The 57,671-nt window shown below is 71.3% G+C and carries 50 protein-coding genes and 1 tRNA gene (2 of these 51 running past the window's edge); 32 read left to right on the top strand and 19 right to left on the bottom strand.

Annotated elements, in window-relative coordinates:
* Window positions 1-236, top strand: the end of a protein-coding gene (gene trpA, locus ACFYPG_RS27490) for a tryptophan synthase subunit alpha (RefSeq protein ID WP_091407799.1). Its footprint begins 568 nt before the window's first position; the window shows 236 of its 804 coding nt (coding positions 569-804); the start codon falls outside the window, past its left edge; its stop codon occupies window positions 234-236.
* 21 nt (window positions 237-257) lie between these two features.
* Here the strand turns inward: trpA and ACFYPG_RS27485 are convergent, their stop codons facing one another.
* Window positions 258-806 (bottom strand): NUDIX hydrolase, encoded by a 549-nt coding sequence (locus ACFYPG_RS27485; RefSeq protein ID WP_387354322.1) that lies wholly within the window; start codon window positions 804-806, stop codon window positions 258-260.
* Between the two features lie 102 nt (window positions 807-908).
* On the opposite strand from ACFYPG_RS27485, the gene lgt reads away from it, so the two are divergent.
* Both lgt and ACFYPG_RS27475 read left to right on the top strand, forming a co-directional pair.
* Complete coding sequence (lgt, locus tag ACFYPG_RS27480; protein WP_387354321.1) at window positions 909-2,087, top strand: prolipoprotein diacylglyceryl transferase; 1,179 nt, start codon at window positions 909-911, stop codon at window positions 2,085-2,087.
* Between the two features lie 9 nt (window positions 2,088-2,096).
* Window positions 2,097-3,284, top strand: coding sequence for an NAD(P)/FAD-dependent oxidoreductase (locus ACFYPG_RS27475; RefSeq protein ID WP_355007632.1), 1,188 nt, complete (start codon window positions 2,097-2,099; stop codon window positions 3,282-3,284).
* A gap of 36 nt (window positions 3,285-3,320) precedes the next feature.
* On the opposite strand, the gene ACFYPG_RS27470 is transcribed toward ACFYPG_RS27475, so the two are convergent.
* A complete protein-coding gene (locus ACFYPG_RS27470) occupies window positions 3,321-4,166 on the bottom strand; it encodes a GNAT family N-acetyltransferase (RefSeq protein WP_355007631.1) in 846 nt (281 codons plus the stop codon).
* 144 nt (window positions 4,167-4,310) lie between these two features.
* Here ACFYPG_RS27470 and gltB point away from each other — a divergent pair, with 144 nt between their 5' ends.
* From gltB to ACFYPG_RS27450, 4 genes are all read left to right on the top strand, one after another.
* Window positions 4,311-9,014: a glutamate synthase large subunit gene (gene gltB / locus ACFYPG_RS27465; RefSeq protein ID WP_387354320.1), complete on the top strand. Its 4,704-nt coding sequence runs from the start codon at window positions 4,311-4,313 to the stop codon at window positions 9,012-9,014.
* Window positions 9,007-10,542: a glutamate synthase subunit beta gene (locus tag ACFYPG_RS27460; protein WP_387354319.1), complete on the top strand. Its 1,536-nt coding sequence runs from the start codon at window positions 9,007-9,009 to the stop codon at window positions 10,540-10,542. Before gltB ends, ACFYPG_RS27460 begins: the two co-directional genes overlap by 8 nt.
* Before the next feature lie 174 nt (window positions 10,543-10,716).
* Entirely contained in the window at window positions 10,717-12,114 is a 1,398-nt protein-coding gene (locus ACFYPG_RS27455) for an MFS transporter (RefSeq protein ID WP_387354318.1), read from the top strand.
* Window positions 12,115-12,183: 69 nt separating this feature from the next.
* The gene (locus ACFYPG_RS27450) at window positions 12,184-12,672 is read left to right on the top strand and encodes a hypothetical protein (RefSeq protein ID WP_387354317.1); all 489 of its coding nucleotides are present in this window, start codon (window positions 12,184-12,186) and stop codon (window positions 12,670-12,672) included.
* 180 nt (window positions 12,673-12,852) lie between these two features.
* On the opposite strand, the gene ACFYPG_RS27445 is transcribed toward ACFYPG_RS27450, so the two are convergent.
* Window positions 12,853-14,385, bottom strand: a complete 1,533-nt coding sequence (locus tag ACFYPG_RS27445; RefSeq protein ID WP_387354316.1) for a M1 family metallopeptidase — start codon at window positions 14,383-14,385, stop codon at window positions 12,853-12,855.
* A gap of 144 nt (window positions 14,386-14,529) precedes the next feature.
* On the opposite strand from ACFYPG_RS27445, the gene ACFYPG_RS27440 reads away from it, so the two are divergent.
* From ACFYPG_RS27440 to ACFYPG_RS27430, 3 genes are all read left to right on the top strand, one after another.
* The gene (locus ACFYPG_RS27440; RefSeq protein ID WP_387354315.1) at window positions 14,530-17,223 is read left to right on the top strand and encodes a hypothetical protein; all 2,694 of its coding nucleotides are present in this window, start codon (window positions 14,530-14,532) and stop codon (window positions 17,221-17,223) included.
* 97 nt (window positions 17,224-17,320) lie between these two features.
* On the top strand, window positions 17,321-19,867 hold the full coding sequence (locus ACFYPG_RS27435) for an FtsK/SpoIIIE domain-containing protein (RefSeq protein WP_387354314.1): 2,547 nt from the start codon (window positions 17,321-17,323) through the stop codon (window positions 19,865-19,867).
* A 2-nt stretch (window positions 19,868-19,869) separates the two neighbouring features.
* Window positions 19,870-20,832, top strand: a complete 963-nt coding sequence (locus tag ACFYPG_RS27430; protein WP_387354313.1) for a hypothetical protein — start codon at window positions 19,870-19,872, stop codon at window positions 20,830-20,832.
* 61 nt (window positions 20,833-20,893) lie between these two features.
* Here ACFYPG_RS27430 and ACFYPG_RS27425 read toward each other — a convergent pair whose 3' ends face one another.
* From ACFYPG_RS27425 to ACFYPG_RS27410, 4 genes are all read right to left on the bottom strand, one after another.
* Complete coding sequence (locus ACFYPG_RS27425) at window positions 20,894-21,202, bottom strand: hypothetical protein (protein WP_387354312.1); 309 nt, start codon at window positions 21,200-21,202, stop codon at window positions 20,894-20,896.
* 527 nt (window positions 21,203-21,729) lie between these two features.
* A complete protein-coding gene (locus ACFYPG_RS27420; protein ID WP_387354311.1) occupies window positions 21,730-22,203 on the bottom strand; it encodes a hypothetical protein in 474 nt (157 codons plus the stop codon).
* On the bottom strand, window positions 22,197-22,931 hold the full coding sequence (locus ACFYPG_RS27415; RefSeq protein WP_387354310.1) for a hypothetical protein: 735 nt from the start codon (window positions 22,929-22,931) through the stop codon (window positions 22,197-22,199). The genes ACFYPG_RS27420 and ACFYPG_RS27415 overlap by 7 nt, the downstream gene beginning before the upstream one ends.
* Window positions 22,928-23,083 carry a hypothetical protein gene (locus ACFYPG_RS27410; RefSeq protein WP_387354309.1) on the bottom strand — a complete coding sequence of 52 codons (156 nt, stop codon included), beginning with the start codon at window positions 23,081-23,083 and terminating at the stop codon, window positions 22,928-22,930. Before ACFYPG_RS27410 ends, ACFYPG_RS27415 begins: the two co-directional genes overlap by 4 nt.
* A 317-nt stretch (window positions 23,084-23,400) precedes the next feature.
* Between ACFYPG_RS27410 and ACFYPG_RS27405 the strand changes: the two genes are divergently transcribed.
* The 3 genes from ACFYPG_RS27405 to ACFYPG_RS27395 all read left to right on the top strand — a co-directional run bounded on the left by ACFYPG_RS27405 (window position 23,401) and on the right by ACFYPG_RS27395 (window position 24,958).
* The gene (locus ACFYPG_RS27405) at window positions 23,401-23,646 is read left to right on the top strand and encodes a winged helix-turn-helix domain-containing protein (RefSeq protein ID WP_088949319.1); all 246 of its coding nucleotides are present in this window, start codon (window positions 23,401-23,403) and stop codon (window positions 23,644-23,646) included.
* A 262-nt stretch (window positions 23,647-23,908) separates the two neighbouring features.
* Complete coding sequence (locus tag ACFYPG_RS27400) at window positions 23,909-24,172, top strand: DUF6244 family protein (RefSeq protein ID WP_030489032.1); 264 nt, start codon at window positions 23,909-23,911, stop codon at window positions 24,170-24,172.
* 339 nt (window positions 24,173-24,511) lie between these two features.
* Window positions 24,512-24,958, top strand: a complete 447-nt coding sequence (locus ACFYPG_RS27395) for a hypothetical protein (protein WP_387354308.1) — start codon at window positions 24,512-24,514, stop codon at window positions 24,956-24,958.
* Between the two features lie 163 nt (window positions 24,959-25,121).
* Here the strand turns inward: ACFYPG_RS27395 and ACFYPG_RS27390 are convergent, their stop codons facing one another.
* The 3 genes from ACFYPG_RS27390 to ACFYPG_RS27380 form a co-directional block, all read right to left on the bottom strand.
* Window positions 25,122-25,532: a hypothetical protein gene (locus ACFYPG_RS27390; RefSeq protein WP_387354307.1), complete on the bottom strand. Its 411-nt coding sequence runs from the start codon at window positions 25,530-25,532 to the stop codon at window positions 25,122-25,124.
* Between the two features lie 240 nt (window positions 25,533-25,772).
* The gene (locus tag ACFYPG_RS27385) at window positions 25,773-26,759 is read right to left on the bottom strand and encodes an SEC-C domain-containing protein (RefSeq protein WP_387354306.1); all 987 of its coding nucleotides are present in this window, start codon (window positions 26,757-26,759) and stop codon (window positions 25,773-25,775) included.
* A 97-nt stretch (window positions 26,760-26,856) separates the two neighbouring features.
* Window positions 26,857-28,323, bottom strand: a complete 1,467-nt coding sequence (locus ACFYPG_RS27380) for an MFS transporter (RefSeq protein ID WP_355007618.1) — start codon at window positions 28,321-28,323, stop codon at window positions 26,857-26,859.
* A gap of 222 nt (window positions 28,324-28,545) precedes the next feature.
* Here ACFYPG_RS27380 and ACFYPG_RS27375 point away from each other — a divergent pair, with 222 nt between their 5' ends.
* Window positions 28,546-29,127 (top strand): helix-turn-helix domain-containing protein, encoded by a 582-nt coding sequence (locus ACFYPG_RS27375; RefSeq protein ID WP_366613268.1) that lies wholly within the window; start codon window positions 28,546-28,548, stop codon window positions 29,125-29,127.
* A gap of 69 nt (window positions 29,128-29,196) precedes the next feature.
* Here ACFYPG_RS27375 and ACFYPG_RS27370 read toward each other — a convergent pair whose 3' ends face one another.
* A complete protein-coding gene (locus ACFYPG_RS27370; RefSeq protein WP_387354305.1) occupies window positions 29,197-30,555 on the bottom strand; it encodes a pentapeptide repeat-containing protein in 1,359 nt (452 codons plus the stop codon).
* Window positions 30,556-30,759: 204 nt separating this feature from the next.
* Here ACFYPG_RS27370 and ACFYPG_RS27365 point away from each other — a divergent pair, with 204 nt between their 5' ends.
* Complete coding sequence (locus ACFYPG_RS27365; protein ID WP_355007615.1) at window positions 30,760-31,545, top strand: alpha/beta fold hydrolase; 786 nt, start codon at window positions 30,760-30,762, stop codon at window positions 31,543-31,545.
* A 51-nt stretch (window positions 31,546-31,596) separates the two neighbouring features.
* Here the strand turns inward: ACFYPG_RS27365 and ACFYPG_RS27360 are convergent, their stop codons facing one another.
* On the bottom strand, window positions 31,597-32,469 hold the full coding sequence (locus ACFYPG_RS27360) for an aldo/keto reductase (RefSeq protein ID WP_387354304.1): 873 nt from the start codon (window positions 32,467-32,469) through the stop codon (window positions 31,597-31,599).
* A gap of 242 nt (window positions 32,470-32,711) precedes the next feature.
* On the opposite strand from ACFYPG_RS27360, the gene ACFYPG_RS27355 reads away from it, so the two are divergent.
* From ACFYPG_RS27355 to ACFYPG_RS27340, 4 genes are all read left to right on the top strand, one after another.
* The gene (locus ACFYPG_RS27355; protein ID WP_355007613.1) at window positions 32,712-33,074 is read left to right on the top strand and encodes a YciI family protein; all 363 of its coding nucleotides are present in this window, start codon (window positions 32,712-32,714) and stop codon (window positions 33,072-33,074) included.
* 15 nt (window positions 33,075-33,089) lie between these two features.
* Window positions 33,090-34,589, top strand: coding sequence for an FAD-binding oxidoreductase (locus ACFYPG_RS27350; protein WP_387354303.1), 1,500 nt, complete (start codon window positions 33,090-33,092; stop codon window positions 34,587-34,589).
* Between the two features lie 270 nt (window positions 34,590-34,859).
* Entirely contained in the window at window positions 34,860-36,308 is a 1,449-nt protein-coding gene (pyk, locus tag ACFYPG_RS27345) for a pyruvate kinase (RefSeq protein ID WP_355007611.1), read from the top strand.
* Window positions 36,305-37,189, top strand: a complete 885-nt coding sequence (locus ACFYPG_RS27340) for an acyl-CoA thioesterase II (protein WP_355007610.1) — start codon at window positions 36,305-36,307, stop codon at window positions 37,187-37,189. The genes pyk and ACFYPG_RS27340 overlap by 4 nt, the downstream gene beginning before the upstream one ends.
* Before the next feature lie 82 nt (window positions 37,190-37,271).
* On the opposite strand, the gene ACFYPG_RS27335 is transcribed toward ACFYPG_RS27340, so the two are convergent.
* Entirely contained in the window at window positions 37,272-37,940 is a 669-nt protein-coding gene (locus tag ACFYPG_RS27335; RefSeq protein ID WP_355007609.1) for a YceI family protein, read from the bottom strand.
* Window positions 37,941-38,219: 279 nt separating this feature from the next.
* Between ACFYPG_RS27335 and ACFYPG_RS27330 the strand changes: the two genes are divergently transcribed.
* A complete protein-coding gene (locus tag ACFYPG_RS27330; RefSeq protein WP_355007608.1) occupies window positions 38,220-38,684 on the top strand; it encodes an Rrf2 family transcriptional regulator in 465 nt (154 codons plus the stop codon).
* A 210-nt stretch (window positions 38,685-38,894) separates the two neighbouring features.
* On the top strand, window positions 38,895-39,896 hold the full coding sequence (locus tag ACFYPG_RS27325) for a sulfite exporter TauE/SafE family protein (protein ID WP_387354413.1): 1,002 nt from the start codon (window positions 38,895-38,897) through the stop codon (window positions 39,894-39,896).
* 362 nt (window positions 39,897-40,258) lie between these two features.
* Here the strand turns inward: ACFYPG_RS27325 and ACFYPG_RS27320 are convergent, their stop codons facing one another.
* Entirely contained in the window at window positions 40,259-41,719 is a 1,461-nt protein-coding gene (locus ACFYPG_RS27320; RefSeq protein ID WP_387354302.1) for a pyridoxal-dependent decarboxylase, read from the bottom strand.
* Between the two features lie 292 nt (window positions 41,720-42,011).
* Here ACFYPG_RS27320 and ACFYPG_RS27315 point away from each other — a divergent pair, with 292 nt between their 5' ends.
* A complete protein-coding gene (locus ACFYPG_RS27315) occupies window positions 42,012-44,273 on the top strand; it encodes a cellulose binding domain-containing protein (protein WP_387354301.1) in 2,262 nt (753 codons plus the stop codon).
* A gap of 200 nt (window positions 44,274-44,473) precedes the next feature.
* Here ACFYPG_RS27315 and ACFYPG_RS27310 read toward each other — a convergent pair whose 3' ends face one another.
* Entirely contained in the window at window positions 44,474-45,484 is a 1,011-nt protein-coding gene (locus tag ACFYPG_RS27310; RefSeq protein WP_387354300.1) for an LLM class flavin-dependent oxidoreductase, read from the bottom strand.
* Window positions 45,485-45,556: 72 nt separating this feature from the next.
* The gene (locus tag ACFYPG_RS27305) at window positions 45,557-46,036 is read right to left on the bottom strand and encodes an Lrp/AsnC family transcriptional regulator (protein ID WP_355007604.1); all 480 of its coding nucleotides are present in this window, start codon (window positions 46,034-46,036) and stop codon (window positions 45,557-45,559) included.
* A gap of 111 nt (window positions 46,037-46,147) precedes the next feature.
* On the opposite strand from ACFYPG_RS27305, the gene ACFYPG_RS27300 reads away from it, so the two are divergent.
* On the top strand, window positions 46,148-47,299 hold the full coding sequence (locus ACFYPG_RS27300) for a trans-sulfuration enzyme family protein (RefSeq protein WP_387354412.1): 1,152 nt from the start codon (window positions 46,148-46,150) through the stop codon (window positions 47,297-47,299).
* A gap of 3 nt (window positions 47,300-47,302) precedes the next feature.
* Here ACFYPG_RS27300 and ACFYPG_RS27295 read toward each other — a convergent pair whose 3' ends face one another.
* The 3 genes from ACFYPG_RS27295 to ACFYPG_RS27285 all read right to left on the bottom strand — a co-directional run bounded on the left by ACFYPG_RS27295 (window position 47,303) and on the right by ACFYPG_RS27285 (window position 48,903).
* Window positions 47,303-47,953: an NAD-dependent epimerase/dehydratase family protein gene (locus ACFYPG_RS27295; RefSeq protein ID WP_387354299.1), complete on the bottom strand. Its 651-nt coding sequence runs from the start codon at window positions 47,951-47,953 to the stop codon at window positions 47,303-47,305.
* A 91-nt stretch (window positions 47,954-48,044) separates the two neighbouring features.
* Window positions 48,045-48,794, bottom strand: a complete 750-nt coding sequence (locus ACFYPG_RS27290) for a transcriptional regulator (protein WP_355007602.1) — start codon at window positions 48,792-48,794, stop codon at window positions 48,045-48,047.
* Window positions 48,795-48,826: 32 nt separating this feature from the next.
* Window positions 48,827-48,903: transfer RNA gene (locus tag ACFYPG_RS27285), tRNA-Leu, on the bottom strand.
* A 105-nt stretch (window positions 48,904-49,008) separates the two neighbouring features.
* Between ACFYPG_RS27285 and ACFYPG_RS27280 the strand changes: the two genes are divergently transcribed.
* From ACFYPG_RS27280 to ACFYPG_RS27240, 9 genes are all read left to right on the top strand, one after another.
* Window positions 49,009-49,629 carry an ANTAR domain-containing response regulator gene (locus ACFYPG_RS27280; RefSeq protein WP_091408093.1) on the top strand — a complete coding sequence of 207 codons (621 nt, stop codon included), beginning with the start codon at window positions 49,009-49,011 and terminating at the stop codon, window positions 49,627-49,629.
* A 13-nt stretch (window positions 49,630-49,642) separates the two neighbouring features.
* Window positions 49,643-50,815 carry a hypothetical protein gene (locus ACFYPG_RS27275; RefSeq protein WP_387354298.1) on the top strand — a complete coding sequence of 391 codons (1,173 nt, stop codon included), beginning with the start codon at window positions 49,643-49,645 and terminating at the stop codon, window positions 50,813-50,815.
* A gap of 257 nt (window positions 50,816-51,072) precedes the next feature.
* On the top strand, window positions 51,073-52,233 hold the full coding sequence (locus ACFYPG_RS27270; RefSeq protein WP_355007600.1) for a branched-chain amino acid ABC transporter substrate-binding protein: 1,161 nt from the start codon (window positions 51,073-51,075) through the stop codon (window positions 52,231-52,233).
* Window positions 52,234-52,342: 109 nt separating this feature from the next.
* Window positions 52,343-53,293 carry a branched-chain amino acid ABC transporter permease gene (locus ACFYPG_RS27265; protein ID WP_355007599.1) on the top strand — a complete coding sequence of 317 codons (951 nt, stop codon included), beginning with the start codon at window positions 52,343-52,345 and terminating at the stop codon, window positions 53,291-53,293.
* Window positions 53,290-54,399, top strand: coding sequence for a branched-chain amino acid ABC transporter permease (locus ACFYPG_RS27260; RefSeq protein WP_355007598.1), 1,110 nt, complete (start codon window positions 53,290-53,292; stop codon window positions 54,397-54,399). Before ACFYPG_RS27265 ends, ACFYPG_RS27260 begins: the two co-directional genes overlap by 4 nt.
* Entirely contained in the window at window positions 54,392-55,237 is an 846-nt protein-coding gene (locus ACFYPG_RS27255) for an ABC transporter ATP-binding protein (protein WP_387354297.1), read from the top strand. The genes ACFYPG_RS27260 and ACFYPG_RS27255 overlap by 8 nt, the downstream gene beginning before the upstream one ends.
* Complete coding sequence (locus tag ACFYPG_RS27250) at window positions 55,227-55,937, top strand: ABC transporter ATP-binding protein (RefSeq protein WP_355007597.1); 711 nt, start codon at window positions 55,227-55,229, stop codon at window positions 55,935-55,937. Before ACFYPG_RS27255 ends, ACFYPG_RS27250 begins: the two co-directional genes overlap by 11 nt.
* A gap of 35 nt (window positions 55,938-55,972) precedes the next feature.
* Window positions 55,973-56,884 (top strand): ABC transporter substrate-binding protein, encoded by a 912-nt coding sequence (locus ACFYPG_RS27245; RefSeq protein WP_355007596.1) that lies wholly within the window; start codon window positions 55,973-55,975, stop codon window positions 56,882-56,884.
* Between the two features lie 3 nt (window positions 56,885-56,887).
* Window positions 56,888-57,671 carry the 5' portion of an amino acid ABC transporter permease gene (locus tag ACFYPG_RS27240; RefSeq protein WP_355007595.1) on the top strand. The gene runs 194 nt beyond the window's last position, so only the first 784 of its 978 coding nucleotides appear in the window; it begins with the start codon at window positions 56,888-56,890; the stop codon falls past the right edge of the window.

Genomic DNA, 57,671 nt, shown 5'->3' with positions numbered 1-57,671 from the left:
CCGCCCCGACGCTGGTCTCCCGGGCCCGCGCGGTCACCGACCTGCCGATCGGCGTCGGCCTGGGTGTGGGTACCGGCGCGCAGGCCGGCACCGTCGCTGGTTACGCCGATGGGGTGATCGTGGGCAGCGCGCTGGTCCGGTGTGTGCTTGACGCGCCCACCGAGGCCGACGGGCTGGCCGCGCTTCGCACGCTCAGCGCCGAACTCGCCGAGGGCGTCCGTAACCCCACCCGCTGAGCCCGCGTAGCCCAGCCCGGCTCAACCCGGCCCGGCGCACCGCGTGTCCTGGTCGGCCGTCGGCCGGCCGTCCCCGGCTGGGCGGGCCGCCGGCAGCGACGCGGTGGCGACGGTGCCGGGCGCACAGTCGATGTCGCGGAGTACGCCGAAGCGGCCGGCGGTCGCGTCGGTGACGGCGGCTCGGGTGAGCGGGGTGACCACCTCGGGCAGCGCGTCGGGGGAGTGCCAGGACAGTCGGCAGCCCGGCGGTGGGTCGGCGGCGGGTCGGACCCCGGCCGCGCGGGCCCGGAAGACGTGCACGAGGACGTCCGGCAGCGGGCCGGCGCGTCCGGCGGCGGCCTCGCCCGAAGGGCGGCTCACCTGGTAGATGCCGACCAGGCCGGTCAGCTCGATGTCCCAGCCGGTCTCCGCGCGAATGTCCCGTAGCGCCGCCCGTACCGGGCTCTCGGCCGGGCGCAGCCGCCCACCGGGCAACGCGCGGCGGCGGTCCCCCCGACCCTGCTGGCAGAGCAGCACCCGACCGGTGTCGTCGGTGACGACCGCGGCGACCGCCCAGGTGAGCGCGCTCATGGACAAAGAGCCTACGGTGGCGCAAACCAGAAGTCACCGGGATGCGCCCTCCAGCGGCCCGGGGTGCCGCTGCGGGGGTGTGCAGCGGTAGCGTGTGCACCCGTGACCCTCGCCTCGCTCTCCCCCCAGGCGGCCCTGCCCAGCCCCAGCACCGCGGTCTGGCAGCTCGGGCCGGTGCCGATCCGGGCCTACGCGCTCTGCATCATCGCCGGCATCGTGCTGGCCTGCTGGGTGACGGAGCGCCGGCTGCGGCAGCGCGGCGTCGCGCCCGGCGCGGTGCTCGACATCGCCGTCTGGGCGGTGCCCGCCGGCATCATCGGCGCCCGGATCTACCACGTGATCACCTCACCCGAGAAATATTTCGGGGCCGGTGGCGACCCGATGAAGGCGTTCGCCATCTGGGAGGGCGGTCTCGGCATCTGGGGCGCAGTCGCCGGTGGCGCGGTCGGTGCCTGGATCGCGGCCCGACAGCTCGGCATTCCGTTCGGCGTGGTGGCTGACGCTCTGGCCCCCGGGCTGCCGCTGGCCCAGGCCGTCGGCCGGCTCGGCAACTGGTTCAACAACGAGCTCTTCGGTGGCCGGACGACAGTGCCGTGGGGCCTGGAGATCCACCGAATGGACCCGGACAACCCCGGGCACGCCCTCCGCGACGACGCCGGGCAGCCGATCCTCGAACCGGGCCTCTACCAGCCGACCTTCCTCTACGAGGCGCTGTGGAACCTCGGCGTCGTGGCTCTGGTCCTCGTCCTCGACCGCCGGCTGAAGCTGGGCCGGGGCCGGGCGTTCGCGCTCTACGTGATGGGTTACACCGTCGGCCGGTTCTGGATCGAGCTGATGCGCACCGACGAGGCCAACCAGATCTTCGGCGTCCGGCTCAACGTCTGGACCGCCGCACTGGTCTTCCTCGGCGCCCTGATCTACTTCGTACGGGTGCGTGGCCCTCGGGACTACCTGATCCCACTCGGCCCGGCGGGGACGACGACCCCGCCCCCCACGTCCGACCTGTCCCAGGTCGACCTCTCCGAGCGGGAGACCCCCACGCGGGCCGCCGCGCCGGAGGGCTACCGGGTGGTGAGCGAGGAGCAGTACGCGGCCTGGCAGGACACCGGCGTCGTACCGCCGGCGGACGACGACTCCGGGCCGGATGACGGCGAGCCGTCCGGCGACGCGGTCGCCGACGACGTCGCGCCGAGCGACGGCGAGCCGGCGGACGCGCCGTCCGCCGTTCGCACCGACCGGGCCGACGCCACTGGCGCGCGTCCCGCCGACCGGGACAGCTGAGCGGCACCGATGCGAAGCGCGGTGGTGGTCGGCGCAGGGGTCGGTGGCCTCGCGGTGGCCGGCGCGCTGGCGCGTTCCGGCTGGCAGGTCACAGTGTTGGAACGCGCCGAACGGGTCCGGCCCGAGCCGACCGCTGTGGTGCTCTGGCCCAACGGTGTCCGCGCGCTCCAGGCCCTCGGCCTCGGCGCCGGCCTGGCCGCCATCGCCACCCCGTTGCCCGACGGTGGGGTCCGTCGCCCGGACGGGCACTGGCTCGTGCAGCCCCGGCCCGTTCCGGCCGACCGGATGCCGGTCGTGGTGCACCGGGAGGATCTGCACGACGCGCTGATCGCCGGCCTCGGCGAGCGGGTCGAGTTGCGGACCGGTGTGACGGTTCGCCACGTCCGGGTCGAGCCGGGCGAGCGGCCGGGCGTCAGCGACGGGCGGCACACCATCGAGGCCGATCTGGTGGTGGCCGCCGACGGCACTGACAGCGGCATCCGTCGCCAACTCGCGCCCGAGTCCCGGGTGGTCAGCTCCGGATGCGCCGCCTGGCGGGCGGTCATCCCCTGGTACCAGGCACCTCGGCTCCCCGACGATCAGCCGTTGGCCGGCGAGATTCTCGGCGCGGGTTACCGGTTCGTGGCCGCGTCGCTGGGCGAGCGGGGCTCCTCGGGCGGGTCCACCCGGGGCGGCATCTACTGGGTGGCCACCGCCGCCGGCGCGCCCCGCCCGGAACCACCGGAGACCCAGCTCGCCCTCCTGCGCCGCTGGTACGCGGGTTGGCCCGCGCCGGTCGGCGCGCTGCTCGACGCCACGAACCCGGCCGACCTGGTCCAACAGGAGGTTCGCGAGCTGCGCCCGCTGCCCCGGGCGTACGGCTTTCCGGTCGGGCCCGGTGGGGTGGTGCTGCTCGGCGACGCGGCGCACGCCATGCCGCCGCACCTCGGGCAGGGCGCCTGCCTCGCGTTCGAGGATGCCGCGACGCTCGCGTCGCTGCTGCGGGAGGCTCGGCTGCCCGACGCCGTCCAGACGTACGACCGGGTGCGCCGCCCCCGGGCCGCGACAGTGGTCCGGCAGACCCGGCGGATGTCGGCGGTGCTCCAGACCCGGGGCCGGTTGGCGCTGCGCGCCCGGGACGCCGCACTGGGCACGATCAACTCCCGACTGCTCTCCAGCGCCGCCGCCTCCGCCGCCCAGTGGCGCCCACCGACCTGACCTCGGCCGCGACGCAGGTCGGTGGAGCGGGGCAGCTCAGGGGATGAGGGCGGCGGGTTCGGCGATGCAGGCGGTGCCGATTCGGCGGAAGCCGACCCGCAGGTAGACCCGCGCGATCTCCTCGCTGCCCGCGGAGAGAAAGACCAGCTCGGTGCCGGCGGCGAGGAGTTCCCGGGCCAGGGTGGCGGTGAGCGCGGCGCCCAGCCCGCGTCGTCGGGCGGACGGCAGGGTGGCCACCCCGGCGACCTCCGCGACGTCGTCCACCCGCATCGCCATGCCGCTGGCCAGCGCGCCCTCGGTCGGCGTGCCGGCCAGCGCGGAGATCCGTCGCCCGTCGGCGATCCGGACGCGCTCCTCCTCGAGTGCGGCCAGTTCGAGTTCGGTGACGGCGGCGTCGCGTTCGGCCGGACCCGCCTCGCCGGGAGCGGTGCCGGCGGCGGCGAACGCCACCGCTGCCACGGCACGCCGTGCGGCGACATCGGCGGCAAAACCGGGGGAGTCAGCGGCCAGCACCCGCACCGCCGCGTCGGAGAGCGTCGCCGGGTCGGGCAGCGCGCTCGGGTCGAGCACCATCAGCGGCGCCTCCAGCACGCTGAGCCCCGCCGAGCGGGCCACCGCCAGCAGCTCCGGGGTCGTCTCGTGCACCCACTCGAAGGCCTCCGGCAGGCCCAGCTTCCGCTGGCGCTCGCGGACCGAGACCACGTCGGCCAGCGACGGCGGCTCGGTGGCGTCGATCCGGGGGCGGGCATAGAACGGCCAACCGGCGCCTTCGCGGACGAACAGCACCAACGCGCCATGCTCCTCCGCACCGGCGACGTCGCGGGGCACCGCGTCGTAGAAGCGTTCCAACCGGTCGAAGACGTGCCTGTGTCGCGGATCCACCGCGCGAGACTACACGTCCCAGCCTGTGGACGGTGTGATCAATCTCGGGTGGCCGTGCGACCCCGGCCCTAACGTAGACTCAATAGACCCACGGGCCGACGTCGTCCCCACCATGATCCAACCTGAGTGACGACAGGAGGCCCGGTGGCTCAGCCGTACGCGGACACAGAACAGCCGCACCCGCACAGCCCGCAGGCGTCCCCGACGCCCCACCCCCGTCCGCCCGCCCAGGGTCTCTACGACCCCGCGCAGGAGCACGACGCCTGCGGCGTGGCCTTCGTGGCGGACCTGCACGGCCGGCGTTCACACTCGGTCGTCGCCAACGGGCTCGGCGCGCTCTGTCGGCTGGACCACCGGGGCGCCCGAGGCGCGGAGCCGAACACCGGCGACGGCGCCGGCATCATGATCCAGGTGCCCGACGCGTTCCTGCGCGCGGTGGCCGACGTCGCGCTTCCCCCAGCGGGCGAGTACGCCACCGGGCTGGTCTTCCTTCCCGACGACGATGCCGCCGAGGCGCGTGCCCGCCGGGTCGTCGAGAAGTACGCACTGGTCGAGGGCGCCGATCTGCTCGGTTGGCGGGACGTGCCGATCGACCCGAGTGACCTGGGTGAGACCGCCCTGGCGGCGATGCCCCGGGTCCGGCAGCTCTTCCTGGCGGCGCACCGTCTCACCGACACACCCGACGGGCCGGCCGGCTCCCCGCTGCGCGGCCTCGAGCTGGACCGGGTGGCGTTCTGTCTGCGTAAGCAGGCCGAGCGGGAGACCGCTGAACGTGGCGTTCCGGCGTACTTCCCGTCGTTGTCCAGCCGCACCATGGTCTACAAGGGCATGCTCACGCCCGACCAGTTGCCGGCGTTCTACCCGGACCTGCGCGACGAGCGGGTGGACAGCGCCATCGCGCTGGTGCACTCCCGCTTCTCCACGAACACCTTCCCGTCCTGGCCGCTGGCGCACCCGTACCGGTTCATCGCCCACAACGGCGAGATCAACACGATCCGGGGCAACCGCAACTGGATGCAGGCCCGCGAGGCGCTCCTGCGCTCGCCGAACGTGCCGGGCAACATCCGGCGGGTCTTCCCGGTCTGCACACCCGCGGCCTCCGACTCGGCGAACTTCGACGAGGTCCTGGAGTTGCTGCACCTGGCCGGGCGGAGCCTGCCGCACGCGGTGCTCATGATGATCCCCGAGGCGTGGGAGAACGACCCGGGGATGGACCCGGCCAAGCGCGCCTTCTACCGCTTCCACGCCAGCCTCATGGAGCCGTGGGACGGCCCGGCGTCGGTGGCCTTCACCGACGGTGAGATCGTCGGCGCGGTGCTGGACCGTAACGGGCTGCGTCCGGGGCGCTGGTGGCAGACCGACGACGGGCTCGTGGTGCTCGGCTCCGAGGCGGGCGTGCTCGACCTCGACCCGGCCCACGTGGTCGCCAAGGGGCGGCTCCAGCCGGGCCGGATGTTCCTGGTCGACACCGTGGCCGGGCGGATCGTGCACGACGAGGAGATCAAGTCCGAGTTGGCCGCCGCCCAGCCGTACGCCGAGTGGCTGCACGCCGGGCTGATCGAGCTGAACGACCTGCCGCCGCGCGAGCACACCGTCTACACGCACGACTCGGTGCGCCGCCGGCAGCAGACCTTCGGCTACACGCAGGAGGAGCTGAAGATCCTGCTGGGGCCGATGGCCCGCACCGGCGCCGAGCCGCTCGGTTCGATGGGTACGGACACCCCGATCGCGCCGCTGTCCACCCGACCGCGGCTGCTCTACGACTACTTCCACCAGCTCTTCGCCCAGGTCACCAACCCGCCGTTGGACGCCATCCGCGAGGAGTTGGTGACCAGCCTGGCGTCGACGATCGGGCCGGAGGGCAACCTGCTCGACCCGGGTGCCGCGAGCTGCCGTCAGATCGTGCTCCCGCACCCGATCCTCGACAACGACGAGCTGGCGAAGATCCTCTCCATCGACGAGGACGGCGACCTGCCCGGCTTCAAGGCGGTCCGGGTCTCCGGGCTGTACCGGATCCGGGAGGGCGCCGCCGGGATCAAGGCGCGGCTGACCGAGATCTGCCGGCACGTCTCCGAGGCGATCGAGGACGGGGTGCGCATCCTGGTGCTCTCCGACCGGGACTCCAACGCCGACCTGGCGCCGATCCCGTCGCTGCTGCTCACCGCCGCCGTGCACCAGCACCTGGTCCGCGAGCAGACCCGTACGCGGGCGGCGCTGATCGTCGAGTCCGGGGACTGCCGGGAGGTGCACCACGCGGCGGTCCTGATCGGCTACGGCGCGGCGGCGGTCAACCCGTACCTGGCGTTCGAGTCGGTCGAGGACATGATCGCCACGGGCGCTCTCGCCGGGGTGGAGCCCGCCGCCGCGGTGCGCAACTACGCGAAGGCGCTCGGCAAGGGCGTCCTGAAGATCATGTCCAAGATGGGCATCTCGACGGTGTCCTCGTACTGCGGTGCGCAGGTCTTCGAGGCGGTCGGCCTGGACAGCCGGCTGGTCGAGCGCTACTTCCGGGGCACCCCCAGCCGCATCGGCGGGGTGGGTCTCGCGGGCGTGCACACCGAGGTGGCCGCCCGGCACGCGCTGGCCTGGCCGCCGGCCGGCACCGCCACCTCCGACCGGTTGGAGGTCGGTGGCGAGTACCAGTGGCGCCGCGAGGGTGAGTTGCACCTGTTTAACCCCGAGACGGTGTTCCTGCTGCAACACGCCACCCGCAGCCGGCAGTACGACGTCTTCCGGCAGTACACCGCAAAGGTCGACGCGCTCGCCGCGCAGGCCGGCTCGCTGCGTGGGTTGTTCACAGTGCGCACCGGCGTCCGTCCGGCGGTGCCGATCGAGGAGGTCGAGCCGGCCACCGAGATCGTCAAGCGGTTCGCCACCGGCGCCATGTCGTACGGGTCGATCTCGGCGGAGGCGCACGAGACGCTCGCCATCGCCATGAACCGGCTCGGCGGCAAGTCCAACACCGGTGAGGGCGGCGAGGACGTCGAGCGGCTGCACGACCCGGCCCGCCGCTCGGCGGTCAAGCAGATCGCCAGCGGCCGCTTCGGTGTGACCAGCGAGTACCTGGTCAACGCGGACGACCTCCAGATCAAGATGGCCCAGGGCGCCAAGCCGGGCGAGGGCGGTCAGCTGCCCGGTAACAAGGTCTGGCCGTGGATCGCCCGGACCCGGCACGCCACTCCCGGCGTGGGTCTGATCTCCCCGCCGCCGCACCACGACATCTACTCCATCGAGGACCTCGCCCAGTTGGTGCACGACCTGAAGTGCGTCAACCCGGCGGCCCGGGTGCACGTCAAGCTGGTCAGCGAGGTCGGTGTCGGCACCGTCGCCGCCGGGGTGGCGAAGCTCAAGGCGGACGTCATCCTGATCTCCGGCCACGACGGCGGCACGGGCGCCTCCCCGATGAACTCGCTGAAGCATGCCGGCACCCCGTGGGAGCTGGGGCTGGCCGAGGCGCAGCAGACGCTGTTGCTCAACAAGCTGCGCGACCGGGTCACGGTGCAGGTCGACGGCCAGCTCAAGACCGGCCGGGACGTCCTGGTCGCGGCGTTGCTCGGCGCGGAGGAGTTCGGCTTCGCGACCGCGCCGCTGATCGTCGAGGGTTGCGTGATGATGCGGGTCTGCCACCTGGACACCTGCCCGGTCGGCATCGCCACGCAGAATCCGGTGCTGCGGGAGCGTTTCACCGGCAAGCCGGAGTTCGTGGAGAACTTCTTCCTCTTCCTCGCCGAGGAGGTCCGGGGGTACCTGGCCGAGCTGGGTTTCCGGTCGATCGAGGAAGCGATCGGGCAGTCCGAGCTGCTCGACGTGGCCCCGGCGCTGACGCACTGGAAGGCGCACGGGTTGGACCTGGCGCCCGTCCTGCACCTGCCGGAGCTGCCCGCCGACGCGGCCCGACGCGGGGTTCGCGCGCAGGATCACGGCCTGGAGCAGGCGCTCGACAACGAGCTGATCGCGTTGGCGCGTCCGGCTCTGACGGACGGTGCGCCGGTGCGGGTCGAGGTGGCGGTGCGCAACGAGCACCGCAGCGTCGGCGCGATGCTCGGTGGTGAGGTGACCCGTCGTTTCGGTGGCGCCGGCCTTCCCGAGGACACCGTCGAGTTCGTGCTGCACGGCACGGCTGGGCAGTCGTTCGGCGCGTTCCTGCCGCGCGGCGTGACCCTGCGCCTGCACGGCGACGCCAACGACTACGTGGGCAAGGGCCTCTCCGGGGGTCGGCTCATCGTCCGTCCGGACGCCGCCGCGCCGTTCCTCGACCCGGACGCCGAGCCGGGGCAACGGGCCGAGGATCAGATCATCGCCGGCAACACCATCCTGTACGGGGCCACGGCGGGCGAGGTCTTCCTGCGCGGCCGGGTGGGTGAGCGGTTCGCGGTACGCAACTCGGGCGCTGTCGCCGTGGTCGAGGGTGTTGGTGACCATGGCTGCGAGTACATGACCGGCGGCACTGTGGTGGTGCTGGGCGCGACCGGCCGGAACTTCGCGGCGGGCATGTCCGGCGGCACGGCGTTCGTGCACCACCTGGATCGGGCCCGGGTCAACGCGGAACTGGTCGACCTGCTGCCGGTGGGCGAGCAGGAGCAGTCGCTCCTGCACGACCTGGTCCAACGGCACGTGGCCGAGACCGGGTCGGCGGTCGCCGAGGAGCTGCTCAAGCGGTGGCCGGAGGCGGTGGCCGAGTTCACCGCCGTGGTACCCCGCGACTACCGCCGGGTGCTGGAGATCATGCGGGCCGCCGAAGCAGCCGGCCGCGACGTCGACGACGCGGTGATGGGCGCGCTGAGCGCGCCGGCCGCGCCGGTGCCGCCCGCCCCGCGGGTGGCTGCCCAGGAGGTGGCACGTGCCTGACCCGAACGGTTTCCTGCGCTACGACCGGCGGCTGCCGGCCCGCCGCCCGGTGCCGGTGCGGATCAGCGACTGGCGGGAGGTGTACCCGCCGGCCGGCGAGGAGTTGGTCCGTGAGCAGGCCACCCGATGCATGGACTGCGGCATCCCGTTCTGCCACGACGGCTGCCCACTGGGCAATCGCATCCCGGACTGGAACGACCTCGTGCGTACCGGCAACTGGGACGCCGCGGTGGAGTCGCTGCACGCCACCAACAATTTCCCGGAATTCACCGGCCGGCTCTGCCCCGCGCCCTGCGAGGCGGCCTGCGTGCTCGGCATCTCCGGCGGTCAACCGGTGACCATCAAGCAGGTCGAGGTGGAGATCGCCGACGCCGCCGCGGCGCGCGGGTTCACCCCCCGCCCGGTGCCGGCGCCGTCGGGCCGGTCGGTCGCCGTCGTCGGCTCCGGGCCCGCCGGGCTCGCCGCGGCCCAGCAGCTGGCCCGTGCCGGTCACGCGGTGACGGTGTACGAGCGCGACGACGCGATCGGCGGCCTGCTCCGGTACGGCATTCCCGACTTCAAGTTGGAGAAGCGGCACATCGATGCCCGGTTGGCCCAGCTCACCGCCGAGGGGGTGCGTTTCCGCACCGGCGTGAACGTCGGCGTGGACGTCACCGCCGAGCAGTTGCGCGCCGAGCACGACGCGGTGCTGCTGGCCTGTGGGGCGTTGCAGGGCCGGGACACCCCGGAGACCCCGGGGCGGGCGCTTCGGGGCGTACACCAGGCGATGGCGCACCTGGTCGCGGCGAATCGCGCGGTCGCCACGGCGGCCACCGACCAGGCCGGCGTGGTGGCCACCGCCGAGCGTGGGTTGGCGCCCGCGGTGTTGCCCGACGGCACGCCGATCGACGCGGCCGGCAAGCACGTGGTGATCATCGGCGGAGGTGACACGGCGGCCGACTGTCTCGGCGTCGCGCACCGCCAGGGCGCCGCGGGCGTGCACCAGCTCGACCTGTACCCGCAGCCGCCGCAGGAGCGCGACGAGGCACGGGATCCGTGGCCGACCTGGCCGTGGGTGCTGCGTAGCTACCCGGCGCACGAGGAGGGTGGCGAGCGGGTCTTCGCCGTGGCGGTGCAGGAGTTCGTGGACGACGGCACCGGCCAGGTGCGGGCGGTGCGGATCGCCGAGGTGACAGTGGAGAAGCGCGACGGCCGGCGGGTCGTCACTGTGGTGCCGGGCTCCGAGCGGGAGTTGCCGGCCGATCTGGTGCTGTTGGCGATCGGTTTCGAGGGCACCGAGCAGCAGCCGCTGCTGGCCCAGTTCGGCGTGGCCCGCAACCCGCGGGGCGCCATCGACGCCCGCGACGACTGGCAGACCGACGCCGACGGGGTGTTCGTGGCTGGTGACATGCACCGGGGCGCTTCGCTGATCGTCTGGGCCATCGCCGAGGGGCGGGCGGTCGCCGCGGCCATCCACGGCTATCTGGGCGGTGTCGGTGCGTTGCCGGCCCCGGTGGGCCCGGCCGCGCAGGCTCTCGCCGCTCGCTGAGGTGCGGGCGTCCGGTCGGTGCGGCAGGTCCGCCGCCGCATCGGCCGGGCATTCCCGATGGTGAAGCCGCTCACAAATGTGGGCAAAAAGGTTTAAGCCGGCAAGACTTGCCGGCTGCCGAACCGCGCCGCGATCGGTGTGAATGATCATGCTGCCGATCGCTGGAGGTTCGTCGTGGCCAGAGGTGCCACCTTCGCCGCGTTGCGCCACCGCAACTACCGGATCTGGGCGCTCGCCGGCTTCGTCTCCGTCATCGGCACCTGGATGCAGGTCCTCGGGGTCAACTGGTACGTACTGAAGGAGACTGGCTCCGCGACCTCAATGGGCTTCGCCGTGCTGCTCCAGGCGGCGCCCACCCTGCTGCTCAGCGTCTGGGGTGGCGTGCTGGCCGACCGGCTGCCCGCCCGCCCGTTGCTGATCGCCGCCCAGTGCGCCCACGCGGTGCTCGCCGCCGGACTGGCGGCGGTCGCCCTGACCGGGGTCGGCGGCCTGCCGCTGATCTTCGCGATCTCGCTGGCCACCGGTGCCGTCTCGGCGATCGAAGGCCCGGTGATGGGACGCTGGGCCGCCAGCCTCGTTGACCGGGAGACGCTGGGCAACGCGCTGGCGCTCGGCTCGCTCAGCAACTCCGCCGGCCGCATCCTCGGCATGAGCCTCGGTGCCGTGGTGGTGGCCGCCGTCGGACCCGCCCTGCTGTTCGGCATCAACGCGGTCAGCTTCGCCGCCGTGGTGGTGGCGCTGTTCGCCGTACGCCCGGCAGGCGTGCCCGGCCTCCCGGTCCCGGACGCCGGCCGGACTCGGGGCGGTGTCCGCGCCGGGTTCTCCTACCTGCGCGGGCAGCCGGTGCTGCTCCTCGCGCTCGCCCTGTCGTTCGTGCTCGGCAGCCTGGGCCGCAACTACCAGGTGACCATGGCCGCGATGAGCGACGGGCCGCTGGACGCTGGTGCCTCCGGGTACGGCCTGCTGTCGACGGTGTTCGCGGTCGGCACCGTGGTGGGCGCGCTCGTCGCGGCCCGGCGGCGCTCCCTGGGTTACCGGACGCTCGTCGTCGCGGGCCTGTTCGCCAGCGGGTTGCAGATCGTCGCCGGCCTCGCACCCGGCACCTGGAGCTTCGCCGCGGTGATCCTGCCGATCGCCGCCGCCGCGGTGGTCATCGACACCACCGTCGGCACCCGCGCCCAGCTCGACACCGACGGCGCGATGCGGGGCCGGGTGCTCGCCGCCCTGGCGGTCACCGGCTCGGTCTCCGCCGCGGTCGGCGCCCCGCTGCTCGGCTGGCTCGCCGAACATGCCGGGCCTCGGCAGACGCTCGTCCTCGCCGGAGCCGCAGCGGCGATCGCCACGACGGCGGCGGGCGTCGCCCTCGATCGGCAGCGCGGCCGTGCGGCGACCCTCGCGCTTGTCGTTCCGCGACCCCGCCATCCGGTACGACGAGCGGCGTTCCGGGCCGCCCGCATCGTGCGGCCCACCGGTGCGGTCTGCGTCATCGTGCCCGCCGAGGCCGGTGCGGTGCGGTCGGGCGGGGTCCGGCTCCGGGAGTTGGCCACCGCCGGGCCGGTGGCGAACCGCTGAGACAGCGGTCACCCTCGGTGGCCCGCTTCCGGGACAGGGCAGAATGAAGATCATCGTTACGCTGCGATCATGGACAATGAGGAGCGGCTACGGCGAACCCGCCGATGGCTGTGGGTCGTGCTGATCGGGCTCTTCCTGAGTGGTGTCACAGCGTTTCCGCTGGAGATCGAGGTGCGCTGGCTGCTGCGCGTACTGGATCCGCTCGCCGGCCAACTGCCCGCGCTGGTCGCCTGGATCGAGCGGGTGCACACCGGGCTCGTGACGGCCGGCGAGGACTACCCGTTCCTGCTCTACGGCACCGACTGGCTGGCCTTCGCCCACCTGGTGCTGGCAGTGGCCTTCTGGGGGCCGCTGCGCGACCCGGTGCGCAACGTCTGGGTGGTGCAGGTCGGCATGATCGCCTGCGCCGGCATCGTTCCGCTGGCGCTGATCTGCGGCCCGATCCGGGACATCCCCTGGTTCTGGACGCTCATCGACCTGTCCTTCGCGGTCGGGGCGTTCCCGCCGCTCTGGTTCGCGTACCGGCACATCCGCGCCGTAGAAGCCTCAACCCCGTAACCCCGTAACCCCGTAACCCCGTAACCCCGTAACCCCGTAACCCCGGGCCGCGCGACCCCCGCCGGTCGATCATGGAGTTGTGGTGGGCAGAAGATACGCCCTTGCCTGATATGTCAGGCACCACAACTCCATGATCGACGTGGCGGGGTGGGGTGGGGGTGGGGGTGGGGTGGGGTGGGGCTAGTGGGACATCAGGTCGTGGGACTCGCGGATCTTGGCCCAGGATCTGGGCTCGGTCGGTGGGGCGGCCTTGCGGGCGGCGCTGGCCACCTCGGGTCGGCCGGCGGTGAACAGCCAGGTGGTGAACAGGTCGTCCAGGTCCAGTCCGGAGACCCGCTCGGCCAGGGCCTGGAACTGCTCGATGGTGCCGTTGCCGTACCGGTGCTCGGCGGTCCAGGTCGGCAGGATCTCGAAGAACGCGTCGTCACCGACGGCCAGCCGCAGCTGGTGCAGGGCCATCGCACCCCGGTCGTAGACGGCGTTGTCGAAGACCCGGGCAGCGCCCGGGTCGCCGGGCAGCACCTGCCAGAACCCGTCGTCAGCCGGGTAACTGGCGTAGGTGAAGTCGAAGACCTCCTGGGCGGTGCCCTCGCCCTGCTCCTCCGACCAGAGCCACTCGGCGTACGAGGCGAAGCCCTCGTTGAGCCAGATGTTGCGCCAGTCGGCCACCGAGACCGAGTCGCCGAACCACTGGTGGGCCAGCTCGTGCGTCACCACGTAGGTGTTGGCGCCGCGTCGCCAGAAGCCCGGCCCGTACACCGGGCGGGTCTGCGTCTCCAGGGCGAAGCTGATGCCGTCGATCGGCCCGGCCACACCGCCCTGCGCCTCGAACGGGTACGGGCCGAAGATCCCGCTCTCCCAGTCGACGATCTCGGCGGTCCGCTCGATGCTGGCCCGCGCGGCCGGCCCGAGCGCGCCCAGCGACGTGCTGTACGCGTTGATCACCGGCTGGCCGCCCGGGGTGGTGTCGGTGACGATGTCGTACTGGCCGATGGCCATGAAGGCCAGGTAGGTGGCGGTGGGGGAGGTGGTCCGCCAGATCCACCGGGTGCGGTTGCCGGCCTCGGCCAGCGGCGGCCTTGGCTGCACGCCGTTGCTGATCACCTCGACGCCGGTGGGCACCGAGACCGAGATGTCGTAGGTGGCCTTGTCCAGCGGGTGGTCGTTGCTCGGGAACCACCACCACGCCGACTCGGGCTCGTTGACGGCGAGGGCGCCGTCGTCGGTACGCGTCCAGCCGGTGTAGCCGTTGACCAGGGCCTCCGACGGGACACCGGAGTACCGCACGACGATGGTGAGCTGTTGGCCCCGGGTCACCGTGCGGGCCGGGGTGACCACCAACTCGTGCGCCCCAGCGGTGGTGCTGCTCGCCGCCCAACCGTTGACCCGGACCGACTCGACGTCGAGCAGGAAGTCCAGATTGAACGTCGAGAGGTCTTCAGTGGCGGTGGCGAGGATCGTGGTGGTGCCGGTGAGCAGGTCGGTGGCCGGTTCGTAGCGCAGCCGGACGTCGTAGTGCTCGACGTCGTAGCCGCCGTTGCCGTAGTCGGGGAAGTAACTGTCGCCCAGTCCGGGCGCGCCGGGTTGCGGCGCCGCGGAGACGACCGGACGGCCCCAGCCCGTCGGGGCGGCCTGGGCGGGGGTGCCGGCGAGCATGGTGCCGGCGGTGGTGAGGGTCAGGGCGGTGGTGGCCGCCGTGAGGACTCGTCGCACGGGGTGGACTCCCTCCATCGGGTGTTCGCCAGGTCAACTTAATCGACAAGTGTGAACGTCGCTGGCCGCCACACCCATCGGCGGTCGTCGTCCTCTGGCGTGCGTTGCACCGCAAGGTCACACTGTGTTGATCGGAGGTGACACGTGCGGCGCTCGGAGGTACCCAGGCGGGAGTTGACCGGCCAACGACAGTCGACAGCTGGTCGGGAACGCCTGCCGGCCGGCGGCTTGGAGTTGTTCACGCTGCTCGCCCGACTGTTGCGGCGACCCCGCCGCGGCGAGCGCCGGCTGCCCCTGCTGTGGCTGGTCCGCTCCGACACCGCGGATCTGATGGTGCCGCTGCGTCGGTTCCTCGGCCAGGGCCCCCGGCGGCGGGTGCCGCACGCCGTGCTGGACGCCGAAGCGCCGCCCGGCGCCGGGGACGTGCCGGCGCTGCTGCGCGAGCTGCACCGGCAGCTCTCCCTGGAGGCCTTCGGTGCCGCCCGGCTGCGCTTCCGGCACTATCCGCTCGCCGACTGGCTGATGCAGCAGAGCCTCAACCTGGGCATCGACGCCGACGACAGCCGCGCGGCCCTGGTCCGCCGGCTGCGCGACCGCAGGGGCCCGCGCACGCCGGAGGCGGTGCCCTCCGGCGGCGACGCGGTCAGCATCGTCTCGCAGGTGCTGCTCTGGCTGGTCCGTCGCGCCGTGCCGGGGGTGGTCTTCCGGGCTGCCGTCTCCGGTCGGGTGCCGGTGCTCGGGCGGCACTACAACTGGTTCATGCGCCAGCAGTATCTGGCACCCCGGCAATCGGTCACCTTCCTCGGTTTCGCCGAGCGCCTCACCGCCGGCTGGCGCGACGGGGAGCAACCCGACCAGGTCAACAAGCTGATGCTGCACGCGTTCCTGGAGGACCTGCGGCAGGCGTACCGGCGTCGGCCGTGGCGCCCGTCGGACTGGCGGCGCACCGCGTACCCGGCTCTGCTGATCGATCACGTCGCCCCCGGCAACGTCGGCGGGGAACTCGTCCGCCTGATCGGTGACGTTCGCACCGAGACCGGCCGCAACGACCCGCTGCTGATCGTCGCGTCCGGTGGGCAACCCCCACCGGACCTGCCCGAACCGCACCCGTTGACCGAGGCCGACGAGGCGTACGACGAGTGGGCCGGTGCGCTGCCGGAGATGCGGCGGCTGCGCCGCCCAGCCACCTGGCTGGTGGCCCTGCGCCCCGACGAGACCGACACCGGCCCACCGTCGCGTGGCGGGCTGCGGCCCTTCTCCGCGCCCGACCCGCCGTGGTGGTCGCGACGCTTCCTGCCGACGGCGCTCTGCCTGGTGCTGGTGGCGGTGCTCGGCCTGTGGGTGGCCAGCCGGTGGGGGCCGGGCTGTCACCCCTCGCTCACCGGCCAGGTCTCGGTCGAGGTGGCCGGCAGCGGCGAGTGTGTCGGCTACAGCGACAGCGCTGCCCAGGTGTTCAACAACGACCCCGGCCAGGACCGGCTGCGCACGGTTCAGCAGCGCATCTTCGCGCAGAACCGCGCCGCCGAGGAGGTCTGGCAGCGCAGCGACCGGCGGCGGCCCATCCTCACGCTGGTCTACCTCGGCACCCTCACCGGCAACCGGACCCGCGCGGACGAGGAGTCGTACGTCTCCGAGCGCGAGGAGCTCGAAGGGATGGCCACCGCCCAGTACGCGTTGCTGAAGGAGTCGGCCGGCGCCGACGGCGCCGCGCTGCTGCGGATCGTGGTCGCCAACGCCGGCCGCCAGATGATCTACGCCGACCGGGCGGTGGCGATGCTGGCCGAACTGGCCCGGGACGACCCCACAGTGCTCGGGGTGGTCGGGCTGGTGGAGAGCCGCACCAGCACCGCCCGCGCGCTGCGCGAGCTGAACCAGGTCGGGCTGCCGGTGCTGGCGCCCACCCTCTCCGCCGACAAGATGGACGCCAACTCCCGCCTCTACCTCCAGATCTCCGCACCGAACAAGGACCAGGTGAAGCTGGTCGACGCGTACGCCAAGCAGGTGCTGAAGGTCGCCGAGGCACACGTCTTCTACACCACCCTGGAGGGCAGCACGCTCACCGAGGACCTCTACGTGGGCACCCTCGTCGACGGGCTCCGACAACAGTTCGGCCCCCGCATCACCCGCCTCGACGAGTGGAGCACCGGGCAGCGGCTGACCGACGAGTGCGGCTACCCCGGGCTGCTCTTCTACGCCGGCCGGTGGTCGGAGTTCGACGGTTTCCTGCGGGCGCTGCGCGAGTGCGGCGGCAACCCGCCCCGACACCTCGTCGCCGACGACTCGGCCAACCGGTACATGGCCAACCCGGGGCTGCGCGCGGCCGCCCCCGGCAACCTGCCCGTCACGTACGTCTCCAAGGCGGCCCTGGCCACCTGCGCGGCGCTGCGGGCCGCCCAGGACCGGCGCGACGACGCCCGGGCGACCTTCCTGGCCTGGATCCAGTCCGACGACCTGCTCGACCCGCCGCGCTGCCGACCCGACTCCGAAGAACAGGTCGGTGAGCGGGTCAGTCTCGCCTACGACGCGTCGATGATGCTCATCCGGGCCGTGGAGAGTCTCGCCGCCCGGCTGCACCACGCCGACCCGCGGCAACGCTGGGAGCCGGACTCGGTCAACCCGGTGGCCGTGCACGCGGAGGTGCTCCGGCAGAACGCCGGGCAGGGCTACCCGGGGGTGGCCGGGCTGATCCGTTTCACGCCCGACTCGGGGGAGCCGGTCGACAAGCGACTGGCCCTGATGCGGGTCGAGCAGGTGCCCGACGTGGCGACGGCGCCGGTGGAGGTGTTCCGCTGCGGGGCGGCCGACGGGTCCGGCCCGGCGACGTGCGGTCCCGCCTGACCGGTCCGGCGGGACACGTCCTCGCAGGACTGTCCGGGTGCCACCGGTGTCCGTTAGGGTTCCTGGGACCAGGCGGCCGTGGCGTTGGGGGCAGAGGGTGGGCAGGCTCGCGTCGGCGTACGGGCAGGCGGTCAACTCCCACCGGGCTGCTCGCGCGCATCTGGACACCGCCCGCAACGCCCTGGGGGCGGCACCGACCGCCGTCGCGCCGACCGGCGCCGACGACCTGGTGACCCGCCTCGCCCGCCTCGGCGCTGCCCTGGCAACCCCCGCCCCGGGCGTCACCCCGCTGACCGACGAGCCGTCCGCGGTGCGGATCGGCGAGGCGTCCACAGCGGAGGGCGGCTTTCCGGTGCTGGTCCCGCTCGGCGGTGGCCACCACCTCGCCCTGGACACCGACGCCCGGGACCCGCAGGTCGCCGGGCTGCTGCGGGCGCTGGTGCTGCGGTTGGTCGCCACCGCACCGCCCGGCCAGGTCCGCGTCGCCGGCATCGACACGGCCGCGCTCGGCGCCACCTTCGGCCCGCTGCGACCACTGCTCGACGCCGGGGTGCTCGACCCGCCGGCCACCGGCGAGGCCGAGGTGGCCGCGCTGCTGGACGCCGCCGAGCAGCACGCCCGCGCCGCGCAGCACGGCCAGCCCGCAGCCCGTCGCCTGTTGGTGGTGGTCGCCACCGCCGCGCCGCCGCCCCGCGAGCTGGCCCGGCTCGCCGCGCTCACCCACGCCGGCCCGGCCGCCGCCGTGTGCGTGCTGCTCGCCGGCCACCCGTCGCGGCTGCCCGGCGAGACCGCGCCGTCGCTGGGCGGCACCACAGCCGTGCGGCTCAGTCAGGGGTACGCGCACGTCGGCGACCCACCCGGCACCCCGTTCAGCGCCGACGGCAGCGGGCTCGCCGCACCCGTCCTGCTCGACGGCGACCCACCGCCGGCGTCGGTCCGCGCGCTCGCCGAGCACCTCGGCACCGCCACCCGTCGCGCCGACGCGTTGCCCTTCACCGACCTGCTGCCCGAACGGCGCTGGGCCGAGTCCGCCGGCAACGGCCTGCGTACGGTGGTCGGCCGGGCCGGCGGCGCTGCCGCCTTCGACACCGCGCTGACGCTCGCCTTCGACGACGCCACCCCGCACTGGCTGGTCGGCGGGCGCACCGGCGCCGGCAAGACCGTCTTCCTCCTCGACGTCCTCTACGGGTTGGCCGCCCGCTACTCGCCGGCCGAGTTGCAGCTCTACCTGCTCGACTTCAAGGAGGGCGTGAGCTTCACCGAGTTCGTGCCCACCGACCGGGACCCGTCCTGGTTGCCGCACGCCCGTGCCGTCGGCATCGAGTCCGACCGCGAGTACGGTCTCGCCGTGCTGCGCGAGCTGCGCCGGGAGGCGCAGCGCCGGGCCACCGCGCTCAAGCGGCACGGCGTCACCAAGCTCGCCGACCTGCCCCGCGACAATCCGCTGCCGCGCATCGTGGCGGTCGTCGACGAGTTCCACGTGCTGCTCGCCGGCAACGACGCGCTGGCCCGGGAGGCCGTCGACCTGCTGGAGGACCTGGCCCGCAAGGGCCGCTCGTACGGCATCCACCTGGTGCTCGCCAGCCAGAGCATGACCGGCATCGAAGCCCTCTACGGGCGGGCCGAGGCGATCTTCGGGCAGTTCGCGTTGCGGGTGGCGCTGCCCGGCGGGGGTGGGGTGCTCGACCAGCTCAACGACGCCGCTGCGGCCCTGCCGGTCGGCTCCGCCGTGGTCAACACCGCCGCCGGCGCGGTCGGCGCCGACACCGTGCTGCGCTTCCCCGACGCGCACGCCGCCACGGCGGACCTCGCCGCGTTACGCCACGACCTGTGGCAGGCCCGCCCGCCGGGTTCGCGGGCCCCAGCGGTCTTCAAGGGGTACGAAGCCGCGCGGATCGAGGACGACAGCACGTTCGCCGGGTTGCGCCCCGGTGGTCGACGCCCGATGGCACTTGTCGGTCGGACCGTCGACGTGCACGGCACCACAGCACTCTTCCTGATGGACACCACCCCCGGTCGGCACCTCGCCGTGGTGGGCACCGCGCCGACCGGCGCGGACGTGCTGCGGGCCGCGACGCTCAGCCTGGCCCGCCAGCACACCCCCGGCGACGCCCGGTTCGAGCTGGCCTGCCTGGTCGGCGCCGCCGACGCGGTCGCCGACGACACCGAAGCCGTCCTGCGGGCCGCCGGCCACCCGGTCGGACGCCTCGACGCGGCCGGGCTGCGCGACCGGATCGCCGCGCTGGCCGCCGAACCCACCGGCCGCGAATACCTGGTGGTGTTCGGCATGGACGCCGCCGCGCCCGTCCTCGGTGCCACCGACCCCGGCACGTTCCGTTCCGGGCTGGACGACCTGCGCACCGTCCTGCGCCAGGGCCCCGGGCAGGGAGTGCACCTGCTCGGTTGGTGGAGAGGGCTGCGCCGGCTCGGCGACGACCTCGGCGGCACCCAGAACCGCGACGACGTCGCCTGCCTGGTAGCGCTCAACGTGCCCGGCGCCGAACTGGCCCTGCACCTCGGAGCGCACGACCTGACCTACACGCCCCGCCCCGACCGGGCACTGCTGATCGACAGGCACGACCAGCGCACCCGGCTGATCGTCCCGTTCGTCGGTGACGGGCACGACCCGGACGGGGAGCGCTGACAGTGTCCTTCGAGGAGTACGCGGCCCTGGCCCGGCAACTCTCCGCCCAGCACCGCGCCGGGGAACAGCACGCCGCCGCCGAGTCCGCGCGCCGCCGCGACCTGCACGCCGCCGTCGACTACCTCCAGCAGCGGCTCACGGCCCAGGGGCAGCGCCTCGACCAGCTCGGCCGAGCCATCGGCGTCGACCAACCACCCGCCGCCCCCGCCGCAGGCCCAGGCCCAGGTTCGGGCCCAGGCTCAGCCGCGGGCCCGGGCCCAATGGCGCCGGGTGAGGCCGCCGCGTGGCCCAGCCCACCGTCCGGCGCCGGGTCGCCCTCCGGCACTGGCAGCGGTCCGTCTTCCGCTGCCGGCTCCGGCCTGCCCGCCGGTTCCGGCTCACCCACCGCACCTGGAACCGGGAACGGGGAACCCGCCGGCGCAGCCGGCGCGCCGGGGCGGGCGGGGGTCGGGGCGTACCCCCAGCTGCCGGCGGGGGAGGCGCGGCTGGCACTGCCGACGGCGGTGAGCCCGGCGGGCGGCGGGGTGCCCGCGCAGCGCGCGGCCACGGCGGACCCGGCGATGGAGTTGGAGCTGGCCCGGCGGATGGCCGACGAGGCCGACCGGCACGGGCAGCAGGCGGAGTTGCTGGCCCAGCGGCCGGCGCTGCTGCCGACGTGGTCGCCGCTGGCGAGGGCGGTCGCCGTCTACGCCGGGTGCGGCGCGGCGGCCGGGGTGCTCGTGCTGATGCTGGTGCTCGCCTCCGGGGTCGGCCTGGTGGACGGGTTCACCCTCGGCGCGTGGATCTGCGCGGGGTTGCCGGCGGTGGCGTTCTTCGGCGGCTACCTGGTGCTGGGCCGCTGGGGGCGGCCGGCCATGGTCGCCGGCACCCCGCCGCGATATCTGCCGCTCGGGTTCCTGATCTGTTTCCTGGTGGTGCCGATGGCCTACTGCGCGTATCTGTTGCTGGTCCGCGGTCTGCGCTGACGATCGACCTGGAGTGGCGAATGGTCGTCACCATACAGGGGCGCCGACTGTTGGGCACGGATCAGTCCAGGTGGTAGATGACGCGGCCTGCGTCGCTGAACTGCTGCTCGGTGCCGCTGGTCGAAGGGCTGAAGACGCGGCAGGAGCAGTCATCGGCGGGAGGCCCCGCCGACGCCTCGGCGTAGTACCAGACCTGACCCACCTCGGCCCTGAACGTGCGACTGCTGGCCCGTCCCACCTCGATCGCCCGGTGCGGTTCACACTGAGCGTCGAAGATCCACAGCACGTACGGCTCACTGCTCGTCGAGGCAGTGCCCCGCAGCGGTTCTCCCCACCGGCTTTCGGGGATCTCCCGTCGGAAGTAGACCAACGCGTCATCGCCATGGATCTTGGCGATGCAGGACCGGTAGAGCGCTGCCCGAGACGCCGGGGTCGGACTGGGCGCGGCTGTTGCGGACGACGATGACTGAAGGCTGCTGAGGATGCTCTGCCCGTCACCGGTCGCGACGGAGACGACAAGCAGGAGGGCGAGAAGCCCGAGGAGAGCCCCGGACAGCCCAATGACGCGAGCCCGGCGACCACGACGAGCCGATGTCGTGTCTGTCCTCTGAACCGTCAAGCCCCGTCACTCCCTCAGCAAGCTGTCACCGAGTCTAGGAGGCGTCGCACTCGGGCGTGGTCCCCGAGCCGGGACCGCTGCCCACCGGTCCACTGTGCACCGAGGCCCGGGCGCAGAACGGCCCGCCGTCGCCGTAGCGCGCTGTCTGGTCTTGTTCAGTCCTGTCCCGGCCCGCCCGGCCCGGCGTGATCCACTCGGTTTCACCGAAGTCGGGGTATCTGTGCCAGTGGGATATCCCGACTTCAGCTATCTCGTGTCGATCTTTCGCAGTGTTGCGCTCACTGCCGGTCGGACTCGACTGCGGCGCCCACCTGCTGGGATTCCGCGCCGTTCTCCGTATCGTCGGCAGCGTGTGCGGCGGCTACGAGGATTTCGTCGAGCTCGCGGTCGGTGAGACCTTCGTCTTCGAGCAGGCCGAGCAGCAGCACCGTTCGCGCGACGATCGCCGCCGCGTCGTGGGGCACGGGCGGACGCTCACCGAGCGCCGCCCACATCAGCGCCTCAGCGAGCACCGGGTCGACGTCACGCCCGGTCGCGTCGTAGCGTTCCCGCGCGGACGCCACGAACCGGATCACCGGCGCGCGATCCTGCCCTGCGACGAACCGCCGCCGTACCGCCACCAACAGCGCACCGGCGAGCAGATCCGCGTACCGTCGCCAGTCCGACTCGGCGAACCGGCCCAGCCGCCGTTCGTGGCCGCGCAGTCGCCCGGTCAGCAGGCCGCGTAACGCTGCGTGCGGGTCGGTCACCATCGTCGCTCCCTGATCATCGCGAGTGCTCTCCGATGTGCGCGTGCTCGGGTCAGTCGACGCCGCCTGGTCACCAGAGCGCTCGCCGCCTGGCAGCCGCGAGCGATCAGTTCGGCACTGCCGGCGTCGCTGGCCCTGTCGTGGTCGGCATCGCTGTCGTTGTCATGGGCCGCGTCGGTGTCGTGGCTGGTGGCGCTGTGGCTGGGGCGCTGGCGCGGTTCCGGCGGTTCCCCCGGCTCTCCCGTCAGTGCCGCGATCGAACGTTCGTCAGGTGTCGCCACCGAACATCCGATCAGTGCCGCCACCGAACGCTCGATCCGGCACCTGCCGACCGCGAGCCGGGCGACGACCAGATCCAGCCGGGTGATCGCCGCCGCGAGATGCCGGGCCGCGACCACGTCTGCCACTTCCCGGGTACGTCGCAGTCGGTCCTCGGCTGCGCTCAGCCGCCAGCGGACCCGAGCGGCCAGAATGGCGGCCCGGTCCGCGTCGATCCGAGCAGCGTGCAGGCCGGCGAGCAGGTCCCCGACCGAGCCACCCGGTGACCTCCGATCGGCGGCCAAGCCGGCGTAGACCAGGCTCAGCGCCCGCCAGCACTCCGTGACCGCGTCCTGCCAGGGCAGCCGCCGGCCGGGCGGCCCAGCCCCGTGCAACTGCGCCCCGGCCCGATCGGCGGCGGAGATCGTCGCCAGCCAGGCGGTTCGCAGGTCGTCCACGGCATCGGTGCTCATTCGCTCGCCTCAGCGCTGGACTTGACCAGGAGAGCGAAGCGCACATCGGTACAGGGATAGTCGACGCCGCACTCACAGAGCCAGCGACGCACCACCCGGGGCGGATGGGCGAAGAGGACATCGTCGGCGTCCTCGATGTCCTGATCGGACACGAGACGATGGCGTTGCTCGGGCGGGGCTGGGGCTGGTGGATCGGTGGGGGTTTCGTCGGGTCGATCGGGCATCGAGGGCTCCCGTCGGGTCGTCTCCTAGCTGCTCACGGCTCTTGCGTCGGGGCGGCGTGCGGGCGCACCCCGGCACGCCCGGCCGAGCGGGGGGACCGAACGGCCGGGCGCTTCCTGCGCGGTGGGAACGAACCAGCTCCGGGTTGCAGACCTGGGAGCCGGCCAAGAGAGAGCATATATAACAGGTCATGTAAGCGCAAGCATCGACCACACATTGCTTGCTATACAAAGTTCCTCGTGATCGAATGGCAGGGCAGACCTGGGAGACGCCGATGCCCGCCAAAGCGAAGTGGGCGCTGATCGCCGACGGCATCCGCGCTCAGATCAAGTCCGGTGAACTCGCGCCGGGCGACAAGCTGCCCTCGACATCCGAGCTGTGCCGTCAGCATGACGTCTCGGCCATCGTCGTTCGTCAGGCCATCAACGCACTCAAAATCGAAGGCTTGGTGGAAGGCGTCGGTGGTGTCGGAGTGTTCGTTGCCGAGCGTTGAGCGGATGCCGGTCCCGCATCACTCCAGATCTTGGACACTTTCCGTCCTGACGTGACGGAAACTGTCCGAGATCTCGGTCGCCACACCAACTCGGTAGGCGTCCGGTGGAGAGACGTCGTCGAGGCCGCTCGTGTCGGGCGACCGCAGCCGACTGACGCGAGAGCGATCACGCGGTCGCGCTGGGTGCGCGAATCTCGTACGCTCCCATGTGGTCTCTGCCGGTGCGGTGGTGGAGGCGGTGATCGACCACGGGGAGGTGCACGTGAGCGCAGCACAGATCATCGCGAGGCTGGCGGCGGCGTCGCAGAAGCTGGACGAGGCGAAGGCCAAGACCGCAGCGGCGGCACAGGACGCCGCCGAGGCGCGAGCACTCGTCGCCGGCGCGCTGGAGGGTGTGGCCGCCGGTCCACTGGTCGGCATGATCGATTCGTACCGTCAGGCGCTCGCGCAGGCGTCCCAGGGTGGCGACCCGGCCAAGCAGCACGTGCAGGAGACTATCGCCAAGGTCCGAGCGCTGGGAAATTGACCACGGGTGGTGGCAGCGCAATCCACCAACCACCCGCGGCAACCGGTGTCACATTGCGACCTGCGGTCCCACGGTTAGGGTCGGCGCTGCCGGACCGCGACGGGCGACGTGAGGCGCGAAGCCGAGAGAGCCAGGAGGCGCCACGGCCCACAAGACGCAAGGGTGTCGTCCCAGAGGCAATTGCTGTTGGCGGTTCGGCGGCGGCGACAGCATGGGCGACGGTTTCGGAGTTCTTGCCGGCTCTGCCGAAGGCGGTAGCCGGCGTCGTCCTCGGGGCCGTGGCAACCTGGGGATCCTTGAAGGCTTACAAAGCGAGATCGCAGGATGGCGGAGGTTCCGTTGAAGATCGATGAGCGAGTTGAGCAGCTCGTCCGTGAGACGTTGCACTGGGCCGTCAAGCGGCAGTCGGTCGAGTTTGAGGAAGCGCTCAAGGCGTTCTCCGACGGGTCCACGCGGCAGTCCGCCCTGGAGTTGCTGGCTGCCGTCGCGGCCTTCGTCAGTGCTGACATCTGCCAAGGCAAGCCGACGCCTGAGCAGATCAGGCAGTTGGCCGAGGAGGTTGCCGAGGCAGAAGAGTGGAGCTCGGCAACCTCTCCAGAGGTCGAAGCCTTCCTCGACGCCGTCGTGACCGGTCGACCGATGTCAGGTGTGCTGCCAGCCAACAGTGCAGTCGTCCTGGCCTTCGTTGTGGCCGCGAGTCTGCTGTCCCTTCGTCCGAAGGATGAGGGGGAGTGGTGGTTCAACTATCTGGACAAGGTGGAGGCCGCGATTGAGGCGGCCGGGTGACGGGCATGCCTGATCCGATCACCGCTGCCGGGTTCGGCTGTTTGCTCCGGCGGCAGTGATCAGGTGATGAAAAATAGGTGTCGGTAGTGGTTCTGACCTACTTCTCATCACTTGATCATTGGATTCCCCAGGCGGCGTCCTGCGGCGATGGTTCGGCCGCGCTTCAACGGGTGATGCGGAACGTCTGCTCGAAGTTCGGGTAGTCGCAGACGTCCTGGTTGCACAGCTCGAATCCGCCGCTGATCAGCGCGACACCCTTGTGGAGGACCAGCCCGTCGGGCTGCGCCCACGCTCTCCCGGCCACGGCTTGCGGCTCGCCGGTGCAGCTGTTGAGGGGTGCCCAGCCACCTGCGTAGGCGACCCTGTCGCCCGACCGCTGCCGGACGATCAGCTCGGTCGCGCCGGACAGGCCGGCTGGGCAGGTCACGGTGAGGGTGATGTCCACGGCGACGCCGCGAGCGACCAGGGTCGCGGACGTGACGTCGACGGTGCTTGCCGCGCTGGCCGGCGTCGGCGCCAGCATGACGGAGAGTGACAGCCCGAGTAGTGCAATGGCGGTGATGATGCGGCGCACGACGGTCCTCCTTGCCGGAGTGGGGTGCTTACCTACGGTCACCCTAGCCCTCTCCGCCAGTGAGAGGTATCAATCGGTGGTGGTTCACGTTCGATGACGACGGTGCCCCCGTCCGCGCCGTCGACCCGCACGTAGCGCTGGATATGGCTGGCGACCCAGCCGACCGGGCTGTCCTCGACCCCCTCGTGCTGCTCCTGCGCGGTCCCGGCATTGCCTCCCCGGGGAAGAGCGACAGGAGGGTCAGGCGCGCGAGCGGGGCAGGCAGCACTTCTTGTACTTGGCGCCGGAGCCGCACCAGCAGGTGTCGTTGCGGCCGGGTGGCCAGGCGGTCACGCCGGCCTCGTCGAGGCTGTCGGCGTACTCGTCGAGGGTTTCCTCGTCGGTGGGGTCGCTGCCGGCATCCCGGGCGAAGGCCGCCAGACCGTCGACGGTGCCGGCGACCACGCCCAGGTCGGCGCCGCCCATCGCGGACGCGTCGACGAGGGCGCGTTCGAGTTGGGCGCGGTGCTCGTCCCAGGTGGGCGGGTAGCTGTCGGCCAGCGCCGGCCAGCGCACCAGCAGGGCGTCGAATTCCGCCTGCGGCCAGAAGAGCAGCGTCGCCGGGCCGTCGTCGACGGCGTCGAGCGCGTGGGTGCTCGCGGCGCGCAGCCGGTCGGCGAGGTTGTCGTACTCGTCGTGGGGGAGGCCTGCCTCTTCGCGGAGGTCGTGTCGCCGCTGGGCCAGGCCGTAGATCATGGCCGCGGCCTCGTCCTGGGCGTCCTCGGACGCGTGCTGCTGGGTGCGGGTCCTCTCCAGGATCGCGTCGAGCGCCCCGGTGAGCCAGTCCAACGCCGTGTCGGCGCGGTCGGACTCGGCCAGCTCGTCAACGAGGTAGGAGGCTGCGGGGTCGGTTTCGAGCAGCGGACGCAGGGCGGTCAGCTCGGCCATGCCCTCGTCCGAGCGGCCGAGGCGCAGCAGCAGACCGCCGCGCACCGCTCGGGCGTACGCGTTGTCGTCCGGTTGCTCGGCGATGGCGCGGGTGGCCAGGGCGAGCGCGTCGGCCAGGTCGCCGGCCTGTTCCAGGATGTCCGCGGCGACCAGCAGGGCGTACCCGGTGTCGTCGGGGTCCGCTACCCGCCCCTCGTCGACGGCGCCCACCAGTTCGGCGACGAACGCGGCCGGGTCGGGGCTCTTGAGGCCCAGGGCGCCGATCTCGTCGATGCGGTCGGCGGTCAGCAACTCGGGCATGGGCGCTTCCTGAGGAACGACGGATGGGGAGCGGTCAGCGTACTCCGGAATGCGTCGCGGCCCGGGCGGCGAACCGCCCGGGCCGCGACGCGAACCGTCAGCGGGTTGCCGGCATGGTGGCGAACTCGCCGGCTAGCTCGGACTCGACGATCGTCGCGGCGGACGGCCGGCGACCGGCCGACGCCCGCCGGGCGGACGGGACGGCGAGGGCCGCGAGCGCGGCGGCCAGGGCGATCGCCGTGAGGACGAGAAACCCCGTCGTGAAGCCGGCCTCCCGGGGCAGACCGTTGGCCTGGGGGTGCGCGGTGATCACGCCGCTGACCACTGCCGCGCCGATCGCGCCGCCGATGGTGCGGATGTTGGCGTTCATGCCGGTCGCCACGCCGGTCTGGCTGGCGGGCACGCTGGCGACGATCAGGTTGGCCATCGAGGCGAAGGCCAGGCCGATGCCGAGGCCGACCAGGCCACCGGCGATGGCGACCTCCCAGCGGGTGTCGTGCGCGGTGGCGAGCATCGCGGAGGCGGCCACGTTGAACGTGGCACCGGTGGCGAGTTGCGCCTTGGCGCTGAAGACGGCTTGGAGCCGGCCGGCGATGACGCCGGCGACGAACATCGCGCTGACCATCGGGAGCATGAGCAGACCGGCCTGGCTGATGCTCGCCCCGAAGCCGTAACCGGCGGCGGTCGGGGTCTGCAGGAACTGCGGGAGGAACGCGTACATGGAGAACATCGACGCGCCGTAGAGGAGGGCGACCAGGTTGGTGGTCCAGACACCGGGAAGGCGCATCATCCGCATGTCGATCAGCGGGTTGCTGGAACGCAGCTCGGTGACCAGCCAGCCGACCAGCAGCACCACGGCGAGGGCGAGCAGGCCGAGCACCCGGGTGGAGGTCCAGCCCCAGGCGGCGCCCTGGCTGATCGGCAGCAGCAACGCGACAAGCCAGCCGGAGAGCAGCAGTGTGGCGCGCCAGTCGATGCGACCGGGGGTGCGGACCGGCGACTCGGGCACGAACAGGTGCGCGGCCACGGCGGTCAGTCCGACCACGATCATCGGGATCCAGAACAGCCAGCGGTAGTCCAGGGTGCTGACGATCGGGCCGGCCAGCACGATGCCCAGGCCACCGCCGACGGCGACGATGGCCGAGATGGCGGCCACCGCTGTGGAGACCCGGGCGGCCGGGAACTCGTCGCGGATGATGCCGAAGGACAGCGGGAAGACCGCCCCGCCGATGCCCTGCACGACCCGGGCGATGATGAGGACGCTGATGTTCGGCGCGATGGCGGCCAGCAGGCAGCCGAGGGCGAGGGCGGCGAGCGAGACGACAAGCATCCGCTCCTTGCCGACCATGTCGCCGACGCGTCCGAGGATCGGCGTGAAGATCGACGCGCTGAGCAGGTAGGCGGTCAGGACCCAGGTCACTGTGTTCTGGGTGGTGTGCAGGTCCTGCTGGATGGTCGGCAGCACCGGGGTGATCAGCGACTGGAGCATCGCGAAGAACCCGGCGCCGGCCGCGAGCACGGTGAAGGTGAGCCGACGCGAGCTGCGCCGGGAGGTCACTGCCACGAGAGAAAACTCCCTGATTACGTACGGGAATGAAGGCTTGTCACCCGTCGTCCGTGACGGGGTGGTCTGTCGGGGTCCGGGCGATCGGGGTGGCCAGGCGGCGATCGGGCGGGTCCCGAGGTAGAGTAACCGGAGGCAGGCCTCCGGGATTCCGGAGGGGTGCCTCCGCTAAGCTAGCGGAGGGCGTCCTCCGGATGCAAATAGAGTGAGGTGACGCACGTCATGACCAGCCCGGGGCAGGCGCCCGAGGTCTTCGCCCAGCGGCCCAAGCGGGCCGACGCGCGGCGTAACTACGACGCTCTGATCGCGGCTGCGCGCGAGGCGTTCGCCGAGAACGGCGCCGCCGCCTCCCTGGAGGACGTGGCCCGCCGGGCCGGCGTGGGCATCGGCACGCTCTACCGCAACTTCCCGACCCGCCGGCACCTGTTCGAGGCCGTCTACGTCGAGGAGGTCCGGGCGCTGTGTCACTCCGCCGAGGGTCTGGCCGAGCTGCCACCCTGGGACGCGCTCGTCGCCTGGCTGCACCGCTTCGTCGCGTACGTCGCCACCAAGCGGGCGCTCGCCGAGCAACTGCTGCACGACTCCGAGATCTTCACCAGCTGCCGGGCGGAGATCTTCTCCGCCGGTGAGCCGCTGATGCGTCGCGCGCAGGTCGCCGGTGTGGTCCGTGACGACATCGGCTTCGACGACGTGGTGCGGCTGATCAGTGGCCTGACCATGGCCCAGTTCCCGTCACCCGAGCAGCGTGACCGGGTTCTCGGCGTGGCCCTGGACGGCCTGCGCCCGCCCGCCACACCGCGCTGACGCTCTGTCCGACCGCGCCGCGCTGAACGCCGCGTCCGCCCGCGCGGCGCTGACCGCCCGCCCCGCCGATCAGCGGTCGACCAGCAGCAGCCACTCGTCGTCGAGGCGCTCCACTGTCGTGCCCTCCGGCCAGCGGTGGCCACTGTCGGCCACCGCCCGGGCCTGCTCGACCTGCGGCGGCCGGCTGAATTCGGTGTCGCGGAAGCTGACCATGCTGTGGAACCGGGCCCGGCCGAAGTTCGCGGCGTCGACGAAGCGGGCCCTGTCGAACAGCGCCTCCGCGCCGAACACCGTCCAGCGGAACAGCGCCATGTTCGTGAAGCGGACGGCGTGGAAGCTTGCCGACCGGCCGAACTCGGTGTGCTCCATCGACAGGGCGCCCTCGAAGACGGCCTCCCGGAACGAAGTGACGTCCTCGAAGCGGGTCAGGTCGAAGCTGGTCGGCTGGCCGAAGGTCACCCGGCGGAACGAGGTCGGGCCGGTGAAGCCGGCTCGCCGGCAGGACAGACCGCCGGGAAAGGCGGCACCGTCGAAGCTGGCTTCGCGGCCGACGCGAATGCCGTCGAGGACGACTTCGCCGCCGGCCGCGAGCCCGTCGAAGACCACCTCGTCGAAGGTTGCCGAACCGAACAGCAGCCGCCCCCGCGACGTCGCGCCCGCGAAGGTGGTCGTGCCGGTGAGCACCGCCTCGGTGAAGTTGGCGTCGACGAGCGTGCAACCGGCGGCGTCGAAGTCGACGAGCGTGGCGCCGGCCAGGTCGAGCGTCAGCTCCGGCCAGTGTGCGGCGTCGTCCGCGCGCAGGTGCCGGGTCAGCACGCGCTGCGCGCTGCGCCGGACCTCCGTCTCGCGCGGCTCGCCGTCAGGCGCCGGCATCCGCAGGTACGCGCACAGCACCGCCGCGATGGTCGGGCGCTGCCCCGGGTTGTCCTGGCCGAGGCGTTCCAGCGCGTGCAGGCCGCCGAGGCGTACCGCCGCGCTGTCGTTGCCGAGCAGTTCGACCGCCCGGGTGTAGAGCTCGGTCAGTCGACGCTCCGCCGCGTCGTGCTCGGCGGCCCCGGACTGCCGGTCCTGGTGGCGCTGCGCGGCCTCGGCCACCGCTTCGGCGTGCGCCTGCACCCGGTCCCGGTGCACCTGGTCGCGTGCGGCGACGCTCTCCTGGTGCCGTTGCGCGCGTTCGGCGATCCACTGGCGGCGGGCGGCGAGCAGCAGCGCGAGCGCTCCGCCGGTGCCGGCGACGACCGTCAGGCCGGTGCGGATCGCGTCGATGCGCAGTGTGGCGCGGGTGTCCGGTTGGCTGGCCCGGTCGGCCTCGCTGAGCAGCAGGTCCAGCACCAGCCAGCCCAGGGCGATGGCGACCAGCAGGCCGACCAGGACCAGCCACCACGGCATCACCCGCAGCTCGCGCTCAGTGGGTTCGTCGACAGCCACGGCCACAGCATGCCAGCGACCGCCGGTGTCCGATATGGAGCGGAGCGGTATGACCGTTTACGCCCCCGCCGGAACAACGGGTTACCGGCGCGTAACAAGTCATTGACGTTTCTAAATTGTTGCGGGCATGATCGTCGCACGGTCGACCGGACACCCCCACCCACCTGCCCGGTTCGCCGGGTGCCTCCCCCCGGAGGTGCAGCCATGCTGCTCCGAAAGACCGCCCTCGTCCTGGCCCTCGCCACCGGCGCGCTGCTCGCGTCCACCGCCACGGCGACCGCCGCCCCCGCTTCCACCACCGCCGCCAGCACGACGCCCTTCGCCGCCGCGGCGGCCAACCCAGTGATCGTGGTCGGCGGGCTCAGCGGCGTCGCCGTCGCGTACGAGCCGATCGCCGCCCGGCTGCGCGCCGACGGCTACCGCACCTTCATCTACCAGCTACCCGGGCTGGGCCTCGGTGACATCCCCACCTCGGCGCGCGCGTTCGCCAACTACGTCGACCAGGTACGCGCCACCACCGGCGCGGCGAGCGTGGACGTCGTCGCCCACTCCGAAGGGGGCCTGGTCAGCAGGTACTACCTCAAGCGGCTCGGCGGCACCGCCACCGTCGGTCGCTACGTCAGCCTGGGCACACCCCAGTACGGCACGTACGTCGCCAACATCGTGGCGTTTCTGGGCCTGGGCAGCTGCGCCGGTGTCGTGGCCTGCCAACAGATGACAATCGGCTCGGCGTTCCTCGCCGACCTCAACGCCGGCGACGACACCCCGGGCGCGGTGCGCTACACCACCATCCGCACCCTGCAGGACGAGTTGGTCCGTCCGACCGGAAACGCCGCCGTCAACGACGGCGCGACGAACGTGCTGATCCAGTCGTACTGTCCACTGCGGGTGGTGGGGCACCTCGGCCTGGTGCTCGACGGCACGGCGTACACCATCGTGCGCGGCGCCCTGGTCGACGGCCCGGTGCGACCCAACTGCCTCGCCCTCTGAACGATCAGTGTGGGTGGTCCCCACCGGGACCACCCACACTGCAACTGCGGCTCAGCTCGCCTTGGCGAGCGCCTCGAACTCGTCGTCGGTGAGCCGCACGTCGGCCGCGGCCACGTTCTCCTCCAGGTGCGCCACCGAGGACGTGCCGGGGATCGGCAGCATCACCGGCGAGCGGCGCAGCAGCCAGGCCAGCGCGAGCTGCGCGGGCGACGCGCCGTGCGCGTTGGAGATGGCGTCCAGTGGGCCGCCCGGGCGGGCCAGCTCACCGGTCGCGATCGGGAACCACGGGATGAACGCGAGGTCGTTGCGCTCGCAGAACTCCAGTACGTCCTCGGCGCTGCGGTTGGCGAGGTTGTACAGGTTCTGCACCGACGCGATAGTGGTGATCGCCTGGGACTCCTCGATCTGCGCGACGCTGACCTCGGACAGCCCGATGTGCTGGATCTTGCCTTCATCCCGCAGCAGCGCCAGCTCACCGAGCTGATCGGCGAGCGGCACCTTCGGGTCGATCCGGTGCAGCTGGTACAGCGGGATGCTGTCCAGGCCGAGGTGACGCAGGCTCAGCTCGCACTGCTGGCGCAGGTACTCCGGGCGGCCCAGCGCACGCCAGTCGCCGGGGCCGGAGCGGCTCAGCCCGGCCTTGGTCGCGATCACCAGGTCATCGGCGTACGGGTGCAGCGCCTCCCGGATCAACATCTCCGAGACGAACGGCCCGTACGAGTCGGCGGTGTCGATGAACGTCACGCCCAGCTCGACCGCACGGCGCAGCACGCGAACCGCCTCGGCCGGGTCCTTCGGGTCACCCCAGACACCCGGGCCGGTGATCTGCATGGCCCCGTAGCCGAGCCGGTTGACTGTGACATCGCCACCGATCCGGTACGTGCCGGACGCCTTCGCGGGCTGCTCACTGATATTTGTCGCCATTGCCCGATCCCCAATCGTCTCGTCGTGGCGGGCCTGGACAGCGCGGGCGTGAAGAGCCCACCCGCCACCGATGGATCATCCCCCGGAACCCTCCCGCCATGCCGCCGGTCGGCCGAGTGTGGGCGCGGACACGCCGTCAGCGCGCCGAAGCGAGTTGCCGGGAAGCGCCCGGTACGACCGGGGTGTCCGTGCGACGCTGGCCGGAGCCGGTGCGTTCCGGCGTGACGGCGGAGGGAGCACCCATGGGAGTGCCGCAGGTCAACTTCGCGCTCGACACGTACGAGTGCATCGTGATCTATCCCGGCGCGGCTGGGCGGGCCCTGCCCCCGGAGACCGTGCAACGGTTGCAGGCCGAGCACGCCGAACACATGCAGGCGTTGCAGCGACGCGGCATCGTCCTGGTCGCCGGCTCGGTGGACGGGCCGGCGCGCGAGCCGGATCCGCCGATCGGCTTCGGTCTGGCCCGTACCGGCAGCGTCGAGGATGTCCGCAGCGTGCTGGAGGCCGACCCGGCGGTGCAGGCCGGGCTGTACCGGGTGGAGGTGCTGACCTTCCTCTGCCCGGCCGGTTCCCTGGAGTTCCCGCTGGTCAAGGCGGACAGCTGAGCCGCCGGTCCATCGGTGGCTGTCGTGATGGTGACGGCGCTCGACCGCCTGCCGGTGCTACGGTCGCGCCCAGCGCGGGCCGCCGCCGGGGCGTACCCGGTGTCGTGGGTCGGCCCCGGTCGAGGAGTCGCCATGGTCTCCGCCGCCACCCCCGATGTCGCGTCGGCCTCCGCCCGACTGCGTGCCCTGCTCGGCGACCGGCTGCACGAGCCGGGCGATCCCGGTTACGCCGTCACCACTCGGCTCTGGAACGGCGCTGTGACGCGCACGCCCGCGCTGGTCGCCGCAGTTCAGGACTCCGACGAGGTGGCCGAGGCGGTCCGCATCGCCACCCGGTGTCACCTGCCCCTCTCGGTCCGATCCGGAGGCCACGACTGGGCCGGCCGGGCGCTGCGCGACGGCGCTCTGGCGCTCGATCTGACCGGGCTGCGCGCCGTCCGGGTCGACCCGGACGCGGCCACTGTGACCATCGGCGGCGGCGTCACGGCGGCCGAGCTGCTCGCCGCCGCCCGCGAGTACGACCTGGTGGTCCCCACCGGCGTGGTCGGCGCCGTGGGGATGGCCGGGCTCACCCTCGCCGGCGGGTACGGCCCACTGTGTGGCCGGTTCGGTCTGGCCCTGGACAACCTGCTCGGCGCGGAGGTGGTTCTCGCCGACGGCCGCCGGGTCACCGCCGACTCCCGGCACGACGCCGAGCTGTACTGGGCGTTGCGGGGCGGCGGTGGCAACCTCGGCATCGTCACCGAGCTGCGCTTCCGCGCGCACCGGCTGCCCGGCGTGCTGGCCGGGATGATCATGTTCGCGCTCTCCGAGGCGCCGGCCGTGCTGCGCGGCTATGGCGCGCTGGTCGCCGAGGCTCCGGACGAGCTGACCGTGATGGCCGGCTTCCTGCCCGGCCCGGCCGGCGAGCCGGTGATCTTCGTCTGCCCGTTCTACAGCGGCTCCGACCTGGACGCCGGGGCGCCGTGGATGGACCGGCTCCGCGCGCTGGGCACCCCGCTGGTCGACCAGATCGGCCCGATGCCGTACGCGGACGCGCTGCGGATGTTCGACGGTGGAATGGTCGACGGCAACCACTACCTGCTGCGGACCCGGTGGTTGCCCGCGCTCACCGACGGTGCTGTGGACACGCTCGTCGACGCGGCCCGGCAGGTCACCTCGCCGTTCTCCGCGCTGGCCGTGCACCACTTCCACGGCGCGGCCACCCGGGTCCGATCCGCCGACACGGCGTTCGGGCTGCGCACCGATCACCTGATGGCCGAGATCATCGCGGTGTGGGCGCCCGGCGATGACGCCGGTCCGCACCGCGAGTGGGCCGAGCGGACCTCCGCGGCGCTCGCCCCGCACGCCCTGCCCGGCGGTTACCCCAACCTGCTCGCCCCGGAGGAGACCGACCGGGTCCGGCTCGCGTACGGCGCGAACTGGGCACGGCTGCGCCGGGCCAAGCGCCGCTACGACCCCCGCCACCTGCTGCACGCGGTGCCCACCCTGCCACCCCCGGAGCACCCCGAATGAGCAGCCGCCCGCGGTATCCCGAGGTACCCGGAATGGGCCGCCGCCTGCCGCCTCCGGGGCACCCGGAATGAGCCGCCGCCGGGAGCACCCCGACAGCGCACGCCGCCGGAGGCGTACGATTCCCGGCGCGCGGTCGCTGATGCCCGTCGCCACAACGTTCCCGGTGCGGTTCCGCCCGCCGGCCCGACGCGCGCCGCGCGTCGTTGGACAACTGTTCCGCTGCCTGCAAGGGGTCGGCCCCGAGTCCGACCTGAAGGAGAGACTAGCCTGATGGGCGTGACACGCCGCGTAAAGATCGTCTGCACTCTGGGTCCCGCCACCTCGTCCCCGGAGCGCATCCGGGGTCTTGTCGAGGCCGGCATGAACGTGGCGAGGCTCAACTTCAGCCACGGCAGCCACGCCGACCACGAGGCGGTCTACCGACTGGTCCGGGAGGCGTCGGAGGCAACGGGTAAGCCGGTCGCCGTGCTCGCCGACCTGCAGGGCCCCAAGATCCGGCTCGGCAAGTTCGCCGACGGCCCGCACGAGTGGCGCACCGGTGACACCGTCGTGATCACCGGCGACGACGTCATCGGCACCAAGGAGCGGGTTTCCTGCACCTACACCAAGCTGCCGCACGAGGTGAAGCCCGGTGACCGGCTGCTGATCGACGACGGTCGGGTCGCCGTCGAGGTCACCGACGTCACCGGCAACGACATCCGCTGCCTCGTCACCGAGGGCGGCCCGGTCTCCAACAACAAGGGCGTGTCGCTGCCCAACGTGGCGGTCAGCGTGCCCGCCATGTCGGACAAGGACGCCGAGGACCTGCGTTTCTCCCTCGGTCTCGGCGTCGACCTGGTCGCGCTGTCCTTCGTCCGCTCGGCCGAGGACATCAAGCTCGTCCACAACATCATGGCCGAGGAAGGCGTGTTCCGGCCGGTGCTCGCCAAGGTCGAAAAGCCGGAGGCGGTCGAGCACCTGGAGGCCATCGTGCTGGCCTTCGACGGCGTCATGGTCGCCCGCGGTGACCTCGGTGTCGAGATGCCGCTGGACGAGGTCCCGCTGGTGCAGAAGCGCGCCGTGCAGCTGTGCCGGGAGAACGCCAAGCCGGTCATCGTGGCCACCCAGATGCTCGACTCCATGATCGAGAACTCCCGCCCCACCCGCGCGGAGGCCTCCGACGTCGCCAACGCGGTGCTCGACGGCGCGGACGCGGTCATGCTCTCCGGCGAGACCAGCGTCGGCAAGTACCCGGTGCTCACCGTCAGCACCATGGCCAAGATCGTGACGACCACCGAAGCCGGTTCCATCGGGGTGCCGCGCCTGCAGCACGACCCGCGTACCCACGGTGGCGCCCTCACGGTGGCCGCCTCGTCGATCGCCCGGGCCATCAACGCCAAGGCGCTCGTCGCGTTCTCGCAGACCGGCGACACCGTGCGACGGCTGTCCCGCCTGCACTGCGACCTGCCGCTGCTGGCCTTCACGCCGGTCCCCGAGGTGCGCGACCAGCTCGCCCTCACCTGGGGTGTGGAGACCTTCCTGATGCCGTTCGTGCAGCACACCGACGACATGTTCCGCCAGGTCGACCAGGCGCTGCTCGGCCTCGACCGGGCCAACCCCGGTGACTACGTGGTCATCGTGGCGGGTAGCCCGCCCGGCACCCCCGGTTCGACCAACACGCTGCGCGTACACCAGCTCGGCTCGCTGGTCGACGCCGCGTCGGCGCGGGCCCTGCAGTGAGCGACGGTCGGGTCGCGGTCGGCCAGGCGGCGGTTGACCAGCTGCTGGAAGTGCTGGACCTCGACCCGACCGGCGAGATGACCTTCCGGGGGATGAGCCCCCAGGTCGGCCCACAACGGGTGTACGGCGGCCAGGTCGCCGGTCAGGCACTGGTCGCCGCCGGCCGCACCGTCGACCCGGAGCGGTTCGTGCACTCGCTGCACGGCTACTTCGTCCGCCCCGGCGACCCGGTCGAACCGATCGCGTACGAGGTGGAGAACATCCGCGACGGCCGGTCCTTCTCGGTCCGCCGCGCGGTGGCCCTCCAGCACGGCAAGCCGATCTTCTTCATGTCGGCGTCGTTCCAGCGGGCCGAGGAGGGGCTGGACCACCAGGCCACGTCCCCGCTGGACGTACCCCTGCCGCAGGACGTGCCGACGATGACCGACCGGCTCTCCCGCTACCCGGAGCGGCTGGGCATCTGGGGCCAGATTCCACGACCGATCGACGTGCGCTACGTGGGTGAGCCCGGCTGGGTCCGCCCCGGCGACCGGCCCGCCGACCCGCACCAGCGCGTCTGGATGCGCATCGACGGCAAGCTGCCCGACGACCCCCTGCTGCACGCCTGCGCGCTCACCTACGCCTCGGACCTCACCCTGCTGGACTCGGTGCTCTCCGCGCACGGCGAGGTGTGGGGGCCGGGCGGGTTGGTCGGCGCGAGCCTGGACCACGCGCTGTGGTTCCACCGGCCGTTCCGGGCCGACGAGTGGTTCCTCTACGACTGCCTGAGCCCGTCGGCGTCCGGGGCGCGTGGGCTGGCCACCGGCCGGATGTTCACCACGGACGGCCGGCAGATCGCCAGCGCCGTCCAGGAGGGTCTGCTGCGCCGCGTCGGCGCCTGAGGCTGTCGCTCGGCCTCGCTGGGTGGTTGTCGCTCGATCCCGTCGCTCGTCCCCGCCAGGCAACTGGCGGGGATGACGTGGTTCAGGCCTGGTAGATGGCCTCGCCGGCGATCTCGATCTGCACCGTCTTGCCGACCAGCACCCCGCCGCTCTCCAGGACGACATTCCAGAGCAGACCGTAGTCCTCACGGTTCATCTCGGCCGTCGCGCTGAATCCGAAGATGTTCTGCCCGTACGGATCCTGACGGGCACCACCAAAATTCACCACCAGGTCGACGGGCCGGGTGATCCCCTTCACTGTCAACTCACCGGTGAGGACGAATCGTCCGGGAATGCCGTCGGACTGCGGCGGAACAATGTGACTTCGGCCTCGCCCGCCCAACCGGTGGTTGCGTAGACGCGCCCACTGGAATATAGGGTCCTCGTTGCCCTGCCACTTAATGCCGGTGCTTCGATATTCGAGCGTGGGAAAACGCTCCACGTCGAGGAAGTCGGCACTCTTCAGATGCGTGTCCCGGTCGACACTTCCGGTGGTGATGCTGGCCGACATGATGGTGGCCGTCACCGAGGAGAGCAGCGGGTCCTCCGCCACGAAGATCTCCGCCGTGGCCTCGGCGAACTCGCCGCGCACCGGGCTGACCATCATGTGCCGGGACAGAAAACCGATCCGCTTGTGCGCCTGATCGAGAAGATAGGTGCCGGCCACCGGGATGGTCATGCCGTCCCAGGTGCGTGTGGCGATATCGGTCATCGTGTTGCCTTCCCCCCGAGCGCACCCGGGTGTTTATCAATATGTTGCTGGCGGCCGGGTAAACGGCCAGACATTCGTACTCACGCCCAGCATAGGGACGCTCCGGAACGGCATTTTCGCCGCCACCGCACGGTGGATCATGACGGACTTCAGCAGTCCCGACCGGCGGCCGTCCAACGGTCCCGGCCGGGTGCCAGCGGCGCTACTTCCCATCGATGCGTGGCCGATCGGCCCAGGGTCGCCCGCCCGCCCGGTTGACCAGCGACTAACCTTGCCGACATGCGCCTCTCCGCTCGGGTCGACTACGCCCTCCGCGCGGCCGCCGAACTCGCCGCGACGGCCAGCGGCCCCGGGCGCGGCCGGCCGGTGACGGCCGACCAGATCGCCCGCGCCCAGGAGATCCCGCCGAAGTTCCTGGAGAGCATCCTTCTCCAGCTGCGCCGCGGCGGCATCGTGCACGCCCAGCGTGGCCCGGAGGGCGGCTATTGGCTGGCCCGCCCCGCTGAGGAGATCTCCCTCGCCGAGGTCATCCGGGTGATCGACGGGCCCCTCGCCCACGTACGCGGGCAACGCCCCGAGCAGCTCGGCTACCACGGCCCGGCACAGGCCCTCCAGGAAGTCTGGATCGCGCTACGGGCAAGCGAGCGGGAGATCCTGGAACTGGTCAGCGTCGCTGACGTCGCCGCCGGCAACCTGCCCGCGCGGGTCACCGAGCTGGCCGCCGACCCGCGCGCCTGGATCTGAGCGCCGGCTCACCTCCGGCCACACGTCACCTGATCCCTGCCCCTGGTGCCCGGACTGCCGCCGCTCGGTTGCCGGCCTTGCGCCACGGGTCGCTGACCAGGCGCACCGTCCGGTCGCGTCCCATCCACCGATCGGGGGCTTGACCCCGGCTGCCCCATCCCGCATTGTCGACCAAGTCGATAGGAGATGCCGAAAAGTCTGGGGGCGCTCGTGCGCAAGCTGTTGGTCCTCGCTCTGGTCGGGCTCGTCGCGCAACTGATCGATGGTTCGCTCGGCATGGCATACGGCTTGACCTCGTCCACTCTGCTGCTGGTCGCCGGGGTCGCCCCGGCCGCCGCCTCGGCCTCGGTGCACCTGGCCGAGATCGGCACCACGCTCGCCGCCGGGGTAGCGCACTGGCGGTTCGGCAACGTCGACTGGCGGGTGGTGACCCGCATCGCCCTACCCGGCGCTGTCGGCGCCTTCGCCGGAGCCACCGTGCTCAGCTCGATCTCCACCGAGGCCGCCGGACCGTGGATGGCCGGCATCCTCTTCACGCTCGGCGCGTACCTCCTGATCCGCTTCGCCCGACCACTGCGCACCGACCGGGTGGGCGGACGGCTCCGCGGTCGTTTCCTCGGCCCCCTGGGCCTGGTCGCCGGCTTCGTCGACGCGACCGGCGGCGGCGGTTGGGGCCCGGTGGCCACCCCCGCGCTGCTGGTCTCCGGCCGGATGGAACCCCGCAAGGTGATCGGCTCCGTGGACACCGCCGAGTTCGTCGTGGCCGGCGCGGCCAGCATCGGCTTCCTGATCGGGCTGGGCTCGGAGGGATTCCTGCTCCCCACCGTCGCCGCACTGCTCATCGGCGGCCTCATCGCCGCCCCGCTGGCCGCCTGGCTGGTGCGAATCGTGCCCGCCCAGCTGCTCGGCGCGGCAGTCGGCGGCGTGATCGTGCTGACCAACGCCCGCACCCTGATCCGCTCCGCCGAACTGGACGGTCCGGCCCGCCCCGCCCTGTACGCCCTGCTGGCCGCCGGCTGGCTGGCCGCCCTGGTGTTGGCCGTCCGTGCCCTACGCCGTACCCGCCGCGCCCGCGCCGAAGCCGCCGCGGCTCCCGCCACCGTTGCCGCTCCCGCCATCGCTGTCGGTGTTCCCGCCGAGGCCTCCGACGCTGCATCCGTCGGCGAGGTCCCTGCCGGTCTGGCCGCAACGGGTACGCCCACCCCACGCTGAACCGCGCGTTGCGCCCATCCACCCGCCGATGCCGGCTCGAACGTCGTCATTGGCGCGGCTGAGTCACCAAGATCGCGCAACATCCTGGATGTAGTGGCATCCCAGCTCGTCGTGGCCACTACATCCAGGATCGAGCGTGACCTTGACGGCGGTGGGCGCCCTAATCCTGGCCCCGGTCGGTCGGGCACGGTGTTCGTCCCCAAGATCCGCACAACATCAGGGATGTTGCTGCCTCTCGCGCTGCGGAGGCAGCAACATCGGCGAAGTTGCGCAGATCTTGGCGTGGGCGCGGGCGCGGGCGGGTGCGGGGCGTGGGCAGGGGAGCGCGGCGCGGGCGGGGGAGCGCTTGGGGCGATGGCGGGTCAGGGGGTGAGCAGGGTGGTGGCCGTCTCGGAGAGCAGGGTCCAGGCTTCGTCGGTGTGCGCTTCGGTGGTCTGGGGCGAGCCGACCGCCAGCCGCAGCGTGTAGCGGCCGGCGACCCGGGTGTGCGTGAGGTGCACGCGTCCGGTGGCGTTCACCGAGGCCAGCAACGCCGCGTTGGTGTCGTCGTCGGCCCGCAGTCGGAAGCAGACCAGTGAGAACGGGTGCGCCGCGACCACCTCGAACCGGTCGTCGGCGCGGACCCGCTCGGCGAAGCGTTCGGCCAGCGCCACCCCGGAGCGGATGTGCGCCCGCAGGCCTTCGGCGCCGTACCAGCGCAGCACGAACCACAGCTTGAGGGACCGGAACCGCCGGCCGAGCGGCACCTGCCAGTCCCGGTAGTCGATCACCGCGCCGGATTCGGAGGCCGCGTTGCGCAGGAACTCCGGCAGTACGGTCAGCGCCTCGATCAGTTCAGCCCGGTCGGCCACCCAGAACGCGTCGCAGTCGAAGCCGGTGAGCAGCCACTTGTGCGGGTCGAAGCAGTAGGAGTCGGCGTACTCCAGGCCGGCGTGCGTCCACCGCAGTTCGGGGCAGACGGCGGCGGCGCCCGCGTACGCGGCGTCCACGTGCAGCCAGATCCCGTACTCGGCGCAGATGGCTCCGATTTCCGGCAGCGGGTCGATGGCGGTGGTGGAGGTGGTGCCGATGGTCGCCACCACGATGGCCGGCACGTCACCGGCGGCCAGGTCGGCTTCGATGGCGGCCCGCAGCGCGCCTGGCAGCATCGCCTCGGTGTCCGGGTCCACCTCGACCGACCGGGTTCCGTCGCTGCCCAGCCCGGCGATCCGCACCGCCTTCTCGATGGACGAGTGCCCGTGGATGGAGGTGTAGGCGCGGTAGCGCCGGTCGATGCCGGTGTGCCGCCAGCGTCCGCCGCTGGCCCTGTGCAGTGCGGTCAGGGTGGCGACCAGCGTCGCCGAGGACGCCGAGTCCTGGATGACCCCACCGCCGGCGCCGGTGGAGCGGAACCGCTGTGGCAGGTCCATCAGGTGGGCCAGCCAGTCCATCATCACCGTCTCCAGCTCGGTGCAGGCCGGGCTGGAGGCCCAGAGCATGCCCTGTACGCCAAGCCCGGAGCTGACCAGGTCGCCGAGCACGCTCGGGCCGGAGGTGTTGGCAGGGAAGTAGCCGAAGAAGCCCGGGTGCTGCCAGTGGGTAAGCCCCGGTACGACGATCGAGTCAAGGTCGGCGAGGATCGCCTCGACCGGTTCGCCGCCGGTGGTGGGGGGCTCGCTGGGCAGGGCGGCGGCCACTGTGCCCGGGGGGTCGGCCGGGGCGACCGGTCGTTGCTCCACTGTCGCCCAGTAGTCGGCGATCCAGTCGACGACGGCGTGGCCGGCGCGACGGAACTCGGCAGGGTCCATGTGGTGAACGCTCACCCGGACGAGTTGATCAGGCATCCATCAACGAGGCAAGGGCGAGACGCCACCGAGGCAAGGGCGAGACGCCACCGAGGCAGGAGCGAGACGCCACCGAGGCAGGCGCGGAACTCGCAACCGAGCGACGCTGATCGATGTTGCGTCTCGGAAAGCGCTTGCCATACGATGCGCGGTGAGTCGGATCCGTGAGTTCCAGGGCGTTCCACCCCGATCAGATCGCCGTCCGCCGTCATCGCGGTGGGTTGGTCCACTGTGCTTCCCGGGCAGGGCCGGTGGGTCGTGGCGATCATCACCGGATCCCCGGAGGCAGCGCATGCACCCGTCCAGACATCGGCTGATCCTGCTCGCCGCCACGACGGCGGCCACCGTCGTGGCCGGCACCCTCGGCGCGGTCGTCGCCTCGGCCGCCGCCGTCGGCTGCCGGGTCGACTATCAGATCACCAACCAGTGGCAGGGCGGCTTCGGCGCCAACGTCACAGTCACCAACCTCGGCGACCCGGTCAACGGGTGGGCCGTCACCTGGTCGTACGCCGCGGGCCAGCAGGTCACCCAGGCGTGGAACGCCGCCGTCACCCAGTCCGGCGCCCAGGTGACCGCGCGCAATGTCGACCACAACACCGCCATCGCCACGAACGGCAGCGCGTCGTTCGGCTTCAACGGTTCGTGGACCGGCAGTAACCCGGTGCCGGGCAGCTTCGCGCTCAACGGCGCCACCTGCACCGGAGCCCCACCCACCGACGAGCCGACCACACCGCCATCGACCACCCCACCCCCGACCACACCGCCACCCACCACCCCACCCCCGACCACGCCTCCGCCGTCGGCAGGGGTGGTGCAGATGGAGAAGCTGGACCGAGGGCTGGTCAGCGTCCGCTCCGGCAGCGGCAACCTGGTCTCCTGGCGGCTGCTCGGCACCGAGACCACCGGGGTGGAGTTCAACCTCTACCGGGGAGCCACCAAGGTCAACGCCACCCCGATCACCGGTGCCACCAACTACCTCGACAGCGGGGCGTCGGCCGGCTCGGCGTACACGGTGCGGGCTGTGGTGGGCGGCGTCGAGCAGGCGGCGTCGGCGCCGGCGTTGCAGTTCGGCGCGGGCTACCTGGACGTGCCGTTGCAGGTCCCGGCCGGGGGCACCACCCCGAGCGGGGAGAGCTACTCGTACAGCGCCAACGACGCCTCGGTGGGTGACCTCAACGGCGACGGCAGCTACGAGATCGTGCTCAAGTGGGACCCGTCGAACGCCAAGGACAACTCCCAGTCGGGCTACACCGGCAACGTCTACGTCGACGCGTACACGCTCACCGGCACCCGGTTGTGGCGCATCGACCTGGGCCGCAACATCCGGGCCGGAGCCCACTACACCCAGTTCCAGGTGTACGACTACGACGGCGACGGCCGTGCCGAGGTGGCCATGAAGACCGCCGACGGCACCCGCTCCGGCACCGGTCAGCTCATCGGTTCGTCGTCGGCGGACCACCGCAACTCCAGCGGCTACGTGCTCAGTGGCCCGGAGTACCTGACCATGTTCAACGGGCAGACTGGCGCGATCGCCTCCACCGTCAGCTACGACCCGCCGCGCGGCACCGTGTCGTCCTGGGGCGACTCGTACGGCAACCGGGTGGACCGGTTCCTCGCCGGCACGGCGTACCTGGATGGGCAGCGCCCCTCGCTGATCATGGCTCGGGGCTACTACACGCGCGCGGTGATCGCCGCCTGGGACTTCCGCAACGGCACGCTGACCAGGCGCTGGACATTCGACTCGAACTCCTCCGGTAACGGCGCCGCAGCGGGTCAGGGCAACCACCAGCTCTCCGTTGCCGACGTCGACGCCGACGGTCGCCAGGAGATCGTGTACGGGGCCGCCACCATCGACGACAACGGCCGGCTGCTCCACTCGACCGGCAACGGCCACGGCGACGCCATGCACGTGGGGGACCTGGACCCGGGCCGCGCCGGCCTGGAGGTGTTCAAGGTCGACGAGGACGCCAGCAAGCCCAGCTCGTACTTCGCCGACGCCCGAACCGGTCAGGTCCTCTGGTCCACGCCCGCGTCCGGCGACAACGGCCGGGGCGTCTCCGCGGACATCTGGGCCGGCAGCCCCGGCGCGGAGTCGTGGTCGTCAGCGGTCGCCGGACTGGCCAACACCAGAGGGCAGAATGTGGGACGCAAGCCGTCCTCGGCCAACTTCCTCGCCTGGTGGGACGGCGACCCGGTGCGGGAACTGCTCGACGGCACGAAGATCGACAAGTACGGCACCGGTGGCGAGACCCGGCTGCTCGACGGCAGTGCTGTGGCGTCCAACAACGGCACCAAGTCCACGCCGGCGCTCTCCGGCGACATCCTGGGCGACTGGCGCGAGGAGGTGATCTGGCGGACCACCGACAGTCGGGCGCTGCGCATCTACAGCACACCCACCCCGACCAGCACCCGCATCTACACCCTGATGCACGACCCGCAGTATCGGGTGGCGATCGCGTGGCAGAACACCGCCTACAACCAACCGCCGCACCCGGGGTTCTTCATCGGCAACGGAATGAACACGCCACCCACGCCGGACATTCACCTACGTTGATGAAAACCCTGGCGGTCCCGAGCGGGGTCGCCTAGGGTGGCAGGCACCGGGCCGCAGCCGCGGAATCCGCTCAGCTCCGGCCCGGTGCGCCACACCGCGGCATTCCCAACCCGTCCCGACCGGGAATGCCGTACCACCACCGGCACCAACATTAGGCACCGTCGGGGTCGGCGGGGTGACGCTGACGTGAAGATCGTGTTTCACGCGCCCTGGCGTAGACCGCCCGCCACCTGCTCGGCGATCAATTCGTACGACCGCACCCGGTCCTGCACGTCGTACACCAGCGTGGTCAGCATCAGCTCGTCCGCGCCAGTGCGCTCCACCAGCTCGGTCAGCTGCCGACGCACCGTCTCCGGCGAGCCCATCGCCTGGCCGTCACGGCGCGACAAGACGAACTCCCGCTCGATCTCCGAGTACGGATAGGCCGCCGCCTCGTCGGGCGTGGACAGCGGCTCCGGCCGCCCGGAGCGCAACTTCAGGAACGACAGGGCGCTCGGCCCGGCCAACCACTCGGCCCGCTCGTCGGTCTCCGCGCACACCGCGTTGACCGCCACCATCGCGTACGGCTTGTCCAGCCACTGCGACGGCCGGAAGTTCTGCCGGTACAGGGCCAACGCCGGCAGGGTGTTCTGGGAGCTGAAGTGGTGCGCGAAGGAGAACGGCAGACCGAGCAGACCGGCGAGCTGGGCGCTGAAACCGCTGGAGCCCAACAGCCACACGGCCGGCTGCTCACCGCGACCCGGCGTGGCGATGATCTGCCCCGGCTTCTCCCCGCTGAAGTAGTTCATCAGGTCCGTCAGCTCGCGCGGGAAACCCTCCGCCGACAGGCCCTCCATGGTGCGCCGCAACGCCAGCGCGGTCACCTGGTCGGTGCCCGGCGCCCTCCCGATGCCCAGGTCGATCCGACCCGGGTGCAGCGCCTCCAGGGTGCCGAACTGCTCGGCCACCACCAGCGGCGCGTGGTTGGGCAGCATCACCCCACCCGAGCCCAGCCGGATCGTCGAGGTGTTCGCCGCCAGGTGCGCCAGCAGCACCGCGGGCGCGGAGCTGGCGATCGCCGGCATGTTGTGGTGCTCGGCCACCCAGAACCGGTGGTAGCCCAACTCCTCGGTGCGGCGGGCCAACTCGGTGGTGGCCCGCAGCGCCGCGCCAGCGGTGGTGCCCTTGGCGACCGGGGCAAGATCAAGAACAGACAACGGTACGGTGATCACACGGTCAGCCAACCCGCCACCGACCGGCTTTGTTCCACCATGCGGGTTTTCGTCGGCCACCTCACCCGCCGCTCAGCCCATCCCGCGCGCCTGCTCGAAGATCAGACTGGTCTGCGTGTGCTGCACCACCGGGTCCACTGCCAGATGGTCCAGCACGAAGTCCCGCAACGCGTCACCGGACGCCGCCCGCACATGCAGCACGTAGTCCTCCGCGCCGGCCACGTGGAACACCGACACCACCCCCGGCAGCCGCACCGACCGGGCCCGGAACCCGTCCACCGCCGCCCGCTCATGCGCGGTCAACCGCACCGACACCAACGCCTGCAACGGCAGACCGAGCGCCGCCGGATCCACCTCGGCGTGAAAACCACGGATCGCGCCGCGATCACGCAGCGCCCGGGTACGCGTCAGGCACGTCGACGGCGCCACACCCACCCGCTCGGCGAGGGCATTGTTCGGCAGCCGGCCGTCCGCCGCCAACTCGGTCAGGATCGCGCGGTCCACCTCGTCCACCGCCGAATACGGCCGCAGATCATTCGGTTCAAGGGGCATGACACCATCCTTGCCCGAACCCAACGCGGAAACCAACCCGATTCACAGAATGATATGCCAATCTATTGCTTGTCACTCGGCAGATATTCGACGCTACCGACCATGACACCGATGGACACCCGGGCCGTACACGCCGGCCGCGACGACCTCCGCACCCTCGGCGTGCACGTACCACCCATCGACCTGTCGACCACCAACCCGCTGCCCTCCGTCGACGACGGCGGCGCCGCGTACGAGCAACTCGCCACCGGCGGCACGCTCCCCGCCGACGGCGGCGCCATCTACCAACGGCTCTGGAACCCCACCGTCGCCCGGTTCGAAACCGCCCTCGCCGAGCTGGAAGGCACCACCCAGGCCGTGGCCTTCGCCAGCGGAATGGCCGCCCTCACCGCCACCCTGCTCGCCGCCACCCGCGACGACCGCCGCCACGTCGTCGCCGTCCGACCCCTCTACGGCGGCACCGACCACGTCCTCGCCACCGGCCTGCTCGGCACCACCGTCACCTGGACGCGCCCCGACGAGGTCGCCACCGCCATCCGCCCCGACACCGCACTGGTCATCGTCGAGACACCCGCCAATCCCACAGTCGACCTGGTCGACATCGCCGCCCTCGCCGCCGCGGCCGGCGACATCCCACTGCTTGTCGACAACACCGTCGCCACCCCCGTCCTGCAACAACCCGCCCGGCACGGCGCCACCCTCGTCCTGCACAGCGCCACCAAGAGCATCGGCGGACACGGCGACGTCCTCGCCGGCGTCGTCGCCTGCGACGACACCTGGGCCGTGCGCCTACGCCAGGTCCGCGCGGTCACCGGCGCGATCCTGCACCCCCTCGGCGGCTACCTGCTGCACCGCGGCCTGCAAACCCTGCCGCTGCGGGTCCGCGCCCAACAGGCCACCGCCGAGAAACTCGCCGGCTGGCTCGCCGACCACCCCGCCGTACACCGGGTGCACCACCCCTCGGTGGACGACCCGGCGGCGCTGGTCGGGCGGCAGATGTCCGGACCCGGCAGCCTGCTCGCCTTCGAGGTACGCGGCGGCGCGCCCGCCGCCGCCGCCGTCGCCGGTGCCTGCCGGCTCATCACCCACGCGGTGTCCCTCGGCGGCGTCGACACCCTCATCCAGCACCCCGCCTCACTCACCCATCGGCCGGTCGAAGGCGACGCCAAACCCGCCGCCGCGCTGCTGCGCCTCTCGGTTGGCCTCGAAGACCCCGAAGACCTGCGCGCCGACCTGGCCCAGGCCCTCGACACGATCGCCTGACCGTCAGCGCAGCTCGCGGTTGCCCAACACCCGAACCGGCGAACCCTGCCGAGCCACCCGCAACATCGCCCGACCGATTCCGTCGGTGGTGGTGACCTGGTTGGGCAGCAACCGACGCAGCACCGGAAACAGCGGGCGGGTGACCGCATACCCGAGCCGGTACCACCGCGTCTTCGACACCGCCCCGTACGTCGGCTGGATGAACCCCGGCCGCGCCGCGTAACCGTTGGGCAGCAGATCCATGATCGCGTTCTCGGCACGCCCCTTGACCCGCGCCCACATCACCCGACCCTGACCCGACGAGTCGGTCCCCTGCCCCGAGACGTAGACGAAGGTGACCTGCGGGCTCACCTCGGCCAACAACCGTGCCGCCGCCATCGGGTAGTCGTAGCTGACCCGGGTGTACGCGGCCTCGTCCAGACCCAGTGAGGACACCCCGAGGCAGTAGAAACACGCGTCGACACCTGTCAACTCGGCCCGCACCGCGTCCAACTCGCCCACGTCCGCGACCGTCAGCTCCCGCAGCTTCGGGTCCCGCGCACCAGTCGGCCGCCGACCGACAGTCAGCACCTCGCGCACGTCATCGGCGAGCAGGCACTCGCGCAACACACCCTGACCGACCATCCCGGTCGCACCGAACACAACCACCCGCATCAGATCGCACCCCTGTCGCCGCCACCGCCACCGGCCGTCCGGAGGCGCGTCGACCAGGCTGCCACGGTCGGCGTGATGTGCGCGGTGCCGGTCAGGACTTGGGACCGACGTGCCGGTCCAGCGTGGCGACGGCGTCGCGCCGCGCCACCGACAGCGAGTTGCGTCGGTTCATCCGCCAGGTGACGCCGAGCAGGTCGAGGCTCCACTGGCAGAGCCGCATGATGTCGGCCGACTCGTTGACGAACATGTAGCGCGGGTAGATGTACGTCTTGCCGCGCACTGTCACCCGGTTGGCGAACCGACAACCGTCGGAGTGGAACAGCCCGCGCAGGAAGTCGCCCGGTTGTGCCGTCACGAGATCGCGTTGCCAGTCAGCCAAGATGATCGGACGTTCGTGCTTCTTGCCACGGCCATGCTGGGGGAGCAGACAGGGCCAATGCTTGCCGGAACTTTGCACGCTGACGCAACCGGCCTGCTGGACATGCTGCACCTTCGCGGCGAGCACTTCCCGCATAGCGGCGTCACATGCCTTGATCAGGCCTGGCCAGCTGTCGCTGCAGGCGATGCGCAGCACCGGGACGCGGGCGGACGTGACGAGGTGACCGTCGCCCAGGTACAGGCCGAGCAGGTATAGGTACGCAGAGGGGTCTGTCTGAATGTCGACGCCAGGCCGGCAGCGGAAACAACGGGACTCAGTGCCCTGCTGTCGTGGCTCAGCCTGCTTCCTGCACCAGCCTCGGACGGTTGGATAGGGAAGGCTCAGGCGTCGGGCGACCTCGGCGACCGTGCTGCCGGCAAGGTGCTGCTGCCGCGCCTGCAGGCGCAGTTCAGGTGGGTGCACAGCGCAATTTTGGAACAGCCGTACGACACTTTTGGTGCCCCCGGTGGGATTCGAACCCACACTGTCGGAGGTTTGAGCTCCGCTTCTCTGCCGGTTGGAATACGGGGACGCTTGGCCGAATGCTCTGGTGGCCTTCCATAGGTTACCTACTACGCTGAGGGCGGCGACACCCGGTCGGGTTGGTGTCGGCTTATGACTGGTGGGGGTAGGGCTGGTGGCTGAGACGCCGACGGATGCCGAGCGTAGGCGCGTACTGATCGCCGAGGACGAGGCGCTGATCCGGCTGGACCTCGCCGAGATGCTCGTCGAAGAGGGTTACGAGGTGGTGGGGGAGGCCGGTGACGGCGAGACTGCCGTACGCCTCGCCGAGGAGCTGAAGCCCGACCTCGTCATCCTCGACATCAAGATGCCGATCATGGATGGGTTGGCCGCCGCCGAGCGTATCGCCGGCGCCCGGATCGCCCCGGTGATCATCCTGACCGCGTTCAGCCAGCGCGATCTGGTGGAGCGGGCGCGGGCGGCGGGCGCGATGGCGTACCTGGTGAAGCCTTTCCAGAAGAGCGACCTGGTCCCGGCGGTGGAGATCGCGCTGTCGCGTTACTCGGAGGTCGCGGCCCTGGAGGCGGAGGTCGCGAGCCTGACCGACCGCCTGGAGATCCGTAAGTCGGTGGAGCGCGCCAAGGGCGCGCTGATGACCACGTACGGGATGACCGAGCCGCAGGCGTTCAAGTGGATCCAGCGCACGGCGATGGACCACCGGATGACCATGAAAGAGGTTGCCGAGCGGATCCTCGCGGAGACCGCCGGCGGCGAGGTGACACTGCCGGCACCCTGACCGGCGTCGACCCGTGTCGCGGCGGATGGGGGCGGTGCTCGGCGTTCTCGCCGTGCTGGTGGCGGCCTGTCAGGCCTCGGCTTGTCCCGACTGCGAGGAGCCGCCGCGACCGGTCCGGCCGGCCTGGCAGTCGGTGGTCCTGCCGGAGACACCGGGTGTGCCGGGTCGACCGGTGCTGCGCGACGCCACCGCCTGTGCCGGCCGGTGGTACGTGGTCGGCGGCGTGGTCGATCTGGCCGGGGAGACCCACCCGGCCGCCTGGACCAGCCCGGACGCCAGTTCCTGGGTGCCGCTGCTGACGGCGCCGGTGACGTTCTACGGCCGACAGCACGTGCTCTCGGCTGCGGCCTGCCGAGACGGATGGTTGGTGGCGGTCGGGGCGAAGAACGGGGGCGCGCACGGCAATCCCCGCACCGGCACCTGGAGGCAGGCGTCGGACGGCACGCTGCACGAGGTGGATGCGCCCTTCGAGCGGTACGCCGGGCCGCGAGCGGTCAGCGTGGCCCGGTTGGCGGCGGGGCCGCGGGGCTGGTTGATCGCCGGTAGTCGGATCGACGGTGCGGCGGTCTGGATCTCCCCGGACGCGGCCGCGTTCGCGCTGGTGGAGGGCGCGCCGGAGCTGGCCGGTGACGAGCGGGGGCGGACGGCGGCGTACGACGCGGTCGCCGTGCCGTCGGGCTGGCTGATGGTGGGGTCGTTGCTGCCGCCCGGGGGGACGGCGCTGGTGCCGCTGGCCTGGTCCTCGGCGGACGGCCGGAGTTGGCGACGGGCCGCCCTGCCGGTGGTGGATGGGCGGGGGCAGGCGCAACGGGTGGCAGTGGCTGGCGGCGTGCCGGTGGCGGTCGGGCCGGTGCGGGCTGGATTCGGCAGTTGGCGGCTGACGACGCAGGGCTGGCGGCCGGCGGGCGGGTTCGGGGCGGTCGGACCAGGTGTGGCGTCGGCGGCCGGGCTGGTGGCCGTCGGGCAGAGGTTGGTGGCGGTGACGAGGGACGGGGACCGTCACGCACTGTGGCTCTCGGTCGATATGGGCGAGTCATGGCGGGCGGTGAGCATGCCGCGGCCCGTACCGGACAGCGGAGATACTGCGGTCTCGGTGACCTCGACTGGAGATCGACTGCTGTTGGTGGCCGACGATGGGAAAACGTCGCGTGCCTGGTGGGCCGGGGTGTCGGACCTTGATCGGTAGCTGATGGAAGCCCTTTGGCCGGCGCCGACGAAACGAAGGTGAAAAAGCTTCACAACCGAAGGTTCTTACAGGGATCGTTTCCAATCCGCCACGGCGTGTAACGGTTCGGTCAACCCGCTCGCTTGGGGCTTACGTCACAGCTCCACGGTGGGATAACGTCCGGCCCCAGACCGGCGACGACGGTCTGGTTCGTCCGCCCCCGCAAGGGCCAATAGCCAGCGGGTGGTTCGGACCATGGGACGAGGAGGGTTCGGGCCTTGAGGCAAAAGCTCGCGCGCGTTATCGGTGGGGTCGCCATGGTGGCGCTCGTCGCCGGCGGAACCGCATGCTCCAGTGGCGACGATTCGGCAGGCGGCGGCGGTGACGCCTGCGGCAGCAAGATCGCGTTCTTCGGCGCGCTGACCGGCAGCTCGGCCGCGCTCGGCATCAACGAGAACAACGGTGTCAAGCTCGCCGTCGACAAGTACAACAAGGAAAACGCCGACTGCAAGGTCGAGCTGGCCGCCCTGGACTCGCAGGGCAGCCCCGACCAGGCGCCTGGTCTGGCGCAGAAGGCGATCGACGACACCAAGATCCTTGGCATCGTCGGCCCGGCGTACTCGGGTGAGTCCGAGGCGGCCGGCCCGCTGTTCAACGAGGCCGGCCTGGTGACCATCACCCCGTCCGCGACCCGGCCCAGCCTGGCCGACCAGAAGTGGAAGACCTTCTTCCGCGCGGTCGGCAACGACTTCAGCCAGGGCCCGGCGGCCGGCAACTACATTAAGAACGTGATGAAGGCCGACAAGGTCTACGTCATCGATGACCAGTCCGCGTACGGTGCCGGCCTGGCCGACGAGGTCAAGAAGGTCCTCGGCTCGGCGGTCGTCGGCTCGGACAAGGTCCAGGGCGAGGGCAAGCAGGTCGAGTTCTCCGGTGTGGTCACCAAGGTCAAGGCCGCCAACGTGAAGGCGATCTTCTACGGCGGTTACTACCAGGAGGCCGGCCTGATCCGTAAGCAGCTCACCGCTGCCGGGGTCACCGCGCCGCTGGTCGCCGGCGACGGCGTCAACGACGGTGCGTACATCACCTCCGCCGGTCAAGCGGCAGCCGAGGGCACCATCCTCACCTGCCCGTGCCAGCCGGCCGCCGAGGCCCGGGGCACGTTCGTGCAGGAGTTCAAGGCGCTCCACGGCACCGACCCGGGCACCTACAGCGACACCGCCTACGACGCGGCGAACATCCTGCTGGCCGGCATCAAGGCTGGCAAGACCACCCGTGAGGGCCTGCTGGAGTTCGTGAAGGGCTACAGCGGCGAGGGTGTCGCGGCGAGCTACAAGTTCACCGAGACCGGCGAGCTGGACCCGGCACAGGTCAAGGTCTGGGCCTTCAAGGTCACGGGCGGCAAGGTTGTCCCGGACCAGGAGATCCCCAAGTCCTGATGTTGGTCGCTGCTACGGCGATTGAGTTGTGATCGCGGGTGCGGCCGGGAGCTGCTCGCTCCCGGCCGCGCCCCATTTTTCTCTCCAGACGTGATGGAGCGTCCCTCCCTTGGACTTCAATGGACTGTTCTCCAACTTCGGAGAACTCACCACGACCGGCCTGACCCAGGGCGCGATCTACGCCCTGGTCGCGCTCGGCTACACGCTGGTCTACGGCGTGCTGAGACTCATCAACTTCGCTCACTCCGAGGTCTTCATCGCCGGCGCGTTCGCAGCGATCTGGACCTGGAACGGCTTTGGACTCGACCAGAACTCACAGGTCAGCGGGATCGGCTCGATCCTGTTCTACCTGCTGGTGGCGATGATCGTCGCCGCCATCGCTTCGGCGGGCACCGCGACGGTGATCGAGCGGGTGGCGTACCGGCCGTTGCGTAAGCGCAACGCCCCGCCGCTGGCCTTCCTGATCACCGCGATCGGCGCCTCGATCGCGATCTCCGAGGCCTTCGGCATCTGGACCCGACGACTGCCGGAGGGCGCGCCCAGCCTGGTGAGCAGCAAGCCGCTGTTCCACCTCTTCGGCGTGCCGATCGACTCGGTGCAACTGCTGACGGTCGGCGCGGCCCTGCTGATGATGGTCCTGCTGGACCTCTTCATCAACCGCAGCCGTACCGGCCGGGGCATCCGGGCCGTGGCCCAGGACGCCAACACCGCCGCCCTGATGGGTGTGAACAAGGACCGGATCATCCTGATGGTCTTCATCACCGGTGGTGCCATGGCCGGCGTGGCCGGTCTGCTCTACGACGTGCGAATCCAGACCCTGACCTACAGCGTCGGTTTCCTGCTGGGGCTCAAGGCCTTCACCGCCGCGGTGCTGGGTGGTATCGGTAACCTGCGCGGCGCGCTGATCGGTGGCCTGCTGCTGGGCGTGGTGGAGAACTACGCCGCAGGTCTGTTCGGCAGTCAGTGGAAGGACTTCGCTGCCTTCGCGGTGTTGGTGGTGCTGCTGATGTTCCGGCCGACCGGTCTGCTGGGCGAATCGCTGGGGAGGGCACGGGCATGACGACCGTCCTGGAGAGGGTGCGTTCCGGCCGCGAGGCGGCCGGAGAACGGTGGCGTGGCGCGCCGCGCTGGGTGCGCTGGGCGCTGCTGGTCGCGGTGATCGCGTTCTTCTACGCGCTGCCGAACAGGGAGTTCTACCAGTATCTCGGGCCGATCCCGACCCCCGGTGCGAACTTCACGCAGGTGCTGTTCACCGTCTCGATCTACGTGCTGCTGGCCGTCGGGTTGAACATCGTGGTCGGTTTCGCCGGCCTGCTCGACCTGGGCTACTTCGGCTTCTTCGCCGTCGGCGCGTACACCGTCGCGGTGCTGACGTCGCCGAGCAGCAACCTCAAGACGCTCTGGCCGTGGCTGCTCGTGGTGCCGCTGGCGATCGGGCTGACGATGCTCTCGGGTGTGATGCTCGGTACGCCGACGCTGCGTCTGCGCGGTGACTACCTGGCGATCGTGACGCTCGGCTTCGCCGAGATGATCCGGATCGCCGCGGTCAGCTCTGAGTTCCTCAAGGGACAGCGGGGCTTCAACCAGATCCCGCACCCGCCCGGCAAGTACGCCGACGGCAAGCCGTTCTTCGGCGTGCTGGACGCCCGGCCGTACTACTGGCTGGTGCTCACGCTGATCATCCTGGTGGTGATCGGTGTGCGGAACCTGACGAACAGTCGGGTCGGTCGGGCCTGGATCTCGATCCGGGAGGACGAGGACGCCGCGCAGCTGATGGGTGTGCCGACGTTCAAGTTCAAGCTCTGGGCGTTCGCCTCGGGTGCCGCGATCGCCGGCCTGGCCGGCGCGCTCTTCGCGGGTAAGCAGAACTTCGTCAACTCGCAGAACTTCGAGCTGCTCAACTCGATCATCATCCTGGCGGCGGTGATCTTCGGTGGTTCGGGCAACATCGTCGGCGCGATCGTCGGTGGTGGCCTGGTGGCGTACATGATCGAGCGGTTCCGCGGCATCGAGCTGTTCGGCGTGGAGCTGTACGAGTACCGGTTCCTGATCTTCGGTCTGGTCCTCGTGGTGATGATGATCTTCCGGCCGGAAGGCCTGATTCCGAACCGACGACGGGCGGCGGAGTTCAAAGACCGTCGCAAGGAGGTGATCGTCGGTGAGTGACACCGATCAGACGCCGGCTGTTCCGGCGCAGGCCGGCGCGCCGGCGGTGGAGGCGGTCCCCAACCGGGAGCCGCTGCTGGAGGTCGACGACGTCACGCTGCGCTTCGGCGGCGTGGTCGCGCTCGACAACGTCAACTTCACCCTCTACAAGGGGGAGATCCTCGGGCTGATCGGCCCGAACGGCGCTGGCAAGACCACCTGCTTCAACGCGATGACCGGCATCTACCAGCCCACCAAGGGTGAGATCCGGTTCCGTGGCGGCAAGATCAGCGGGAAGAAGCGCCACCAGATCACCCAGATGGGTATGGCCCGGACGTTCCAGAACATCCGCCTGTTCCCGGAGATGACCGCCCTGGAGAACGTCCAGGTCGGCGCGGACGCGCACCACAAGACCAGCGTGATCTCCGCTCTGTTCCGGTTGCCTCGGCACCGGCGCGAGGAGCGTGAGGGACGGGAGAAGGCCGAGCGGCTGCTGGAGTTCGTCGGCATCCGGCACCGGCTGCACGAGTTCGCCCGCAACCTCTCCTACGGGGAGCAGCGGCGGCTGGAGATCGCCCGGGCGCTGGCCACCGATCCGGTGCTGCTCTGCCTGGACGAGCCGGCCGCCGGCTTCAACCCGGCGGAGAAGGAGGAGCTGCTCCAGCTCATCCGGCAGGTCCGGGACACCGGCGTGACCGTGCTGCTGATCGAGCACGACATGCGCCTGGTCATGGGCGTCACTGACCGGATCGTCGTGCTGGAGTTCGGAAAGAAGATCGCCGAAGGGCTGCCCGCCGAGGTGCGGGACAACCCGAAGGTGGTCGCGGCGTACCTGGGGGTGCCGGACGATGTTGCTTGAGATCGACGATGTGAGCCTGCTCTACGGGCGGATCCAGGCGTTGCACGGCATCAGCCTGACCGTGGCCGAGGGTGAGATCGTCGCGCTGATCGGCGCCAACGGCGCCGGGAAGTCGACCACCATGCGGGCTATCTCCGGGATTCGGCCGATCGCCACCGGCAGCATCCGCTTCGAGGGTGAGGACATCTCCAAGCTCCGAGCCGACCTGCGGGTCCGGCGAGGGCTCTGCCAGGCGCCCGAGGGTCGGGGGATCTTCCCCGGCATGTCGGTGCTCGAGAATCTGGACATGGGGGCGTACACCCGGCGCGACCGCGCCGGGATCGCCGAGGACCTGGCCCGGGTGCTCGACCTCTTCCCCCGGCTGGCGGAGCGCCGTAAGCAGGCCGGCGGTACCCTGTCCGGCGGCGAGCAGCAGATGCTGGCCGTCGGCAGGGCGTTGATGAGCCGGCCCAAGCTTCTGTTGCTCGACGAGCCCTCGATGGGTTTGGCGCCGATGCTGATCCAGCAGATCTTCGACATCATCAAGGAGATCAACGAGCAGGGCACCACCGTCCTGCTGGTGGAGCAGAACGCGCAGCAGGCGCTGGCCCGAGCGCACCGGGCGTACGTGCTCGAGACCGGCAGGATCGTCAAGACCGGAACCGGTGCCGAGCTGCTGCACGACCCGGCGGTCAAAGAGGCATACCTCGGCGTGGCCTGAGCGGCCGTCACACCCCTCACCCAAGGAGTGCAGAAATGTTCATTACCAACGGTGCCCGGCGGGCGGCGCTCGGCGCCGCCAGTGCGGCGCTGATCGCCCTCTCGCTGACGGCGTGTGGGGAGAAGGAGAACAGCGGCTCACCCGGTGCCGGCCCGACTGTCACGGCGGCGGCCGACTCGGCTCTGGCCGGGAAGGTGCCCGACGCCATCAAGTCCGACGGTGTGATCAAGGTCGGCACCGACTCGACGTACGCCCCGGCGGAGTTCCTCGACGCCGACGGCAAGACGGTGGTCGGCTTCGACGTCGAGCTGTTCAACGCGGTGGCGCAGAAGCTCGGTCTCAAGGCCGAGTACGAGTCGTCGCCGTTCGACGCGATCCTGCCCGGTGTCGACTCCGGCAAGTACGAGATCGGCGTGTCGTCGTTCACGATCAACGCCGAGCGTCTCAAGAGCGTCAACATGGTGAGCTACTTCTCCGCCGGCACTCAGTGGGTGACCAAGGCCGGCAACGCGGCCAAGATCGACATTGACAACGCCTGCGGCAAGAAGATCGCCGTGCAGACCGGCACCGTGCAGTTCGACGACATCACCGCCCGGTCGAAGAAGTGCACCACCGGCGGCAAGCCGGCGATCGCCATCGACCAGTACCAGGCGCAGAGCGACGCCACGGCCGCAGTGTTCAGCGGCAAGAACGACGCCATGCTGGCCGACTCGCCGGTCGGGGCGTACGCGGTGAAGCAGAGCAACGGCTCGCTGGAGCTGATCGGCGACATCTACGAGTCCGCCCCGTACGGCTACGCCGTCAAGAAGGACCAGACCGCCTTCGCCGAGGTGCTCAAGGAAGCCGTCCAAGCGGTCATCGCTGACGGCTCGTACCAGACCGCGTTGAAGAAGTGGGGCGTCGAGGGCGGCGCCATCACTTCCTCGGCGCTGAACCCCGCCAGCTGACGCATGTCGTCGGAAACGGACACAACCGAACGGGCACGGCCGGAACCCATCCAGGCCGTGCCCGTCCGGCATCCCGGGCGTTGGGTAGCGGTCGCCGTGATCGGGGTGCTGGTGGCCATGTTCGTCCACCTGCTGGTGACGAACAAGGCGTTCAACTGGGCGTTCATGGTCGACGAGATGTTCCGGCCGCCGATCATGGAGGGTCTGCGCGGCACGCTCGCGCTGACCGTGCTCGCGATGCTGATCGGCGTCAGTCTCGGCGTTGTCGTCGCCATCATGCGGTTGTCGGAGAACCCGATCCTGCGGGGCGTCTCCTGGGCGTACACCTGGTTCTTCCGGGCCGTGCCCCGGCTGGTGCTGGCGATCCTCTTCGGCAACCTCGGCATCCTCTGGGCCCGGATCGAGTTCGGCCTCCCGTTCGATCGGCAGATCGGCGCGCTCTTCGGCGTCGACGACTTCGAGGCACGCCTGTTCGGCTTCTCCGCGCTGGAGATCCTCACGGGATTCGTCGCCGGCATGCTGGCGCTCGGGCTCTCCGAGGCGGCGTACATGGCCGAGATCGTCCGGGCCGGGATCCAGTCGGTCGACGAGGGGCAGACCGAGGCGGCGCAGGCGCTGGGCCTGAGCCGTACCCAGATCCTGCGCCGGATTGTGCTGCCGCAGGCGATGCGGGTGATCATCCCGCCGACCGGCAACGAGACCATCGCGATGCTCAAGGACACCTCGCTGGTGGCCTTCGTGCCGGTCTCCACCGAGCTGTTCTTCCAGCTCAAGGCCGTGGGTAACA

It is taken from the genome of Micromonospora sp. NPDC005553, assembly GCF_042871765.1.
Taxonomy (GTDB): Bacteria; Actinomycetota; Actinomycetes; order Mycobacteriales; family Micromonosporaceae; genus Micromonospora.
Note: the sequence above shows the minus strand (reverse complement) of the source record. Positions and strands in the feature narration are given on the sequence as shown.

Excerpts from the sequence above, each read along its gene's own strand:
- ACFYPG_RS27485 (WP_387354322.1), bottom strand. The coding sequence starts at position 806 with ATGAGCGCGCTCACCTGGGCGGTCGCCGCGGTCGTCACCGACGACACC.
- ACFYPG_RS27475 (WP_355007632.1), top strand. The coding sequence starts at position 2,097 with ATGCGAAGCGCGGTGGTGGTCGGCGCAGGGGTCGGTGGCCTCGCGGTG.
- ACFYPG_RS27450 (WP_387354317.1), top strand. The coding sequence starts at position 12,184 with ATGGACAATGAGGAGCGGCTACGGCGAACCCGCCGATGGCTGTGGGTC.
- ACFYPG_RS27420 (WP_387354311.1), bottom strand. The coding sequence starts at position 22,203 with ATGGTGACCGACCCGCACGCAGCGTTACGCGGCCTGCTGACCGGGCGA.
- ACFYPG_RS27415 (WP_387354310.1), bottom strand. The coding sequence starts at position 22,931 with ATGAGCACCGATGCCGTGGACGACCTGCGAACCGCCTGGCTGGCGACG.
- ACFYPG_RS27405 (WP_088949319.1), top strand. The coding sequence starts at position 23,401 with ATGGCAGGGCAGACCTGGGAGACGCCGATGCCCGCCAAAGCGAAGTGG.
- ACFYPG_RS27385 (WP_387354306.1), bottom strand. The coding sequence starts at position 26,759 with ATGCCCGAGTTGCTGACCGCCGACCGCATCGACGAGATCGGCGCCCTG.
- ACFYPG_RS27375 (WP_366613268.1), top strand. The coding sequence starts at position 28,546 with ATGACCAGCCCGGGGCAGGCGCCCGAGGTCTTCGCCCAGCGGCCCAAG.
- ACFYPG_RS27365 (WP_355007615.1), top strand. The coding sequence starts at position 30,760 with ATGCTGCTCCGAAAGACCGCCCTCGTCCTGGCCCTCGCCACCGGCGCG.
- ACFYPG_RS27360 (WP_387354304.1), bottom strand. The coding sequence starts at position 32,469 with ATGGCGACAAATATCAGTGAGCAGCCCGCGAAGGCGTCCGGCACGTAC.
- ACFYPG_RS27355 (WP_355007613.1), top strand. The coding sequence starts at position 32,712 with ATGGGAGTGCCGCAGGTCAACTTCGCGCTCGACACGTACGAGTGCATC.
- pyk (WP_355007611.1), top strand. The coding sequence starts at position 34,860 with ATGGGCGTGACACGCCGCGTAAAGATCGTCTGCACTCTGGGTCCCGCC.
- ACFYPG_RS27335 (WP_355007609.1), bottom strand. The coding sequence starts at position 37,940 with ATGACCGATATCGCCACACGCACCTGGGACGGCATGACCATCCCGGTG.
- ACFYPG_RS27330 (WP_355007608.1), top strand. The coding sequence starts at position 38,220 with ATGCGCCTCTCCGCTCGGGTCGACTACGCCCTCCGCGCGGCCGCCGAA.
- ACFYPG_RS27320 (WP_387354302.1), bottom strand. The coding sequence starts at position 41,719 with ATGCCTGATCAACTCGTCCGGGTGAGCGTTCACCACATGGACCCTGCC.
- ACFYPG_RS27315 (WP_387354301.1), top strand. The coding sequence starts at position 42,012 with ATGCACCCGTCCAGACATCGGCTGATCCTGCTCGCCGCCACGACGGCG.
- ACFYPG_RS27305 (WP_355007604.1), bottom strand. The coding sequence starts at position 46,036 with ATGCCCCTTGAACCGAATGATCTGCGGCCGTATTCGGCGGTGGACGAG.
- ACFYPG_RS27300 (WP_387354412.1), top strand. The coding sequence starts at position 46,148 with ATGGACACCCGGGCCGTACACGCCGGCCGCGACGACCTCCGCACCCTC.
- ACFYPG_RS27295 (WP_387354299.1), bottom strand. The coding sequence starts at position 47,953 with ATGCGGGTGGTTGTGTTCGGTGCGACCGGGATGGTCGGTCAGGGTGTG.
- ACFYPG_RS27260 (WP_355007598.1), top strand. The coding sequence starts at position 53,290 with ATGACGACCGTCCTGGAGAGGGTGCGTTCCGGCCGCGAGGCGGCCGGA.
- ACFYPG_RS27250 (WP_355007597.1), top strand. The coding sequence starts at position 55,227 with ATGTTGCTTGAGATCGACGATGTGAGCCTGCTCTACGGGCGGATCCAG.
- ACFYPG_RS27245 (WP_355007596.1), top strand. The coding sequence starts at position 55,973 with ATGTTCATTACCAACGGTGCCCGGCGGGCGGCGCTCGGCGCCGCCAGT.